Origin of the sequence: Gynuella sp. (genome assembly GCF_050297175.1) — a bacterium.
Classification (GTDB): domain Bacteria; phylum Pseudomonadota; class Gammaproteobacteria; order Pseudomonadales; family Natronospirillaceae; genus Gynuella.
Genome location: NZ_JBNKSF010000012.1, coordinates 57672 through 115342, shown reverse-complemented (window position 1 = coordinate 115342; position 57671 = coordinate 57672). Strand labels below are relative to the sequence as shown.

The window sequence follows — 57671 nt, the reverse complement described above, 5'->3', positions numbered from 1 at the left end:
GATATTTCCCTTGAAACGATCATTGACACGGTTTTGAGTGCCAATTTTGGTGATCGTGGTTATGCCATGCTGATCAATGATCAGGGACAGATTCTGGTGCATCCGGATCAAACCTTAGCCATGAAAAACCTGTCTGCACTTGCTGGAACATTAAATACCCGTGTCATGAAACAATTGGCCGGTTCTGGTGAGATGACAACATTCAATAGTGAGAAAGATACTTATATGGCCGGTTTCAGAGCTGTCTCCGGATCAAACTGGTATATCGGATTGGTGCTGGATGAACAAGCGGTTATGGGACCGATTCAAAGCTCTGTCATCAATGCTGTTGTCGTTGCGACATTGATTGCATTTCTCATGTTAGGGGTCGTGGCTCTGTTGATTGGCCGTGCACTTCGACCACTGCATGAGCTGGTACAGGCCATGAGTGAAATTGCGGAAGGTGAAGGGAATTTGAGCCATAAACTGCAAATTGCCAGTCATGATGAACTGGGTCACTTAAGCGAGGGCTTTAATGAGTTCTCAGAAAAAATTCGTTTACTGGTGGTCGATGTCCATCAGAACGCTGAACAATTGAAACATCAGGCTGAGAAACTGGCAACGGATGCCAGTCACAATGCTGGCCGGGTGCAGTTACAGCAGGGGGAAATCGAGCAGGTGGCGGCGGCGATTCACGAAATGAGCGCGGCGGCCAATGAAGTGGCGGGTAATGCGGATGCAACCGCCAAAGAAGCAGGTAGCGCCGCGGAGGCTTCTTCATCCATGCATCAATTGGCGACCACCAATTGCGATAATATGTCCCATCTGAGCCGTGAAATCGAAAAGTCCACAGATGTGATTCAAGAACTGAATAATGATGCTCAGAGTATCGATTCCATTCTTTCCACTATTCAGAATATTGCCGAGCAGACCAATCTGCTGGCACTTAATGCAGCCATTGAAGCGGCTAGAGCGGGTGAACAGGGCAGGGGATTTGCTGTAGTTGCTGATGAAGTCCGGGTGTTGTCTCAGCGTACCCATAACTCTACAGAAGAAATTCAGCAGATGATTGAAAAGCTGCAAAAGCAGACCGAAAAAGCGGTTAACCTGATGGCCAGAAGTCGTGAATTGGCGGGCGACACGCTCGGTAATACTGAAACGGTAACTGAAAAACTGGTTGGTATTAATGAATCCATCCAACGGATTTCTGATATGGCGGTGCGGATTGCCGCATCCTCCAGCGAACAGCATCTGGCTACGGAGGAGATCAGCCGTATTACCACTGCAATCAGTGATGCAGCGGTGGAGATGTCGACTGGATCGAAGGAGACAGAAACCACGGCCAATCAATTGGATCAGTTGTCAGAAAATCTGAATGAGAATCTGCGCCGCTTCAAGATATGAACCGGCACTTTGAAATAGGCTTATAGGGGTGTGACGGTTTCGTTAAAAATGCTGAAACCGCGAGCCAGATAGTTGTTCAGCGCATGCGGATGATCGAGGGTGCAGGTATGTACCCAAACGCGCTTGGTATCGTTCCAGTTCCAGGCATTTTCGATGGCTCGGGACAGCATATCGCCACCAAAGCGTTGACCCACAAAGTCCGGTGCCAGCCCGAAATACATGATTTGCGTATCTTGTGATTGTTTCTGTAGTTCAAAATAACCGGCAACAGCACCCTGGTAATAAGCCACCCAGGTTCTCAGATTATTTGTAACGTAAGCCTGCCATTGTTCGTCTGACCAGGTGAGATTATCGGTCCACTGCCAAGGCTCACCCACCAGCTGATACAGGAAGCGATTGAATTGAAATTGAGGTTTGACGATCTCTTGCAAGAGCAGACCATCTGCGGCTGGCTTGCGGCGCAGTTCAGATGGGGAAAGCATTTCAAGATAATAAGTGGTGTAAGATTTACTCATAATAGGATTTTTACATGATTCGTTAGTGATCAACCTGGTGTGCCTATTCTTTAGCATCCGCTCACTCATACAGTCACCGTGATGTTAAGGAATGACAGAAATATTCATTATGATCCGATATCCACAATGTCAGGTTGGCTGTGTTGTCATCAGACGATACACCACAGTAAATGCGAAAGTCATTAGTTTTGCTTCTCAGTAGAGCGCCTGCGCCAGACATGACTTTAAGGTCGAGGCGAAACAGAGTCGGGGGTGTTTGTTACGGCGTTATTGATATAACGAGTATCGGCGTGGCTGGACAAAGTCGCCGTGAACAGATTTCTCTGATCATTCTTTATTACCGGTGCACAAATGATGTGTTTGGCAGAGTGATTGATGGTGCTTCTGGTGGAGCAGATTGAGCTTGCAGAGATTTGATTGTCACCAATCCCGCGAGTATCAATAATTGACGCCAAAAGCCCGAAGTCTGGATATCATGTTGAGTGAACCGTTTGGGGTTTGAATATTTGTTGTTGTGATGACTAATTGGTTGGTGGATTGTGATTCTGGCGGTCAGCAATGTCAGGGCCAACCAGTGTGCTGATGTTTATGGGAGAGTACGTGTGTTTAGTGAATTTCTGGCGGATCAGGGGTTGAATCTGCAGCATGTGTTTGAGTTGTCGGCATTGCCGCAGGCCATGACCGCAACACTGGCGGCAGAGATTGCTCCCTACCGTCAGTTGCTGCTATTGGGGCATGGTGGCAGGCGCCTGTGGCAGGTCATTAATGCTATGGCGGTGGAAACTGATGACCCCATTGATGATTTTTCCATACAGCTGGTACACCGCTATTTTCAGTCTGATCATCCTCAGGCCAGTTATAAAATTCTGTACCCCGGTGATACGCAAGTATCATTGCAGCGCCTTGGGGAATTGGCCGGCTGGCACTACGCTTCACCGTTTATGGTGGGCATTAACCAAGATTGGGGCAGCTGGTTTGCTTATCGGGCGGTGATTCTGGCCGATACCTCTTTAACACCTGACGAGGCCTTAACGAAGCCATCGCCATGCAGCACATGCGAGCAGCAGGACTGTATCCGCAGTTGTCCAGCGGGCGCACTTGATCAAGGGCAATTTGATTGGGAAACCTGTTCGCGCTTCCGTCTTCAAACGGGTTCGGATTGTGCGAATCAATGTCTGGCCCGTAACCAGTGCCCGGTGAGGCCAGAACATCGTTACAGTGATGAACAAGTGCGTTACCACTACGGCCGGTCGCTGGCCATGATTCGACAATACTGGCGTCGTTGAGTTTATCCCCGCATTTATCGGCCTCGCGTGCAGGCACTTGCCAGGACTCTGGAAAAAAGACACTATACTGTCTTTATATACAGTATTTGGTGGTCAGGTGACAAAATTCCCGCTAACGACAATTAAAGGACGAGGTACCGCTTCGACGATTCCTGGTCGCTTTGCCCGGCAGATATCGGAAATGGATGAGGTTGAAGAGCTGTCCAGGCATCCGGATACCCGGCTGACATACGAAACAGCCAAAAGCCTGATTACCCGTAACAGTTCTCCCGATGTGCCTTTCAACCTGTCGGTCAACCCTTATCGGGGGTGTGAACACGGCTGTATCTACTGCTTTGCCAGGCCAACACATGCTTATCTGGATATGTCTCCCGGTCTTGATTTTGAAACCCGTCTGGTCGTTAAGGAGAATGCCGTTGAGTTGTTTGCGAAAGAGCTGCGTAAGCCAGGTTATGATTGCCAGCCGATTGCCCTTGGCATCAATACTGATGCCTATCAGCCAGTGGAAAAACAGCTGTGTCTGGCCAGGGGGATACTGCAAACGGCGTTGGCATACCGACAGCCCATATCCATTGTGACCAAAGGCGGGTTGATTCTGCGTGATCTCGACATTCTGTCGGCCATGGCTGAACAACAGCTGGTGTCTGTGGCCGTCAGTGTGACGACGCTCGACAATGGGCTGAAACGGGCGATGGAACCTCGTACCGCCTCGGCAGAAATGCGCCTTAAGATGATTCGGGAACTGACCGGTGCAGGTGTTCCGGTCACGGTGTTAATTGCACCCGTCATTCCGTTTATCAATGATCATGAACTGGAAGCCATTATTGCGGCTGTTAAAAATGCAGGGGCGCGGCAGGCGGCCTATATTATGTTACGTCTGCCCTACGAGGTGGCACCGCTGTTTAGTGAATGGTTGCAACAGCACTTTCCCGATCGCGCAGAGCATGTGCTTAAGCGTATTGCAGATATGCGTGGCGGCAAATTATATGACAGCCGGTTCGGTAAGCGGATGACAGGAGAAGGCATTTTTGCCGATCTGATCAATCAGCGCTTTCATCTTGCCATGAAAAAACATGGGCTGGGTTCTGAGCGAACTCCCGGGTTGGATTGCAGCCGATTTCAAGTGCCACCTCAGGAAGGTGATCAGTTATCGTTGTGGGATATAACCGAGTGAATTGATTGACATTATCCGGCCATCGACACAGACCATTCTACAGGTACTGTTCAATATTGATTTCGAGTCGCTTTGCGCGAATTTTAGCGTGAAAAACAGACGTTATGTAAGGACATTGTTGCTGCTTGATGGTCTGTTATTTGAATCTTTCCATGACTACAGATAAAACTCAAAAAAGCATTTTTTTCTGCAGTCCGGCAATGGTGCACTAATGTCATAAAAACACCACAACCGATATTGTCAGTTGATTGGCTCAGGCAACCTGGCCTGAATGTTATCAATATCGTAAGTGTTGTGATGGGTATTGAATTTAATGATATTTTCAAATAAATATGCAGGGTAACTTTATTAGAAATTTGTTATCTGAATATCAACCAAAAGGTGGATATTTCCAGTGCTTGACAGCTTATAGAATGACAGCGTTGATGGCAGTTTGTTGAAGAAATAACGCTTCACCTACCGTCAGATTGATAGCAGCCTCTTGATAAAAATAAAAACACACAACGGGCATTTTGCATCACTCACCATATGAATTTATCTGCATCTAACATCAGGATGGTTTTTATCGGCAGCCACAAATGGCCGATGATCGTGCCTTTATGGAACCCTGCTCAGGGGATCGTTTAAAAAATTAGACAAGGCTGCGAATAAACAATCAAACACGAAAAACGGGACGAAATTGGAAGTGCAGCAAATGGCAGTTCTTAATACCTGTTTTATCGCGGCTATCACAGTATTGGTGCAGATTAGAGATTTGCCTGGAGACCAGGGATAGATGTTTTCAGGCAGGGCTGCAGAGAAGTATCTCTGCAATTTTTACGTGTAACAAGAGGAAAACCGTAATGTCTTTACCTGCAAAAGTTGCAAATACTCTACTGCTGTCAGTAGCCGTCATTTATCCAACGGCCGTATCGGCGGCACCGGTTACGTTCAATAATGCCTCCCAGCTTACCACCATGAATGGCGAGCTCGTACATGCCCATGGGGGAGGTGTGATCAAATCCAACGGTTACTATTACCTGGCGGGAGAACAGCGTGGTCCGGATGGCTGGCTATTTGGTGCTGTATCGTTGTACCGTTCGGCTGACATGGTTCACTGGACTCATGTGAATGACATTCTGACGCCGAACTCCAGTCCGGAACTGGCACCTTCCAATATCGAGCGCCCTAAAATCATCTATAACGCGGCTTATAATCACTATGTGTTATGGGCGCATAAGGAAAATGGCGAAGACTATGGTGATGCTGAAGTCGCCGTCGCGGTTTCGCCGACCGTTGACGGCGATTATGTTTATCAGGGATCTTTCCGACCGCTGGGGTATGATTCCCGAGATCAGACAGTATTTGTGGACAAAGACGGCACGGGATATCTGGTTTCGGCCTCGAACGTTAACCTTGATCTGCATATCTATCGGTTGACCGCTGATTACCTTGGCGTTGCCGAGCTGGTTTACGTCTTTAAAGGTAATCATCGGGAAGCGCCTGCGGTCTTTGAGCGTAACGGCGTTTATTTTATGGTTACATCAGGCGCTTCCGGCTGGAATGCCAACCAACAAAAATACGCCACAACCACTCAGTTTCCGGCAGGCAACTGGAGTGGGTGGAAAAACGTCGGAAGTTCAAATGGTTTTGGTTCACAAACAACCTATGTCACAACCATCAGTGGTACGCAGGGCAGTTCCTACCTGTATATGGGGGATCGCTGGGGACCACAGTGGGATGGTAATCCAAATGATTCTCTGTATGTCTGGTTACCACTCAAATTTCCAACCAATAACACATTAGCTATGGATTGGTATCCACAACTGACCATCGACACTGATACCGGAAAAGCCGAAGGTATTGCTCATGACACCACGACTCTGATATCCAGAAATAGTGGCAAATGCGCGGATGTGGTCAATCAGTCATGGCAGGATGGCGCTGATATTATCCAGTGGACTTGTAATGGTGGGACCAATCAGGAATGGGCGATTCAGCCGACAGGAGATGGATACCATCGATTGATCGCCTGGCACAGTGGCAAATGCCTGACAGTCGAAGGTAATGAGAGTGGCACACAGGCACAGCAGCAGGCATGTACGGATGACGGTGCCGGACAGACTTGGCAGTTACGCGATACCGGTGATGGTTATGTTGAGATTGTGTCCCGTGATAGTGGCAAGTGCCTGGATGTCAACGGCCAGTCTACTGAGAATAGCGCCAGACTACAGCAATGGGGTTGCTGGGGTGGCAGTAATCAACAGTGGCGTCTGAGCGCCCGGTAGCGGTTCTTTGCTCTCGAACGAACTCACCAGCGATGGGTTCGTTCGATGGCTGATGGTGCTATATTATCTCTATCTCCTTTACTGATCTGTTCCATCACAAAGTCGTTGATATGAGTACATCCTTGCTCAAACCATCCGTGAAAATTCCAGCAGCTATCGCCTCAAACAGATCACTGTCTGTTTTCTGAAAGCGGCATTTAAGCGCCACTGTCAGTGAAGTTATCCATTTAATCACAACATGAATGAAATCAAATCGAATGGCCGTCAGATTGTGTGTGCTGCCGTTATGAGTGTTCGGCTTCTTGATGCTGTTCGGTCTTAATCCGCTTTGCGTCTGTGGTGGTATCGTTGGAAAGATGATATTGGCAGTGAGAGATGGTCTGATACGAAAACAGCCGTATGTTCTAATGCTTCTTTCTTACTTCTGCCGAAGCCTCTGGTCAGGAAACTGGTGTTGAGTCTTGGCATGGTGAGTATTTTTGAAGTTATTTTTTAGCTCAGTAATCATTTTTGCCATATGTGTATTTAAACATATCTTTTAACAATTATATTTTCATGATAATCATTAGGGTTTTTCTTCAATCATTGGTTTAATTTGGTTAGTGTGACGAATTTCTCTTTTCTGGATGATTGTTTACATGGTTGTCATGTCTTATTTTTTGTCTCTGGTTTATTAATATTGCTTGGTATTAGGGCATTTTCGACTCTCATCATGTTTTGAATGAATGGGTCGAGTAGAAAATATCTCTCAAAGGTTGGTGGGTTTGGTTTGAAAAAAAATTTTATTTGCATTATTTTGTTCTGACCAAAATGTATCGAAAATGCCGAGTATGTTTTTTTCTGGTTGATTTTTGGTTCGGGTAAGTCAAATAGTTGTTGTCATGTAAATGGCATGTTTGGCCTTTGGCCAATTTTTGATTTTCATCAGTGTGTCTGAGTGTGTCGTAAATTAACTGCCTGTCTGAAGGGCTGGAAGCGAATATGGACACTGAAGTTCGTTCAGTATGGTGTTATGAAACTTCGTCACAGTGGTGGTCACACGTAGTAACCTAAAAACGATCAGAATCTTTTTGTTGAACGTCAGCTGATCATTCCATGAGTAATGGCAGTGTTTCAGCAAGCTCTTAGGGAGCCTCTGAAAAATGGCCCGTTTTCGCGCAGGACGTTGTCAACTCCGTCCGAAGGCGGACTCTCTCTCGTCCTCATTTACGCCGGTAGACTGCGGTTATGCGAATGGTGCTTCCAAAACTATTGCTATTTTTCAGAGGCCCCTTTGCAGTTCTTTTCTACAACATCGTGATGAACGTAAAAATACAGGAACCTTGGTCAAAGTGTGCCTGAATAGTTTGAGGCTGAAAATGAATGAAGTTGAAGCGGTGATATCAGATATTGGTAATACAGTTTGTGAGGGTCGATTGTCCAGTAGACGCAATCGGGTTAAAGGCTTTACCCTCATAGAGATTCTGGTGGTGATTGCCATAGTCGCTATTCTGGCCGCTATTGCGATTCCCAGTTATAACCGGTACATACAAAAGAGTCGCGCTAAAGCCGCGGCGGCCGATTTGGTTGCCATCAGTCTGGTCATGGAAAACATGTATCAGCGGCAATTGAAGTATATTAAACCTACCGACGTCAGTGCCACTCCGGCATTGTCCAATCCAACCTCTGGAACTCCGCAAACATTGGCATATCTCGGCAATGGCGATAGCAGTCAATCAGCCTGGAAACCGGCCGAGGGCGATTATTTCTCTTATACCGTGAAGGTGACCGATGCTGCCGGTGGTAGTTATCTTTTAACGGCCAAGGGTGTAACCGGTACCAGTAGCGCGGGTTGTGAACTGACCATGAAAAATGACAATACCCGCAGCGCCAACGGCAATAGCGGCTGTGGAGGATTTGCCTCATGGTGAAGATGGAGCACGGCTTCTCCCTGGTTGAGCTGATGATTGCCATTGCCATCATGTCCATCCTGATGATCATGGGAGCACCATTGACGCGCGCCTGGGTAGCCAATGCTCACATTGCCCATGCACAGAATGTACTGGCAGAGGGCTATGCCACAGCACGGGCGCTGTCGTTGAAAAATCCACTTGGTGTCAAAGGTGATAATGAAGTTGCCAGCCTCACCATAAACGGACAGTTATTGTCCGCCAGTTATCGTGATGCCTATGGCACGGTAAATACGGTGTGGCAGGGCAATATTGATACTGATGTCACATTGGTTCTGACTGAGTCAGTCTGTGGAGATACCTTACAATTGAACAACCTCGGAGTTGCGCTGGATAGTCGTTGTCTGGCGTATAAAATTTCTTCAGCAGGAGGGCGTGATGAATCCAGCACGCTGCAATAAGTACCAGCAATCCGGAAGGCCTGGACAGCGTGGTATGACGCTACTCGAAGCATTGGTCACGATGGTTATCATGATGATAATAGGATTGGGTATCGCATACATATCGGGTCGTTCGGCTGTTGCTCAGAAAGATATGAATGTGCTCGGACTGGCGATAGGGCAAATGCGCAACAGCATACAGGCAGGTGCATGCGCTGCTGGTACTGAAGCGCCATTGTCATTGACTATTGGCGGGAATGAGGTGACAGGTTCCTGCAGTACGCCGCAAGTTGCGATTGAGGTTCAGAATTCGGCCAGTGGTGAGAAAAAGATTGTCAAAACGGTGACCGTCGGTGTGCCTTCTGCATCTGTCAATGATACAGAAAACAATGCTTTGTTCGGTGGTGTTGTGACGGTGGATCCCTCATGAAGCTATCGGTCCTGCGTATTCAAAGTGGATTTAGTCTGATTGAGTTGATGGTGACGCTGGTGGTGTCGCTGATTTCCATCCTGGCCATGCTGACCTTATATCAAAGCTCCGGTCGTAACAGTGCGGAAACCAAAATGGGGGCATTTATTGATGGTCAGGTTCAGATCGGATTGCTGGCAGCAGACAAATTACTACAGGGCGCTGGTTATCAGCCATCCGACCCCTCCGTCAACGTCGCAACCTATGGCTCTGATCTTCTGTTAATCAAGGATGCCGGTATCCAGGAAGATGGAACGGTCAGTGGCTCTGCTCTTAGCAAGGTGGCGCTGGACTCAGCCGGGTCAACAGGTCTCGTGGGGCAGGCACTGATATGGCATGCCAATAACAATGGTACGCATGTTTACAGAGGCATTTACGCACCATCCACTGGCGGTTTGTGGCAGCTGACCGGACAGTCAATGAGCTGGGATTCCAGTAACTGGCGTAAAGGACCCTCTTTGATCGCTGTACCGGGTGTCACCGATGGCCCCTTTCAAAACAGTAGTCAGGTGACGATTCGGTTAACTTCTGCAAACTGCAGACCATTCGGGGTCAATCTTGGCGGTTTGGGTGGTATTTACTCCGTTAGCCTGCAGGCTGTTGGTTATGCGGCCAGCAACGCATCTCAACGTTCGCAGACGTGTTTGATTAATTTCCGTATTCCAGATTAGTGATGCATCGTTGCAATGAGGCATAGTATGAATGTTCGAATACAAACCTTCCGTAGAAAGAACTCTGGGAGCATTTTTCATCAACGTGGTGTAGCCGCACTACTGCTTGTATTGTTGGTCGGCATATCTGCAACTGTGGTGACTTTGGGCACCATGTCTTATGTGCGGGGATCCCAGAAAAGTCAGATGACCGTGCATGGTCAGACTCAGGCTGAAATCAACGCCTGGACCGGCGCTGAAGCTCTGGGACAGTATCTGAATGGTATTGAAGTGGATACTGTAACGACGGCCATGGATGATGTCGTGTTTTCCCGCGATAACAAAAAAATTGCATCGGCTGAGTATAAATCCGATTGTTCGCAGCCCAGCCGGGATTTGTATTGTTTTGATGTTAACGGCACCAGTGCCGGTCATAACAGCAACCTGGAGGTGGTCTATCAGATTCCAATCATCAGGGACGTTTCCTATACAGAGATCAGTAATCCTATTGTGATCAAAGGCGATACCGACGTTACTGGTGGTGGTATCACCTATTTGTCCAGTGACAGCATAGATGGTTTTGCGGTGGATGGTAATTTGAACATTACCAATGCTACCGAATCTGTAGCCTCAGGTTGTGCGACCGGGGATATCCATGTCGATGGTGGGGGGGTTGAGGATAATGGTCATCTGTACTCCAGCAATGGTGATATTACCCTGGAAGGATTAAATTTGGTGGGTGCGGATATCTGGGGAGGAAACATTAATATATTCGCCGGTAGTGGTTTTAACTTTAAATCCATCAAAGCGGTTAAAAACCTGAATGTCACAAACGCCGGAAATTTTAAAAGCGATTTCATCCATGCCAATGCTGTCAGCTTTGCACTAGGGGGGCAGCTTGGTGAAACCCTGGTACATTCAGATATTACATTTGGTAATAACAAATCGTATGTCGATTATCTCGAAGCCGGTGGTAATCTGATATTTCATCAGGATGACCAGAGCCACGTACCCGAGTTTGCCCGTAACAGTAAAATTGCGGGCAAAATCCTGGTCAGGTCTGGGGAAACTCTTTCCGCTCATTACAACAGTCGGTTTAAAAATATTGAACAAGGGCGAACAACCACGGATCCCGGAGTACCTGAATGGCCCGAATGCAATGTTGATGCAACGCCTTTTGATGTGAATACACTGATTTCTCAGGCGAACTATATTTTCTATATTGATGACTCCGACAAGCCGATGCTGAAAATTCAGAATGTCAAAAGGGCTTCTGATGATAAAAGCATCGATGCGACAATCGACCTGAGTTCAGAGGGTGGCATGAACACGGCGTACCTTCACAACAAGCCTTTTTTCCAATGTGAATGGGGCTCCAAGTCATGTATCACCAGTAAGTCCAATTCGACCGATGGCTGGGTGTTCGATGGTGTCGCTCACTTTCCGCCCGGGGTCATTTTGTTTGCCGGAAAAGGGAATCCGAACCAGCGCAATTTAGCGCCGATGAACTTCACGCTTGCATCAAAGCGCGGAGAGGTGGGGCCTTTGCTGAATACGATACTGGTAACCGGTGATATAACGCTGGGAGGAGGAGGAGGTGGCTTGCAAATCAACGCACCGTATTTCAGTTCCCCCGATGCCGTATGCGGTGGCGATTTTTATCCAGCCAATCTGTGCGATAAAAGTTCGGGCAGTTGGCAGTTTGAAGGTACATGGGATGGCGATCGGGTGGAAAGAAACTATCCGGTTGCCAACACCTCAATCATGGTAAACCATTCGATGACGTCTAGCGGCTGGTCGTTGGAAGGCAGTGTGATTGTTGGAGATACTTTTAAGACAGACAAAGCTATGACCAACGTCCATGGTGTCATCGTGATCGGTTTGAATAGTGAAGAAGGGGGCGGGCTGAAAATTACCGAAGGGGGAATCGTGGTTGATTTTATGGACCTGGACAGTAATTTTCTGAATATTCCCACCGGAAATACCCAGGTAACCGACGAGTCTACTCTAGGAATTCCCACGGCCATGTGGGCACGTTATTACTGATTGAACAAACGGTGTTGATGTAATTTTTTTTAACGGATAACTGAAGAGAAAGTTTGTTGTAGGTGGGTGGGTCAGAGCACGATACTTGAAGATAAAAAAGCCGGTCACTGAACCGGCTTTTTTTTTGGGGAGTAGCAATTATTTATGAATAAAACGATTGACCAGATTTTCCAGATATTCCTGTTTGCCGGATTGTGGTTTGGGATCGATGTCATTATCCACAGCCCATTGGCTAAGGTCTTTCAGGTTGACGCCACCTGATAGGATTTTTTCACCGAGTTCTGTATTCCAGCCGGCATAACGGTTCTCAATAACCTTTTGCAGTTCTCCGCTTTCGTACAGATCAGCGGCTTTGGTGTATGCCAGAGCCAGGGTGTCCATGGCGCCGATGTGGCCGTGGAACATATCATCAGGGGCTATCGATTCACGGCGCAGTTTGGTGTCAAAATTGAACCCACCGGTGGTAAACCCGCCAGCTTTAATAATTTCATAGCAAGGCAGAACCATTTCATCCACGCTGTTCGGGAACTGGTCAGTATCCCAACCATTCTGATAGTCACCGCGGTTGGCATCGACAGAGCCCAGAATGCCGAGCGAGGCAGCCGTGGCAATTTCATGGTGAAAACTATGTCCGGCCAGGGTGGCGTGGTTGACTTCGATGTTGACCTTGATTTCTTTTTCCAGGCCAAAGCGCTGCAGGAAACCGAACACGGTTGCAGTATCATAATCGTACTGATGTTTGGTGGGTTCCTGTGGTTTTGGTTCCAGCAGAATAGTGCCTTTGAAGCCGATGGCATGTTTGTATTCAACCACCATTTGCAGGAAGCGGCCGAGCTGTTCGCTTTCGCGTTTCAGATCGGTATTCATCAGGTTTTGATAACCTTCGCGTCCACCCCACAATACATAGTTTTCCCCACCGAGACGGTGGGTGGCAGCCATGGCGTTCTGAACCTGAGACGCTGCATATGCAAACACTTCAGGGTTGGGATTGGTGGCAGCGCCGCACATATAGCGTGGATTGGAGAATGCGTTGGCAGTACCCCACAGCAGTTTTACCCCGGTTTCAGCCATTTTCTGTTCGGCTACATCCAACATGGCTGCGAAATTATTGCGTGATTCCTTGATGCTCGCACCTTCAGGAGCGATGTCGTAATCGTGCCAGCACCAGTAAGGCGCACCCAGTTTGGCCATGAAGTCAAACGCTACGTCCATCTTCATGCGGGCCATTTCCATTTCGTCACCTGGCTGGTGCCAGGGGCGGTTCATGGTACCGGTACCGAGGCCGAAAATATCCTTGCCTTCCCAACAGAAGTTATGCCAGTAACACACGGCAAAGCGCAAATGTTCTTCAAGGCGTTTGCCCATGACAAGCTTGTCTTTGTCGTAATGACGGAAGGCCAGTGGGTTGTCTGACTTAGGCCCTTCGTATTCGATTTTGGAAATAGCGTCAAAATAAGTTTTCATGGTTCACTCTCGATTTAAATGTTGGGTGATTTGATAGAGCTGGCGATATTTCGACAGTCGGTTTTGGTAATAGTGTTGTTTTTCCGGGTCGGGTTGATGGTGAGCAAGCACCTCTGGTGCCCGACAAATACTTTCCAGTCGTTCAGGCTCTATGGCCAGGTGTGCAAGCCGGGCGGCCCCGAGTCCAGGGCCAACTTCTCCACCGTCACGAAAGACCAGCGGCTGGTTCAGCACGTCGGCAATGATCTGACGCCAACGTCCGGAGCGCGCTCCGCCGCCAATCAGGGAAATCTGTTTGAAAAGAGTGCCGGCGGACAATAAGGCATCCCGTCCGTCGGCAAAGGAGAATGCCACACCTTCAAGAATGGCCAGGGTCAGTTCGGCGCGAGTGGTGGCATTGGTAGCGCCAAAAAAACAGGCACTGGCCATGGGGTCGTTATGGGGGGTTCTTTCACCTGACAGATAGGGCAGAAAGATGACCTGGGTCTGGTCGATACCGCTGTCTTCAAGTTCCTGCAACAGCGTGGGAACCTCTTTGTCCACCAGGCCGGAAAACCATGACAGACAATTCGCGGCACTCAGAGAAACTGCCATCTGATGCCAACGGTCTGGCAAACAGTGGCAGAATGCATGAACGGTGTTTTCGGGGTTGGCGTGGTGAGCGGAACTGGCCACAAACAACACCCCGGAAGTTCCTAGCGACAAAAATGCATCCCCGGCATCGACGATGCCCACACCGACGGCACCGGCGGCATTATCTCCAGCACCGGCGACCACCGGAATTTCCGGAAGTCCAAGTTCTTTGGCAATGTCGGCGTTCAGATGACCAACTATCTGGTTGCCCTCAAATAGTTCAGGCATGTGCGTTCGGTTCAATCCGGTCGCCGCCAGCAGCTGATCATCCCAATCACGTTTGGCGGGATTCAGCCACAGTGTGCCGGCAGCATCCGACATATCACTGGCATAGACACCGGTCAAACGCCACACCAGGTAGTCTTTTGGTAGGAGTACTTTTGCCAGTTGTTTGAATACTTCCGGCTCATGACGAGCAACCCAGACCAGTTTTGGAGCGGTAAATCCAGGCATCGCCAGATTGCCGCTGCGTTCGCAGAAATCCGCGTGCTCCCGCATCAGGTCTTCACATTCCTGGAAACTGCGACCATCGTTCCATAGTATGCAGGGCCTTAGTACCTGACCATGGTTGTCGAGTAATGTTGCGCCGTGCATCTGCCCAGCAATCCCCATGGCTCTGAGGTTGCTGAGGTCGTGAGCACGGCCCAGTTGATGGGTAACGGCTTGAATGGCCTGCCACCAGTCTTCCGGGTTTTGTTCACTCCATAAAGGTTTTGGCTGACTGACCGGGTAAGCATGGCTTTGCTGGTCAATGACTTCTCCGGAGTTATTTATCAGTACGGCTTTAAGGGCTGAAGTGCCCAGGTCGAACCCTAGATACATAGTATGTCCTGATCTTATTTTTATTAATTTTTGACTAAAATTAATTCTGGTCTGATTGGCTGGAGATGTCAAAGAAATTCGCAGCAAAAAAGTTATATCTGTTTGGAATGAAAAGTGCTGCATGACCTCTACACCGGAATAATCGATTACTAAACACGCAAATAGACTCAAAGGGGAGACTGCGGTGACGCATGCTGAAAATGTTGGAATGCTGGATAAGATATGGGGGGCCCTGGTCGGAATCGGTGTAATCGGCAAGGCAGTATTCACTCGTCCCACACCAAAGACCATGGCGCAGCGGCTGGCCATGCTGCCAACGGACAACCTTCCGGTGGCGGCGCCGGTGAATATTTACTGGAACAAATATCAGGTGCCATTTGTGGAAGCTGAATCCCAAAAGGATCTCGCGGTGGCACTGGGACTGGTACATGGCCACCTGCGTCTGGCTCAGATTGAAATCATGCGCCGGCTGGCTTATGGCCGGATGGCGGAGATGATCGGGCCAATGGGGTTCGAAATTGACCGGTCGCTGCGGCTGTTGGATATCGGCAAAGCTGTGCCAGAAATTATTGCAAATATGGACTCCACGACCCGGGAATGGGCAGAAAGCTTTGTCAAAGGCCTGAATCATCTGATTAAACACACACCAGAACTGCCTCATGAGTTTGCCATCCTTGGGATTCGACCAGAGTTATGGACTTTGACCGATCTGATCACCCTGGCGCGGGTAAACTCATCCGATATCAGTTGGTTGGTATGGCTGAAGCTGTTAAAAGCCCGACGTAAATTACCACGTCATACCTGGGAAACTCTGTGGCCTCGTCTGGTGAACGCTGATGGACCAACAGGCTATGCTGCAGAAGGTATGTTTGGTGGTGAACACGTGCTGGCAGCACGCACACGAAGTGGCAGTAACTCATCGGCTATCGCCGGCAGTCACACGACATCGGGATACGCTGCGATTGTCAGCGACCCTCACCTGCCGATGGGAGTGCCATCACCGTGTTTTGTGGTCGGTGCCAAAGCACCGGGTTATCATCTGGTTGGGGCGATGATGCCGGGCATGCCGTTTTTTGTGTTGGGCCGCAATGAGCACATCGCCTGGGGGGGCACCAGTCTTCATGCCCAGGGCAGTGATTTGTTCGATGTTTCTGAATTTCCAGATAGTCGTATTTCCGAAGAATATCAGCCGGTCCGGGCTCGTTGGAGTCGCTCCCGGCGGCTACGGATACGACGTACGGATATTGGCCCGATTGTTTCCGATGGACCGTTGATGAAGGTTGACCGGCCTACCGCCATGCGTTGGCAGGGGCATCGCCCAAGTGACGAAATTGCCGCCATGCAGGCTGTGGCAACGGCTACCAGCTGGGAGGAGTTTCATCAGGCTTTGAAGCCGTTCGCTGTGTCCGGCCTTAACATGGTATTTGCCGGAGGCAAAGGACAGCGGGTTGGGCACTGTTTGGCCGCGCACTTACCGCGTCGTCCCAACGATACACCTGAAGATGTGATCTTGCCCGCCAGTGCCGCAGACAGTTGGGGCTCCATTGCTGATACCACCGCTATGCCGGTCAGAGTGGACCCGGAACAGGGATTTGTCGCGTCTGCCAATGAACGACCTGAGGGCAGCGATTTTCCCATTGGTTACTTTTTTTCTCCGAAAGACCGCTCACAGCGATTGGCCGAAATCTTCAGCAGCAAGGAAAAACTGTCGATGGACGACTTGCGCGCCAGTCAGACTGATGTGGCCATGCCGGGTGTCCTGCCGCTGCGGGATTTATTTTTGCAACGTGCTGCGCTCAGTGCAGCGAAGGGTGACGCGCAACAGCACGTACTCACATTATTGACGGGTTGGGATGGAGGTTATCAGGCAGGCAGAGTCGAACCCATGGCATTTGAAATGTTGTTGGCAGAGGTGGTGAAACGGCTGGGACTGCATCGCCCCGGCAGCCATTATCATACTGTCTGGATGACTCACTCGTTGTTGAAAGAAGATCTCCAGGCCGTGGACCCAACACATCTTGCGGGCGTTATTCATCGTGCTCTCAAGGTCGTGGCGAAGAAGATAACGCGCTATCGAAAATGGGGTAATGTGCATCGTTTGCGAATAGAGCACATGTTCCATCATCTGCCGTTTATAGGGCGACGCTATCGTTTTGCCGATCTCCCGGCCAGTGGTGGTGCCAATACGGTCCACAAAACCGGACATCCTCTGGTTTATGGACCACACACCATTACCTTCGGTTCCTGTACTCGTCATATCAGTGATTTAAGTGATCCGGATGCTAATTACTTTGTATTACAAGGAGGGCAGGATGGTTGGATAGGCAGCGAGAACTTTGTCGATCAGCTGTCACTGTGGCAGTCCGGTGATTATATGAGAATCCCTCTTCGGATCGATACGATACGTGAGACTTTTCCACATAAAAGTGTTTTGAAACCGTCTGCATAGAAGCTTGATGAATATCAGCGATGAGAATGGTTAAGCTGCTACACTATGGTGGTAAACAGACTTTGACGGAAACATCCCGTCGGGCAGTAGATTAGCTGCCTGCTAACCCGGAGTGATGTTGTATCCGGGAAGTCTGCCGATTTGTTTTTTCAGTAGTTGGGTTTTATGACCATACAGGCGCTTTCTTTTTTAACGTTGCCCTCGGCACAATCATTGGCACACAGTATTGATCGGTTGTGTGCCGAACTTTCCGCTCGCCCTTTTACGGCCAATCGTCTGCAACGAGTCAGTTGTGACATTCCTGCAATTGATCTGCTGGAGCTGCTGTCCAGTGTCGCCATCGCTGAGCGAGGGTATTTTGCCCATCGTAACCAGACAGCTGCAGTCGCTGGATTTGGCCAGGCGCTGGAGTTGAAAATCGATGCTTTACATCATGGGCCCTCGTTGTTGTCGCGAGCGGAAATGATCATCGCCGATACGGATGCGGTGTGGATGGGGGGCTGCTCTTATAATGGCGAAACCGGTACCGGACAGTGGCAGGGCTTCCCCGCCATGCGGTTTTTGTTGCCCTTGCTGGAAATTCGGGAAGATCACGATAGTTTTCAATTGGCATTGAACCTGTTTGCCCGTGATGTTCAGCATTGGGAGGAGCAGTTACAAGCGATTACCCTGTTGAGTCGTAGTATTGCCAAAGCCAAAATCAAAGTCACCCGGGCTGCTACCATTAACCGCCGCCGCCAAAGTGTGGATCGTCAGCAATGGCATCAACAGGTGGGTGAAGCACTACAGAAGATCGGTGCGGGAGAGTTCCATAAAGTGGTGCTGGCACGGGAGGTGGCATTACAGTTCAGCTCGCCGCCGAATATTTTTCAGACCCTGAAGCGCTGGCGCCAGCAGTTGCCCAGTAGTTTTGCGTTTGCCATCGAAAATCACGGCAAAGTGTTTTGGGGATGCTCTCCTGAGCGCTTATTCAAACGCCATGGTCAGCGGTTGTGCACTGAAGCTATGGCCGGTACTGTGAGGCGCGGGATTAATCACGCTGAGGATTTTTCCCTCGAACAGCAATTGAAAACCGATGACAAACTGACCCGTGAACACGCCGTTGTGGCAGATGTGATTTGCGAAAGCCTGTTGCCTCTGGCCGAGTCCATTGATCACAGCCAGAAACCAGGCGTTTATAAACTTGACCGGATCCAGCATCGCTATCAGTCGCTCAATGCGGTGTTGAAAGCCGATATTTCCACTGATCAATTGTATCGTCACCTCCACCCGACACCGGCAGTATGCGGTCACCCCCGGGTTCAAGCTCAGGCGTTCATCTCCGCCTGCGAACTTACGCAACGGGGCTGGTATAGCGGCTGTGTGGGTGTGATCGGAGCAGGCCAGACGGAGTTTGCAGTGGCAATCCGTTCGGCGCTCAGTGACAGAAATCATTTATGGCTTTATTCTGGCGTCGGTATCGTTGACGGGTCAGATGCTGATGCCGAATGGCAGGAGCTGGAAGCCAAGATCGAGTCCCTTCTCGAAGCCCTCAATTGACCCTGTCCCGGGCTCAGGCAGGTTATCGACAGAAGTTATGCTGTTGAACGATGTTCCTGTGGCCGGACCGCTAATCGTTAAGTAACGAGTGACATGCCGTACCAACACACACTACACAACTCTCAATGGGCAGAATCCCTGATTCATCTGATGTATCACCTTGGGGTGCGACATTTCTGCGTCGCACCGGGCAGTCGTAATGCCGTACTGACACTGGCCCTGTTCCGGTTGAGCAGGGAGCTTGATGGCCTGAATCTACACACCCATTTTGATGAACGGGGGCTGGGATTTCTGGCACTGGGCCTGGCCAGGGTACAACAGCAGCCGGTTTGCATTATAACCACCTCGGGCACCGCCGTTGCCAATCTGCACCCGGCAGTGGTGGAGGCATTCGAAACCCTGGTGCCGTTATTTATTCTGTCGGCAGACCGGCCTGACCGGCTGCTCGAATGCGGTGCCAATCAGGCCATTCGGCAGAAGCACATGTTTGGCGCCAATGCCCGGCTGAGTGTCAATCTCAGCTGTCCGGCTGACAGTCAGGCGTTGAATCAGCAGATCACCGGGTTTTTGCAGCAATATGCACAGTTATCCCTGCCTGGACCGATACAGCTGAATTGTCAGTTTGATGAACCGCTGTATGAGCAGGCGGCACCCGTGTCGTTGGACTGGCAACGGTGGAATCAGGTATCCCGACCGATACCAGCACAGACTGCCGATGAGACCGTATTGGAAATCGTTCGTTCGAGCCGTTCGGTACTGATTCTGCTGGGGCAGCTTACGCCCGCACAACATCGGCAGTTGTTGCCGTGGATCAGCCAGTTACAATGTCCGGTCATCGCTGATATCGCCAGCCAGTTTCGTGGTCGTCGCGAAGCACATTTGCTGCATTACGGAGACCTGCTGTTGGCCCATCCCGCATTTGTGGCGCAATTACAACCTGATCTGGTGATTCAGTTTGGTGGTCGTATGGTCAGCAAGCGTGTTGGCCAGTTTCTGGAACAGTATTTGTGTGACTCTGAGGCCCAGTATCTGTTGTTATCGGAATATGACCGACCGCTGGATCCAACCCACCGTGCCCGACAGCAGACGATTCCGTTTCAGCGAGTGGTTGAATGGCTCCCGCAGCCATCAGTACATCCTCATTTGCAGTGCTTGATCCGTCAGCATGAACAACTGGCCGACGCATTGCCGGATCTGGTGGGCGCCAGCTGGCATGAGGCTTCCGTGGCCAGGTTGTTGATGCGCCAAATGCCGGCAGGCAGTGCCATCATGGCCGGTAACAGCCTGAGTATTCGTATGCTCGACAGTTATGGGCGTTTCGCAGCACAGGATATCCACGTCTACAGCAGTCGTGGTGCCAGTGGCATTGATGGTCTGGTGGCAACGGCTGCAGCACTCACCAGTGCATACGAGCACAGTTATCTGCTGGTGGGGGATACGGCGCTGTTACATGATCTCAACAGTCTGGCGCTACTGGCAGGAATGCCTGCGGCAATGACCATTGTCGTGCTGAACAATAATGGCGGTGGTATTTTCGATCTGTTGCCAGCCAGTCAGCAGACGGCGTATGAGCAAATGTTTTTGATGCCGCACGGTTTTTCATTTCAACACGCAGCCGCACAATTCGGGCTGGATTATCATGAGGTGACAGATGTGTCGGCTTTACAAAATCAACTGACAGCGTGCGGTCCCCCAAAACGTTCTCGTCTGATCGAATGCCGGATTCATGATGGCACGACCCAGCTCAAGGGATTCATCGAACAGATCCGGCTGTTGCCGGCCATCAGTGCCTGTGTATGAAGCCGGTACAGTTGGTAATGATTCCCGGTTTTCTGGGCCGGGCGAGTGATTTTTCTGAGCTGCGGTCAACGCTGCCAGCGACAATTGAGTGTCATTGCCTGGAATTGCCCCGGATAGCCATAGATCCACTGACAGACAGCTTTCATAACATCGTGCAACACTGGTTTCGCCAGCAGGCAGATCGGCTGCCGGACCGTTTTGTACTGCTGGGGTATTCTCTGGGAGCCCGATTGGCGATGAGCTTGTGTCAGCATCTGATGCTGGTTTCTCCGCAGCGGCTTCAGGGGCTGATCCTGGAAAGCGGTAACTTTGGTGCTCAAAGTCTGGCAGAGCGTCATCAGCGCTGGATTCATGATCAGGCCTGGGCGCAACGCTTTGCTACTGAGCCAATGTCACAGGTGTTGTCTGACTGGTATGCCCAGAATGTGTTTGCCAGTTTGCAAGCCGATCAGATCAAACGTCTGATCACCGCAAAACAGTCTCTCGATGGCACACTGGTGGCGCGGCAGTTACTGGCTCTGAGTGTGGCCCGGCAACCGGATTTCAGCGCTGCGATGCAGCAGCTGAGATTGCCCTTTTTCTTTCTCTCCGGTAAAAACGACGCCAAATACACCCGCCTGGGGCAGACCCTCGGGGCGGCGCGACATCGAGTCGCCAATCACTGCGGTCACAATATTCATTTTGAAGATCCGCAATGGTTTGCAGCGACCTTAACTCACCTGATCGACTCCATGAATACGCATTAGGAATAGCTATGAACAATCCAGCTAACAGCTCTATCAAACCCGCACTTGAATGGCAGAACGTCGGCGCCCAGTACGACGATATTCTGTATCACAAGGCCGAAGGCATCGCCAAAATCACCATTAACCGGCCCGAAGTCCGTAATGCTTTCCGGCCTAAAACCATCATGGAAATCCGCCAGGCCTTATCCGATGCCCGTTTTGACGATCAGATTGGCGTGGTGATTCTGACCGGACAGGGTGATATGGCCTTTTGTTCCGGCGGGGATCAGCGGGTGCGTGGCAGTTCCGGTTATCAGGATGATGGCGGTACTCATCACCTTAATGTGCTGGACCTGCAAAAAGAAATCCGCTCGCTGCCAAAACCGGTTATTGCCATGGTGGCTGGTTATTCCATTGGTGGCGGCCATGTACTGCATCTGGTTTGCGATATCACGATTGCCGCAGAAAACGCCCGTTTTGGCCAGACCGGCCCGAAAGTCGGTTCCTTTGACGGTGGTTTTGGCGCCAGCTATATGGCCAGCCTGATCGGCCCCAAAAAAGCCAAGGAAATCTGGTTTATGTGCCGTCAGTATGATGCCCAACAGGCGCTGGATATGGGCTTGGTGAATACTGTGGTGACGCTCGAACAGTTGGAAATTGAAACCGTGAGCTGGGCCAAAGAAATGTTGCAGCATTCACCGATTTCCCTGCGGGTTTTGAAATCGGCCTTTAATGCCGGTCTTGATGGTCAGGCTGGCATACAGGAGCTGGCCGGCAATGCCACTATGCTGTTTTACATGACTGAAGAAGGGCAGGAAGGCAAAAACGCCTATCTGGAAAAGCGCAAACCGGATTTCAGTAAATTCAAGCGTCAGCCCTGAGCCATGAGTGACCGCATACTGGGTCTGGAACTGTTTCGTTTTCGCCTGCCGCTGCAACGGCCGCTGGTGTTGTCAGAACAGACACTCAGTGATCGTCAGGGATTGCTGCTGAAATGGCAATTGGCGGATCGGGTTATCTGGACTGAGGTATCGCCTTTGCCGGGTTATAGTCGGGAGACTCTGGCCCAGTGCCTCACTCAGTTGCGTGACTGGTATGGTGCCGGGCCTGAACTCAGTATGACGGCACTGCAGCAGTGCTCTGATCCCGGGTGGTATCCGGCCGTAAATTTTGGGTTGCGTTCGGTGTTGCTGAGCTGGCAGATTTCCGGGGCGGTGAAACCGCAGATATGTCAGCTGCTGAGCTATCAGGATGTGGTGTCGCAGAACGCTGCGGATTGCATCAAAATCAAAGTCGGGCAACAATCCCTGGCGACGGATATTCGCCGTGTTCAAGAGTTGCTCGACACGGGCTTCAGTGGTCGGATCCGCTTGGATGCCAACGGCAGCTGGAATCTTGAACAACTCGCGCAGTTCAATCGCATGCCGGAACACGCTGCGATTGAATGGTTTGAAGAGCCCTTACACCACCGTGATGATTATCGCTATTGGTCGCAATACAGTGATATTCCATACGCACTTGATGAAAGTCTTTATCAAGTATCGAAAATGCCGGATTATCATTCAGGTCTGGCTGCATTTATTTTGAAACCAACTCTGTTGGGGTATGATCAAACCAATAAGCTGATTCAGTATGGCAGGCCATTGGGGGTGCAGAATGTACTCAGCAGCAGTTTTGAAAGTCCGGTAGGTATGGAGCTGATTTATCGTATGGTGCAGTCATATAATTTGTCGGGTGCGCAGGGACTGGATACTTTGAAATATTTTCCGACCATGACTTTATCGGGTTTTATTTCCCGGTTTCTGGAACCAGTGCCATGGTAAATGTATGCCCGATTACGGTAGCCGCCCAACAACAGCCGCAATTGTCGTGGCTTTTAATGTCGTCTGAAACGGTTTCCTTTTTGCGGTTTGAACAGTCTGTGCAGAACTACTGCCAGTACTTCAGTGAATCAGGGTTAGCGGATAGCGAGCGGGTGATGATTCCTGCAGTCAAAGATTGGCATACCCTGGCCGCGCTGTTTGCCCTGTTTCGTTTGGGGTGTGTGGCAATACCGTTTGATCCGGACAGTCCGCCATCGCGTTACCGGTCTCTGGCAGAACAGATTGAGGCCAGAATATGTGAGTCATTGCCAGAGTTGTCGGGAGTAGAAGCGATAACGGCTGAAGGGCCGGATAACGTTGATGTCTCTTGCCCCTGTCTTGGGATTTTCACATCCGGTTCTACCGGACAGCCAAAGCTGGTATTGCATACCCTGAACAGCCTGTTGACCAATGCTGCCGCCGCTAACACCATGATTCCTTTGTCAGGTGTTGACCGGACATTACTGAGTTTGCCGTTGCACCATATCGGCGGTATTGCGCAGGTGTTGCGAGCCTTGCTCTCACGCACCGCACTGGTCATGGGCGGAACCGTAGATCAGCCAGACGTTCTCAGATTCTGGAGTATTACCCATGTCTCCATGGTCAGTACCCAGTTGCAGCGTTATCTGGTTCATGAGGTGGATTGTCCCTCATTGAAGGCGGTTTGGCTTGGTGGCGGACCCTGTCCGGCGCCATTACTGGAACAGGCCCGAAAACGGCAACTGCCGGTCTGGCAGACTTATGGTATGACCGAGACTGCCTCACATCTGCTGACCCTGAATCCGGATGGCCGGATGGTGGTGACGGCAGGAATGGAGGTTCAGGTTTCGGCGGAACAAGAGCTGTTAGTGCGGGGCAGCAGTTTGTTTGCCGGATACTGGTCAGCGCAGGGTATTCAGCCGGCGCGCGATCATGAAGGCTGGTTCCATAGCGGTGACCTGGTGATGCTGTCTGATCACCATATGACGGTGACCGGCCGTAAAGATAATCGTTTTATCAGCGGCGGAAAAAATATCCAGCCGGAGGAAATTGAGCGACATCTGCAGCAGTTGGCAGATGTACAGCGGGCATTGGTCGTTCCAGTGCCGCACCCGGAATTCGGTCAGGTGCCATTTGCTTTTGTGGAGTTGCGGGACTCTCAGGCGTGTTCTGCACAATGGCAGCAACAGACGATTCTAACGTTGAAACAGCGGTTGCCGGGTTATCTGGTACCCCGGCACTATGCTTGTTTGCCGGCAGACGCTGGCCTGAAACCCCGGCGGCCACAGTTACAGCAACAGGCTGCCGAGCTGATGTCTGCAAAACTCGTTGACTGAATTGACCGGACCGGTTTGTATCCGGTCTGAACATACGTATTAACACCAGCCCAGGAGGAAAACATTGATGAGTATCTGGAAACGCCATGCAACTGTGGATGATTTAAACAAGTTCAGCCAAAACACCCTTTCGGTGGCATTGGGGATCAAAATTACCGAAATCGGTGAGCGGACACTGACTGCTACTATGCCGGTCATGGAAGCCACCAAGCAGCCCATGGGTTTTCTTCATGGTGGAGCCTCTGCCGCGCTGGCGGAAACACTGGGCAGTATCGCTGCCTCGATGTGTACCGAAGACAGTAACATCTGCTTTGGCCTGGAGCTGAACGCCAGCCATTTGAAATCCAAACGCAGTGGTGAAGTCACCGGCGTCGCCACACCAATACGTATCGGTTCATCGGTTCAGGTCTGGGAAATCCGTGTCACGGATGAAGAAGGTGAACTGGTATGTTTGTCGCGTTTGACGGTTGCGGTCAGAAAAATGGGCTGATAAAGAGGCATCTGCAATGGTTGTCCGAAAGATGTATGGGCGACCTACACTTCCTGACCCGCGGACATTCTGTCGCCGGGTCGTCATCCTTTCGAATTCAAGAGCAATAATCAGGTTGTCTGACAACCTCCCAGAGCTATAGTAGGTCCAATCGCATACTTTGAACGAGTGCAACATTGTGACTGAAGCTACCCCGCTGCTTGATACTCTTTCTACGGACCGGCTCTGGCAGGCTGTGGTTGACCGTGACCCCGACTTTGATAACGTGTTTGTCTACGGTGTCATTACCACCGGTGTCTATTGCCGGCCCTCCTGTCCTTCACGGCGGGCCAATCGTGAAAACGTTCAATATTACGCGACCCCTTCCATGGCCGAAAAAGCCGGGTTTCGGGCTTGTCGCCGCTGCCGTCCGGAAAATACCTCCGGCCTCAGTGAGCAGGCCCGGATCGTTGAGCTGTTGTGTCGTTATATCGATCGTGCTGAGACACTTCCTACCTCTCTGGAGCTGGCAGAAGTTGCGGGTTGGAGCCAGTACCACATGCAACGGGTATTCAAACGCTATGTGGGCCTGACGCCAAGACGCTATGCCGCCGGGCGGCGGGCCGAGCGGGTAAGGGATGAGCTGGGTAAACAGAGCACCGTGACATCGGCAGTGTATTCAGCCGGCTACAACACGGGCGGGCGTTTTTATGATGAGGCCGACAGAATTCTCGGTATGTCACCTAAAGCCTACAAAAAAGGGGGCACCGATACCCGCATACGGTTTGCAATTGGTGAGTGCTCGCTGGGGTCGATTCTGGTAGCCCAGAGCGAGAAAGGGATTTGCAGCATTCAGATGGGAGAATCTCCGCAGGCCCTGATCGAGGAGCTGCAGGATGCATTTCCCGCTGCCGAGCTGGTTGGCGGAGACGCCGGTTTCGAAGCGATAGTCGCTCAGGTGGTCGGACTGATCGAACACCCATCCCAGACTCTGGACTTGCCGCTGGACATCCGAGGCACCGCGTTTCAGCGCAAAGTCTGGGCGGCACTGCAGTCCATTCCTCCTGGGCAGACCGCCAGTTATCTGGATGTTGCCGAGATGATCGGTTCCCCCAAAAGCGTGCGGGCAGTGGCTCAGGCCTGTGGTGCCAACAAACTTGCCGTGGCCATTCCCTGTCACCGGGTGATTCGCAATGATGGGGGATTATCTGGATATCGCTGGGGAGTGGAGCGCAAACAGACTCTGCTGGAACGGGAGCGGGAAGCATGACCGGGCATTTGCGAATGACCGGTGACCGTGCTTTTTGTTGTACCGATGGACTCTCAACCCTGCCGGCCCCTCACATCATTCAATGGTTCCTTAACACCTGCAACCGATCTTAACTGCGTAACCGAAAAGTTCTTATTCCGTGTTAATGGCGATGCGACGGGACACAGAACTTAAGGGTATATACAGCATTTGGGCGTATTCGAAGTGACAAATAGTCGTGAAATTATTGTCACCGCTGTTCGTTGCTGCCTTTTTCAAGGCTGTGTGACACTGGAATCGTTCGTCGTACAGACGACATCTGGTATAGCTACACAAGGATACAATCATGACAGTAAAGGATCGGTTTAGTGAAAAACTCGCCCTGCTGGGGACATTTCCCCAATTTAGGGATAACGAAGACTGGGTAGAGGAAATGTCCGTCTGGTTCCGGATGGTCAGACCTCAGACCTTTAAACATATTAATTTTGAACCCACTCGGTCGGATAACGTTTTTAATTATCCGGCATTCACGATGAATCGTATTTTGACGGCTTTGAATGAACAGGATTTTCTGTTCTTGCCGGAACAGTATGACGGCAACATCGTTGAACAGCTGAAGTCGGTGTACAGCGATGAACTGAGGCAACTCTCCGCAGAGCTGATACCTGAGCTCGAACGCCGTTGTCTTGGGTTTCTGATGAATGAATTAGAGAGTTTTGGGGCAGGCTGGGACAGTAGAACACTGTTCGATTATTTTGATTCAGCCATTCAGGACAATGATGAATTACCTGCGTCACTGGCGTTAGTGCGAGAGTGGCCGGACCGCAAAGAGCTGGCTGAAACCCTGGTTATTCAACATGCATTGGATTTTCTTCCGGAATCCTCTCACATGATTCGTCATGCCAAGGGCGATTACGGCACGCTGCAGTCTGCGCTGTTTCGCATCGTCATTGATGAGTTTGGCTATGGTAATCATGCAACCAAACACAGCTCCCTGTTTAAGGCCACATTGGCATCCATCGGCTTGAAAACCCACTCCCATGCATACTGGTCGTTTTATCTGAATTCCACTCTGCTGATGAATAACTACTTCCACTACATCAGCCGTCGTCCGGAATGTTTTTTTCAGTATCTGGGGGCTATCAGCTACGCCGAAAACACCTTTGGACCCTACTGCCGGCAGATGGCTGGGTTGTTGCGTGAGGTGTATGGCGAACGGGCTGATGTCCGTTACTACCAGGAGCACGTTCACATTGATAAACACCATGGCCGTATGGGAGTGAATGAATTACTGAAACCGGCTATTGCGCAGTTTGGCGATGGTGTCGTTGCTGAGATGGCAAAAGGCGTTGAAATGACCCGTCGGCTGCAGCAAATCGCAGAGCAGGATCTGTCCAGTCAGCTCACCTGGATGGCACAGCAGCAGAACCACCGCGATCTGGCACATGAGATCAAGCCTTCTGTGTTTGGTGATATCGAAAATCTGCCGGTCATGTTGCTGGATGAACCGTATCACGAATTGTCGGTACCCCATGTGCACGATGGTGATGAGTTCTGCGTGGTTGATCAGGGGGTATTACGGTTCTGTCACGGTTTTAACTGTTATTCGGATCTCCGTCCCGGGGAATGCGTGGTTATTCGCAAGAACCGGCTTCATGGCGCTTTGGTGCTGTCTGAAAACTGCAACTATCGAATTCTGTCGATTGGAGATTATGCGCGTTATGCAGACCATCACATTTAACGTCACCGATATGCCGTTGGTGATCCGGACTCTCGACCGCTTTGTGCTGGCCAGATTGTCCCGTCAATCACAGCCGGTATTTATTGATATGACCTGTCCGCATCGCGGTGGTCCGCTGACTCATGGCAAATATGAAGGCGAAAGTGTTCTTTGTCCCTGGCATGGCAACGCCACCAGGCTTTGTCGTCTGCAAAGACTGGATCTGCCAGTTGCCAGCCATGGTGATCGTATATCAGTGGAAATAGAGGGTTTTATCGGTTTTACCCGGACACAAACGGAAGAGAACTGCAATCACGATAACAATAATAAGGAGAACAATTGTGACAACGAATAAGTTAATTGAAATGGAAAGTGCGAAGTCCATTCCCAGATGGCACTTCCCCATGTTGAATGATGGGCAGCGTAATCAGGCATTTCAACGTGCCATTGAATCTGTCGATATGAGGGACAAAACTGTCCTGGATATCGGAACCGGTACCGGCTTGCTGTCGATGCTTGCCGCCCGTAACGGTGCGAGCCATGTCTATGCTTGTGAAGTGAATCCGGATGTAGCCCGGATGGCGGCTGAGATCGTTGCTAATAACGGTTATTCCGACCGGGTGACAGTGATTAACAAGCTGTCTACGGAACTGGTGCCGGGCGTCGATGTTCCGAAAGATATCGATATTCTGATTTCAGAGACGGTTGATTGCGGCTTTTTTGGAGAAGGTTTTGTGCCGTCACTGGCGCATGCCAAAAGCCGGCTGCTGAAGCCCGATGCGCTGCTGTTGCCACAGTCTGTGCGTTTAAAGGCAAGTTTGTTGAGCAGTCGCGATGTGTATCAGCTCAATCGGGTAGACCGGGTACTCGATTTCGATGTCAACCTGTTCAACAAGTTTGCGACCCCGCATTACTTTCCATGTCGTCTGGATACCTGGCTCTATCAGTTGGCATCGCCGCCACTGACTGTTGCCACGGCGTCTTTTTATCAGGACATCCTGTTCCCGAGCTTGTCCAAGGTGGCTTTTGAGCCTGACGTTTCGACGCATGTTCATGGTGTGGTGTTCTGGTTTGAGCTGGATCTTACCGATGAGGAGATGTTGTCCAATCATCCCGGTAACGTTGCTTCTCACTGGATGCAGGCCGTACAGATTTTTTCCAGCCCTATTGAAGTCCATCAGGGACGACCGCTGCCGATGTTGTTGTCTATCGGTGAAACAGAAATCTATTTTTCATTCACATAAATCGTTCAGGACCAGTCGTGCGGCTGGCAAAGGAGTCAAATAATGCAGCAGTCCAGTGTTCAACCCACTCAGGATGTATCCACCGCGAGACGGGATTTCCGGTTGTTGTTGTCGGGACAATCCATCAGTCTGGTTGGAGACCAGTTTATGGTGATTGCCTTGCCATTGCTGGCGGTGTCGGTCGTCAGTGCGACTGAAGCACAGGCAGTATTACTGCCATTTGCCCTTTATCTGCCGTTTCTTCTGGTTGGATTGCAGGCAGGTGCGATGATTGATTATCTCAGGCGTCGATCCGTCATGTTGTTGTGTGAAGCCGTGCAGGTGGTGACATTTTTGACCATCGCCTTGCTGGGGTATTTTGATCGTCTGTCTTTTCCGGTTCTGATGTTGTTGGTCGGAGTATCCGGTGTCTCGCTGGTATTTTTTCAGATTGCCTACACCTCGTTTCTGCCAGAACTCTATACGGACAAAGAGAAATTGCATAAAGCCAATTCATGGCTGACATTCTTTGAGTCCTCCAGTAAATCGCTTGGGCCAATGCTGGCCGGCCCGGTCATCGCACTGTTTGGTACGGTTATCGCGGTTTTTGTTAATGCGGTTTCGTCCATTGTGTCGTTGGTCACCATCGGTCTGATTCAACATAAAAAGGAACGTATTGAGCTCAACCGGCGTGAAAAGCAACGTGGCTGGATGCGCCGTGATATTGCCGAAGGACTGGTGTTCGTATTCCGGCATCCGATTCTGGAACCAGTGATCACCTGTGGTGTGGTCTACGTGATGTTCACGATGATGGTGCGGACCACGATCGTACTTTATTGCGTCAAGGTGATGGGGTTGTCGGAGTCGCTGGTGGGCATTGTCATAGGTGCCTCTGCCCTGGGCTTTCCAATCGGAAATCTGCTGTCTGTTCATCTGGTACGCCGTGTAGGTGTTGGCCGGGGATTGGTGTTATCTGCGACTACGGCGGTGGTCGGGCTGGCGTTTATCCCGGTCGCGGGTATGGCCGGTTCCGTACTCGGGTTGATTATCGCCAATGTCATTCATGGCATGGGGGAAGGCTCTTTCGGGCCCACGGCCGTTACGCTGCGGCAGACCGCCGCACCGGCAGAATTGCTTGGCCGGGTTAATTCTGTTCAGCGGGTTCTGACCTGGGGAGCATTTTCCATCGGCAGTCTGCTGGCTTCCGGTGCCACCCTGTTATTTGGACTCGATCATGCTCTGTGGATTGGTGGGCTGTGTAGCATGTTGTGTGTTCCTGTGCTGGCCAGACGCGGGGTGTTGCTCGAATGCCTGCGAGGTGAAGCTGCATCGCAAACCCGTGAGTCCTGAACTTATTTTTAAGGAGAAAAACAATGGCTTTTGCCGATGGAATTCAAGAATTTATTGATCGTAGTAATAACGTGCTATATCCGGATTTCTACAAATTGCCGGTACAACAGCAGCGTGATCTCTATATGCAGTTAAACGTTGAGTTTGCTTTTCCCGAAGTTGAAAACGTCAGGGTTTCCAGCCAGATCGTGCGGGGCCCCGAGGCTCATATACCGGTGCGGATATATACGCCGGCCAGCCCCCGGCGCCATGGCGTGGTGTTTTATTTGCGAGGTGGTGGATTTGTGCTTGGTTCCGCTGACTCGCACCATTCCGCGATTGCCGATCTGTGCAGACAATCGGGTTTGACCGTGGTGGCCCCGGATTTTCGTCTGGCACCTGAGCATCCGTTTCCCGCGCCGTTGGAAGACTGCTATGTGGCCTTGCAGGCCTTACGCAATGGTGAGTTGGATATAGAGGCTGGTACTGATGCCGTCATCATTGCCGGAGACAGTTCAGGTGCCAATATGGCGGTGGTCGTGGCAATGATGGTGCGTGATCGGCAGCAGCCACCGTTGGCTGGTCAGGCCTTGATTTCCCCGGTGCTGGATTTCAGCCGATGGCGTCATGGTGGAGATGACGCGCCGTTGTTGTCCGGTGGCGAAATGGAGTTCTTTACTGCCTGTTATGCGCCGACGACCGAACAGGTCCGGCATGCTTATGTTTCACCTCTGATCAGTGGTTCGTTCCACGATCTGCCTCCGGCATACATTATGGGCGCGTCCGAGGACTCTCTGGTACAGGATGCTGTCCGCTACAGCGAACATTTGCAGCAACAGGGTATCGCCGTTGAGTTAACCATTGAGCCCGGATTGGTACATGCTCCACTGCGGGCCCGGCAACTGTCTCGCAGCATGGCCCAGGCCTGGGCACGTTATTGTGACGCGGTTAGCCGACTGGCCAGAGTTCCAGAGGAGGCCTACTGATGAACACAACGAATCAGCCAGCAATCATCGTAGATCCGTATTCCACTGGCGCACTCTACGCTGAGACGTTCAGGCGGTGCGGGGTTCCGGTATATGCCGTGACCTCAACCCCGGTTCCACCGGACGTTTATGCCGCTTCCTATCGACCGGAAGATTTTGATCAGGTATTTGCATTCACGGGCGATAATCTTGAGCAGTTGATATCCAGTTTATCTGCGTTGCAGCCGCGCTGTGTATTGCCCGGAACGGAGTCAGGCGTTGAGTTGTGTGATCTTCTGTGTCAGTCGCTGTTACCGGAATATGCCAACGACGCGAACTTAACCAGTGCCCGGCGGCATAAGTATCTGATGGCACAAGCTGTGGCCGCTGCTGGGCTAGCCATTATTCCGCAGATCTGCACCGATTCCCTCACAGCAGTTGAAGACTGGCTGGAGAAATTTGCGCTGACAGGGCGTGATCTGGTGATCAAGCCTCCAAAAAGTGCCGGTACCGATGGCGTTCGTTGTATCAGGGCCGGCGAAGACTGGAGACCTTATTTTAAAGCCCTGGTGCATACCAAGAACCGGCTTGGGCTGATGAATGATGAAGTACTCGTGCAACAATACGTCACCGGTAAGGAGTTTGTGGTTGATACCGTCAGTATTGCCGGTCGCCATTCCGTGACCGATATCTGCCGGTACCACAAGATTGATAACGGCGGCAATATGGCGGTTTACAATGCGATGGAATGGATTTCCCCGTCAGCACCGGACAACACTGCGTTGATTGCATATGCATTTGGGGTGCTCGATGCACTTGGTATTCGCCACGGTGCGAGTCATGTGGAGCTGATGCTGACACCTGAGGGCATCCGCTTGATTGAAATTGCCGCCCGTCCTCACGGTGGCGGTCAGGCCAAGTACAACCGGGTGGCGACCGGTGACAGTCAGATTGACCGCCTCGTCCGATACCATTGTGATGGTGAGCTGCCGACGGAGAGTTTCTGCTTGCGACAGCATCTGACCGTTGTTTTTCTGGTGGCACGTGAAGCCGGTATTGTCAGTAATACGGCGGTGCTTGATCAGGCGCAGGCGCTGTCTACCCATTACACCAGTGTGATTAATATTCGCGATGGTGACCGGGTTGAAAAGACCAAAGATCTGTTTTCGAATCTGGATCTGGGGTACGTCGTTTTGTGCGGGCCCGATGCAAATGATGTTCAACGTGATTTTTATGCTATTAAACAGTTGGAACAACAATTATTGATTACGGAGCTTCATCATTTGACCGCATGATCAAAAGATTCGAATTCAAGAGCAATTTTTGGGAATCCTATTGTTATGAAGCTAAGTAGTTTGACTCGGTAAATCTCTATACATACGAGTTCTGTTTCCGGCTCAGATAAAAAACGGCTGAAACGAGGTGTGTTTTTTGAATTGGGAAACACCAGAGGATCGATGGATGATTGAACACACCTATAAAACGACTGCTGAAAATGTGTTCCTGGACCGATATATCCGGCGGCATTTTAACCCCCGCTATATCGATCCGGAACACCATCGCCACCATTTCCGGGCTGGCTTTGGTGTGCTGCTGCGACGTAGTCGAACCACATTAAATATCAGCCAGTCGGCAGCCGCGGAACTGGCCGGCGTATCGATGACCCAGTATCGAAAATATGAATCCGGTCGCGATAATATGCGGCTATCGACGTTGTTTTGCTATCTGACCAACAGTGGCATTCCGATCGAATATTTGTTGTTACCCCATCTCGGCGCACGATCAGATTGTCGTATGATCAATGTTAAGTACTTGCGATTGCAGTCCTATATTGTTCGCTGTTCTGCCAGTGAGTTTGACAATTTTGTTGGTTTGGTCGCAATGTTGCTGGAAGGCAAAAGATCGATTTTACAACGCATACCACAAGTGCCCTGCGAACACTCCGCCGACCGATTCCCGCAGCGGGCATTACCATCCGTACTGTCAGCTCTTCGGCGTATGCGAGAGCTGTGTCAGTTATCGCGTACAAAGCTTTCTGAACTACTGGGTATTGCTCCGTCAACGCTGACGGCCTTTGAGCGTAGTAACGACATCGGTAATTTGCCGGTGTGCCTGATACACCGGTTTTGGATGGCCTCAGGTCTTTCGCCATTGGTGTTGGTACATGGTACGCCGGTTTTTGATCACTACCGCGTCTGTCATAAGCGTCTTACTCAGTTGCACGATCTAATTTGGGATGGATCTGAAGAATTACTCGGATACCTTGAAGTGATTTTTAAAAATATTCATTCCATTCATTCTTCCCCACGGATATCCCGAGTGCAGCCTTTGTCCGGAACGGAGAAAAGACGTGCCAGAACCCTCTATTCGGTTGCTCAGGCATCCCGGCATATTCCCACGATAAACGATGCCGATCGCATGACCATGTAGCTGCGGCAGAGTGCGTGGCCTGATTTGTGGCGGATTCTTGTCTGCATTTATCACAGCACTGATTCACAGGGATCATGCAGACATTCTGCATCAGAATTGACAGGTAAATCACAACCTGGACACAATCACGGCTCGATTAATAACGGTCAGCCCTACATGGACAGACAACCCTCCTGGACGGTATATATGTTGCGCTGTTGTGATGGCAGCCTGTATACCGGTATTACCACAGACCTGGACCGACGCCTGAAAGAGCATAACGGCGATTTGTCCGGTGGAGCCAGATTTACCCGCGCGCGCAGACCGGTCGAAGTGGTGTATCAGGAAACACAGCCTGACCGCAGCCAGGCCACCCGGCGTGAGCGGATGATCAAAAAAATGGAACGCCGGCAAAAGCTGGCCCTGGTTCATTCCTTTCCACAGCAACGCATTTTGGAGTCAGACTATGAATGATAAATGGATTCAGCGTTTTTTTCAGATGGCTGAACTGGTGGGATCCTGGAGCAAAGATCCCAGTACTCAGGTGGGAGCCGTGATCACGCAGGGAAATAGGGTGGTCTCTGTTGGATTTAACGGTTATCCACGCGGGGTGGGGGATTCAGCCAACCAGGATGATCGTGAGACCAAACTGCTGAAAACCATCCATGCAGAAGAAAACGCCATCCTGTTTGCCAAGCGTGACCTCACAGGCTGCGAAATTTATGTCACGCATTTCCCCTGCCCGAATTGTGCCGCCAAGATTATTCAAACGGGCATAGCCACTGTTCATTGTCAGACCCAAAATGACGAATATCTGAGCCGGTGGGGGGAAAAATCCCGCGTCAGCGAAGCGATGTTTGTAGAAGCCGGTGTGAAGGTTCACTGGTGTTGAAGAGAAGGGAGCTGGCTATTTGTATGTTTTTTTGAAGTACTATATTTGCCGCTCATAGGCTGTTAAAAGGCGGCCATTTACTTAATAGAATGCTAAAGTCCTGTCAGCACTTAACCGCTTGAATAGAGAACTGTGTCACAGTTTAAATGATAATTAAATCTCATTATTTGGCCGTAAGAAAAAGCACTGTATATTCCCGCACGTTGGTTGGCTTTCAGCGCAAAGAGTTGAATTGATCAAGCGCAGAGGTATCCATTCCCATTTTTGTTATTCGCTTGATTGATGGCTGAAAGCACGCAATATCACACCAAATGACCTCCCGAAAGATGACGGGTGGTTATATTTTCCAGAGTCGTTGTAATGTAAAAGTTCCGTCGAATCCTCCTATTCCACAACTATGGTAGGAGTCACAATCGGAACTTGGTATGACAGTATCAGCGGCCCTGGTTTATATGCCAATACATTTTGAAAGGGCATTACTACCATCCATCGCCCTGGCTGAGTGTATTTCGGCCCTCTTCGTATACCATTTTCCGGTCAACGATACACGGAAGTATCGTCTTTTTAAGCCTTGTTTTGACCTCTCCGGTATGATTTAGATTTTACGAGTTTATCTCTGGTTGGATTTAGTTTGATAACGTAACTTGTGACTTTCGAAGGACCGCTCACGTCAAAATCTGGCAAGCTATAAGAGTCAGAAAATACTGACGTTGCACCCATCAAGGAAGCATTACTGAAGGAGTAAAGGAAATGGCAATACCTTATCTGCATGCCAACAGTTATCTGGAAAAACTGCTGCAAGAGCGCGATCAAGAGGCGCTTTCTGAAGCGCTGCGCTCCAAACCTGAACAACCCGCCAAACCCCGTCTTCCCAGGGATCATCGTATCAATTCCAAAATGCTGGCCCGACGCTGGGAGTTGTTTGCGGATAAGAACGGGATTCAGGAGCAATTATTTGATCCGGCGACTGAAGCGACGATGGATGTTTACCAGCATAACATTGAAAACTTCATTGGTACGGTCAAGCTGCCTGTGGGAGTTGCCGGGCCGTTACGGGTAAATGGTCTGTTCGCCCAGGGAGATTACTATATCCCGCTGGCTACCACTGAAGCTGCCCTGGTGGCCTCTTATAATCGCGGGGCTCAGGTTATTTCAAGAGCGGGAGGTTGTACCACTCTGTTGTTGCAGGAAGCAGTGATGCGAGCCCCCGGATTTGCATTTGAAAACCTCACTCAGGCCGGCACTTTTGTTGCCTGGGCCATTACTCAGATCGAACAGTTCAAAGTTGAAGCGGCTAAGACGACTCGTCATGGTCAGCTGCATGATATGCAGGTGACGGTGGAAGGCAATCATGTGTATCTGCGGTTTGATTTCACTACCGGTGATGCATCCGGGCAGAACATGGTGACCATTGCCACTCAATCCATTTGCGACTACATACAATCAAACTCTCCTGTCGAACCCAGTTATTTTTTTCTCGAAGCCAATATGTCTGGTGATAAGAAAGCCAGTGCCCAATCCTTTGTTTCTGTTCGCGGTAAACAGGTAACGGCGGAGGTTACTGTACCGTCTGATCTGATTCATAAACTTTTGCATACCTCGCCTGAACGAATGGTGGATTACTGGCGCATGTCGGCGCTTGGAGGGGTTTTGAGCGGCACTATCGGTGTGCAGGGACATTACGCCAATGGCCTGGCTGCGCTTTATATTGCCTGTGGTCAGGATGCTGCCTGTGTGGCGGAATCCGCCGTTGGCGTGACCCGGTTTGAACTGACTGATCAGGGTGACCTGTATGCGGCTGTTACGTTACCAAATCTGATTGTCGGAACCGTTGGCGGAGGCACCGGACTGCCTACTCAGAATGCTTGTCTGCAGTTGCTGGGGCTCGCAGGAGCCGGGCATGCGCGGGCTTTTGCCGAGGTCACTGCTGCAACGGTATTGGCCGGTGAGCTGTCCATTATCGGTGCTCTGTGCTCCGGGCATTTTTCTCACGCCCATCAGTCACTGGCACGAGGTTGAGTAGTTATGTTGAGGCATATACAACGCTGGTGGATCTATCAGCGAGAACGGTTTCCACTGTTTGCACATGGGGCTTTGGTTGCTGCTTTCAGCTTTTCTGCAGTCGCCTATTCTTCATTATTGCGGGGAGTCGTTGAGCTGCCAGCACTGAGTACGTGGCTGGTGGCGTTTGTAACCGCACTGGCGTTTTTCATGCAACTGCGCATCGCTGATGAATTCAAGGACTACGAAGAAGACTGCTGTTACCGGCCTTATCGACCGGTACCTCGTGGACTGGTGACGCTCAGGGAATTGGGTATTGCTGGTATCTTGCTGGCGATATTACAGCTGACACTGGCTATCTGGCTGTATCCCCCGTTACTGATCTTTTTAGGTGTGACCTGGAGTTATCTGGCGTTGATGAGCCGGGAGTTCTTTGTGTCGACATGGCTGAAAGCCCGCCCCGTGACATACATGTGGTCACATATGCTCATCATGCCCTTGATCGATCTGTATGCATCTGCGTGTGACTGGCTGGTCGCCGGTGATGGACATGCGGTCAGGGGCTTGGTGTGGTTTCTGGCGGTCAGTTTCTTTAACGGCATGGTGATTGAAATCGGTCGGAAGATCCGCGCACCGGAAGACGAAGAGGCCGGGGTAGAAACTTATTCCGTTTTGTGGGGGTGCCGCAAGGCCGTCAGAGTCTGGCTGGCAGTGTTACTGGTGACGGCCATTTGTGCTGCCATTGCCGCATGGCAGATTGATTTTTTCAAGCCGGTAGCCGTGGTTCTGGTCGTGTTGTTCAGTCTGGCGGTTGTGGTTGCAAGGCAGTTTCTGGCTCATCCTCTGACGGGTGCCGGCAAGCGTTTTGAATTAATTGCTGGGGTCTGGACCCTGGGGATGTATCTTTCTTTGGGCGCAGGCCCGTTATTATGGAGTGTGTAATGATCGGGCAATATGTACATGATCAGTACAGTGATATTGATTTAAATGTGTTTGGTGGAAAGGCCGCCGCACTGGCTCATCTGGCCGAAGCCGGACTACCGATTCCCAAATGGATTGTAATAGACCCGCGGGCTTGTTTAGACAGCCTGGGTGTCGATCCAGCAATCATTACTGATGCCGGAGTGCTACGCCGGAATCTGCATCTGTCAGATGAGTTTTCCCGTCAGTTACAGCAGGCTTTGGAACGGTTGGCCACGGCAGGTGATCGTCTGGCGGTGCGTTCTTCAGCAGTGGATGAAGATGGTGCTGGGCATTCGTTTGCCGGTCAGCTGGAAAGCTATCTGTATGTCCCTGTTGAACAGGTTGCCGAGCGTATTGTTGATGTCTGGTGTTCGGGCTTCAGTGAGCGGGTTGTCACTTATCGCCAGGAAAATGGCCTGAGTCTGCCACCACCCATACCCGCAGTGTTGATTCAGCGGATGGTGAGTAGTGACTGTGCTGGCGTTGCCTTCGCTGCCGACCCGGTCAGCGGTCGGCGCGACAGAGTGGTCGTTTCTGCAGTATATGGCCTTGGATCGGCGCTGGTATCTGGAGAAGTGGATGCAGACACCTGGCGGATCGACACGTCCAATAACATCATTGAGCGGGATATCTGTGCCAAGCAGAATGGCGAATATCTCGATGAAGGGACGGCTGATCAGGTTTCTTTGCAGACCATCGACGCGGATCGTGTCAATGCCCCGGTGCTGACCGATCAGCAGCTGATCGCTGTAGTTGAGCTGGCGCGTCGCTGCAGCCGTTATTTTGACAAACCCCAGGATATTGAATGGGCTATGGCTGGAGAGCAACTGTTTCTGTTGCAGTCCCGACCGATCACTGCTTTGCATCAGCGCCCGGATCCTGCCGGCGAACATAACCTCTGGGATAACAGTAATATTGCCGAGAGCTATGGCGGTATTACCACTCCGCTGACCTTCAGTTTTGCCCGCCAGGCCTATGAGTCTGTATATCGTGAATTCTGCCGCATTCTGCGGGTACCGGAATCGGTCATTGCTGCCAACGACGTGGTTTTTCAGCGCATGCTCGGGTTGATTCGCGGCCGGGTCTATTACAATCTGTTGTCATGGTATCGGGTTCTGGCGCTATTGCCGGGATTTACCCTGAACCGTCGTTTTATGGAACAGATGATGGGGGTAAAAGAAGGCTTACCGGAAGAAGTTGCCGCCACTTTGAAGGGGACTGTGTCCGAACGGCTGCGTGATGCTTTCCGGTTGGGCGGCAGCCTGCTGGGACTGGTGTGGAGCCACGTCCGTTTACCCACCAGCATCCGCCGGTTTTACGGGCGCCTGGACGACGCCCTGAACACCGATGAAGACCTTACTCTACTTAACAGCAGTCAATTAGCTGCCAGCTACCATCGTCTGGAACAAAAACTCTTGACCCGATGGGATGCACCGCTGATCAATGATTTTTTCGCCATGATTTTTTATGGCGTACTACGCGGACTCTGCACCAAATGGTGTGAAGACCACGACGAAACCCTGCAAAACAATCTGCTGGCAGGTGAAGGCGGTATGATCAGTGCTGAGCCGGCCAAACGGGTTCGTCATATGGCTGAGCTGGCTGCACCTGACGAGGCGTTTTGTCAACAACTGGTGCAGGCGGACGTGGTCACCCTAATGAAGGTCCTGGCCGAGCATCCTCAATTCCAGCGTGCCTACCATGAATATATTGAGAAGTTTGGAGACCGTTGTCTCGATGAACTCAAACTGGAAAGCGCCACGTTACATGATGATCCCCTGGTGCTGCTGCGTTCTGTCGGGCATTTTGCCGAACGCTTGCGAGATCAGCCGGAAGCGACTGAAGCTGGAGCCATTGAGGCACAAATTCGTGCCAGTGCCGAGCAGCGGGTTGACGCTGCACTGGCAACTCATCCCATCCGTCGTCGGATATTTCAGTGGGTGCTCCGCAATACTCGTCATCGGGTCCGTGACCGGGAAAACCTGCGCTTTGAGCGTACCCGGTTGTTTGGTCGTGTGCGGCGCATTTTTGTTGAACTCGGACGACGGTTGTATGCCGAAGATTTGCTGGAACACCATCGCGACGTGTTTTATCTCGAAGTTGCCGAAATTCTTGGTTTCATCGAGGGGACTGCCGTAACCACGGATCTCAAGGCTCTGGTTCGTCTGCGCAAGGCCGAATTTGCCGGCTATGCCGACATGCCGGTTCCGGCCGACCGGTTTGAGACATTTGGTATCGTCCATCAAGGGAATGACTTTATGGCCCCGGCGACTGCTAATGAAGTTATTGATGGAGATCTCAAAGGTATTGGTTGTTGTCCGGGTGTTGTCCGTGGTCGTGTCCGGGTAATCGTCGACCCCCGTAATGCCGTGTTGCAGGCCGGTGAAATTCTGGTGGCCGAAAGGACTGATCCCGGTTGGATCATGCTGTTTCCGGCCGCTGCCGGCATATTGGTGGAACGTGGCAGCCTGTTGTCTCATTCTGCAATCGTATCGCGGGAAATGGGGATTCCGGCCGTAGTGTCGGTGACCGCTATTACCCGCACCCTGAAAGACGGTGATTGGGTGGAATTTGACGGCAGTACCGGCGTGATACGACGTTTGTCGCCACCGGAGCAGGCGCAGGAGGTGACGCATGAGCAGTGAAGTTGCTGGAAGAGCCGACTTTACCCAGATTCGCTATGCCCAATGTTGGGAGGATGCGGATATTCTGGTTGAAGCATTAGCGACCGCCAAAGGCGGGCAGTGTCTGTCCATATGTTCCGCCGGTGATAATGCCCTGGCCTTGTTGGCGGCAGGTGCAGAGCGCGTGGTCGCGCTCGATCTCAACCCTGCGCAGTTGTATTGCCTGGCATTGAGGGTGGCGGCTTATCGGGAACTGAGCCATGGTGAACTGCTGGAGCTGGTGGGATCACGTCCCAGCCATCGGCGTGCGGAACTTTATCAGCGTTGCCGTAAACTGCTGGATCAGGACAGTCGCCGGTTCTGGGATGCGCATAGCGCTGAAATTGATGCCGGAATTGGTGGTGCCGGTAAATTTGAGCGTTATTTCGCTCTGTTTCGGCGACGGGTGCTGCCGTTGGTTCATTCCCGCAGCCGGGTTCAGCAACTATTGACGGGAGGAGACCGCAGCAGACGTCTGAGGTTTTATCAGCATCAATGGGATACCTGGCGCTGGCGGTTGTTATTCAAAGCTTTTTTTTCCCGTTTTGTCATGGGCCGAATGGGTCGTGATCCCAGCTTCTTCCGCTATGTTGAAGGCAGCGTGGCCAATCATATTCTGAGTCATACCCGCTTTGCCCTGACCGATATGAATCCGGCGGAAAACCCATATCTGCACTGGATCCTGACCGGTACGCACGGTGACGTGCTGCCCTATGCACTACGAGAGCCGCAGTTTGAAGCCATTCGTGAACGGCTTGATGGCATCGAGTGGCACCTGTTGTCCATTGAAGAATATCTGCAACGTCATCCGGGGCAGCGCTTTGATGCGTTTAATCTCAGCGATATTTTTGAATATATGTCTGAAGAAAATTACCAGGCCTTGCTGGAACAACTGCTGGCGGTAGCCAATCCTTCTGCCCGGCTGGCCTACTGGAACATGCTGGTACCGCGCAAATGCCCTGCTGCCCTGGCTGGTTGTTTGCGTGGTCTGGATGACCTGGCGGTTCAGTTATATGCCAAAGATAAGGCATTTTTCTATCGCGATTTTGTGGTCGAGGAAGTCCGATGAATCCGTGGATCGGGATTCTGATTGTACTGACAGCGTTGGCCGGTGCGTTTATTTCAACCCGGCTGATCGAACGCTTTCTGGCACCGGATCCGGAAGTGCTGCGTAAACTCATACATGTGGAAATGGGGTTGGTGACGGTGACGTTTCCGTGGCTGTTCGACCGCAGTTGGCCGGTGTTGTTGCTGGCGCTGGTCAGTGTTTCGGCACTGACCCTGCTGCGCCGGGGGCTGTCGCTGACCCGATCTTTGCGAGGGTTGCTGCATGGTGTTGAACGCACTTCCTGGGGGGAGATGTTATTCCCGATATCTGTGGCGCTGGTGTTTATCCTGGCTGATGGCGATCCGCTGTTATATTGCGTGCCCATTCTGGTATTGGCGCTGGCCGATGCCGTGGCTGCACTGATCGGTGTGTATTACGGCCAAAACCAGTTTACGACGCTGGAAGGTAATAAATCGGTGGAAGGCTCGGTGGCTTTTTTCATTGTTACTTTTTTATGTGTACACGTTTCCTTGCTGCTGTTTACCGTTACTGGGCGGGTTGAATGCCTGCTCATTGGCCTGTTGATGGGGGTGATCATTATGATGTTTGAGGCCCTGGCATGGCATGGCCTTGATAATTTGTTCATACCGTTGGCCACGTATGCCTTGTTAAACAGTTATCTGGAGATGGATGTTGCGGCATTAACTCTGAGCCTGGTGGTTATAATACTGCTTGGAGCACTGTTGTGGTTGTGGCGCCGGCACAGCACCATGGATGCCAGTGCGCAGATGGGGGCAGGGTTATTCGCCTATGCTGCATGGAGTATTGGTGGCATGTACTGGTTGGGTATCCCAATGCTGTTTTTTGTGCTGACCATGTGGTTTGCCCGTCAGGTTCGTCGTCAGGGGCGCGGTAATATTCATAATGTTTATGCCTTGCTTGGAGTCACCGGGCCGGCACTGTTCTGGCTATTGCTGGATGATCATCAGGGAGGGTGTAATCCGCTTTTTGCCTATACGATTGTCTTTGCCTGTCATATCACCATGCTGACTATTTCTCATGCCCACTATCAATTATCGCGATTGCCCGCAGGTATTATGGGAGCAGCTGTTATTGCAGGCATGATGCCGGTGTTTCTGTTTTGTCTGGAGTTGACGGTATTTGATCTGAAACTGTTGCAGGTACTGGCCGTCAGCTGCTTGGTATTGGTATTGAGTGGCCTGCTGTTCCTGCGGTTGCAACCACAGTTGGATAATTGTCCGGTGACACCAGAGCGGTGGCTGCGTCAGGCAGGTATTGCAGGTGGTGTTTCGCTGCTCGGTTGGCTGGCCCTGTTGATAACACCTGGAGAGTTGTCGTGATCACTGTAGAAGAATGGTGCGGAGGAGATTATCCGCAATCCACCCGGTTACCGGATTTTGATACTTCGGTAATAACTCATCATCAAGCCGATGTGCACCTGGTGGCACTGCATCAACAGCAGATGGTCGGCAGGTTGTCGTTATGGTGGAATCAGGTTCCGAAATTGAACTCCGAACGCTTGGGGGTGGTGGGGCACTTTGATGCTGTGGATGCCTCTGTGGCCAGCGATTTGTTGCTGCAGGCCCGCCAGCGTCTTAAGGCGCGGGGATGTACGGTGATGGTCGGACCCATGGATGGTAACACCTGGCGACGTTATCGCTGGGTCAACGATGCCGGCAGCGAACCTTTGTTTTTTCTGGAACCTGGGAATCCCCCAGCCTATGTCGACTATTTTTTGCAGGCTGGATTTCGCCCCATGGCTCGTTACATCTCTTCCCTGGTCGCTGACCTGAACACTCAGGATCCGCGTATTCCTGCCGCTTGTGAACGGCTGCAAAAACAGGGAATCAGCTGGCGGGCATTGGATATGAGCCGGTTTGAAGATGAACTGAAAGCCATTTACCAGCTCTCGATACAAAGCTTCAGTGGCAATTTTCTGTATACCCCCATCACCGAGGCAGGGTTTTTACAGCAGTATCAGTCGGTTCAGGCCGTAGTGGAGCCCCAACTGGTGTTGCTGGCGGAGCAGCAGGGAGAACTGTTGGGCTATCTGTTTGCGATTCCCGATTTAAATCAGGCCCGCCGCGGAGAAGTTGTTGATACCTGTGTGTTGAAAACCGTTGCGGTTTTGCCTGGCCGTCGTGCTGCCGGTCTGGGTGCCGTGTTGGTGGCTGAGTGTCACCGGATTGCCCGAGACATGGGTTATCGCCGTGTTATACACGCCTTGATGCATGCCTCCAACAAATCGAAAAACCTTTCCAGCCATTATGGTCAGAGCATACGTGAATATACGTTGTACCAATACGATTTGGATGATCGGCCATGAACATCACCCACATCCTGCTGGATCGTGCATCACAGCATCCTGATACTCCAGCGATTATTGATAAGCACCGTAAAAGCATCAGGCTTTGCAATTATCAGCAGCTGGCAGATGCAGCAGGTCGCACCGCTGCCATGTTTCGGCATTACGGCCTTGGTAAAGGCGACCGGGTGCTGGTCTTTCAGACCATGTCCTATGAACTGTATGTGGTTCTGCTGGCATTGTTTCAGTTGGGTGCGGTGGCGATGTTTCTGGATCCATCTGCCGGTCGACAACATATTGATCAATGCTGCGAGCTGGGTCGGCCGCGGGCATTGATTGCCAGTGCGAAAGCTCACTTACTGCGTTTGCTTTCATCGCAACTGCGCCGTATTCCGATTAAGTTCAGTATCGGTTTTCCCATTCCCGGAGCCGTTTCTCTGGCTCAGGCTGACAGTTATATTGCGCTGACTGAGATTGGCGACTGTGCCGATGACGACCCGGCACTGTTGACGTTTACCAGTGGCAGCACCGGGCGTCCGAAAGCGGCGCAGCGCTCTCATGGTTTTCTGTTGGCCCAACATGCTGCCTTGCAGGCCACCCTTAATCTACAGCCCGGCGATGTCGATCTGACGACTTTGCCGGTGTTTCTGTTAGCCAATCTGGCATCCGGCATCACCAGTGTCATCCCCGACGCCGATCTGCGGGCGCCCGGACAAATTGATGCTGCCCCGGTGATTGCCCAGATTCAACGTCATCAGGTCAACCGCACCGCCGGATCTCCGGCATTTTATCAACGTCTGCTGGAGTACTGTGCAGAGCAGAATATGACACTGCCAGGCTTGAAACACATCGGTACCGGTGGTGCACCGGTATTTCCCGAACTGTTGCGGCAGCTGCAGGAAATGGCACCGAACGCCAGCGTGGCAGCGGTGTATGGTTCCACCGAAGCAGAACCGATGGCCGAAATCGACTGGCAGCAGATCAGTGATGATGATCTTAAGGCCATGCGCCAGGGGCAGGGGTTGTTAACCGGCCATCCGGTAGAGGCCATTACGTTAAGGGTGATCAAGGATCGCTTTGGTCAGACAATCGGCCCGTTTACCGCAACAGAGCTGGAACAACAGCAGCTGGCCGCCGGAGTGATCGGTGAAATAGTAGTATCCGGTGATCATGTGTTGCCAGGTTATTTGCATGGCGAAGGCGATAACGATACCAAGTTCGATGTGGAGGGTCAGCACTGGCACCGCACCGGTGATGCCGGCTTTTTCGATACTCGGGGTCGGCTCTGGCTGGTGGGGCGCAGCCATGCCCGTATCGAAGACAGCAAGGGGATTTTGTATCCATTCACGGTCGAATGTGCAGCGCATTTTTTTCCACAGGTTCGTCGCAGTGCCATGATGGCGTGGCAGGGAAAACGGATATTGCTGATTGAGGCAGATGCAGCGGTTGATCTTGTATCGCTTAATCAGGCACTGGACTGGGCACAGCTCGATGACATTCGCCGAGTTCGATCCATTCCGGTTGACCGTCGTCATAATGCCAAAATTGACTACACCCGGCTGCAGAAGCTACTTGAATAAGCCGCCAACAGCCGATGGAAAAAACAGTTGTTCCGGGATTAAAGTCATGATTACTGCCTGGCAGATCAGCGCCGGTTAATTGTGAATCCGCTCTAAAAACCAATGACTGCATTTGAGCCATCACGAGTTTATTGCGATAAGTCTTTTTATATTTTTAGATGCACAGAGTGAGCAGGCATTTTTTGGGAGGCTGCAATGATGGGGACCGGCTGTTACGGGCCAAACAGTGTGAAATCGAAGCCCGTGGGCATTATGCCAATGCCGTAGGTTTCGACATTATTGAAGAGATCCGTAAAGCCACGCTCAAGGAACTGGCCTGTTATCCTCTGCACGCAGTAATGGATGCCGCCACAAACCAGGGTGTCCCGCTGCGGCCGATCACTCCCGACGATACCGCTTATTTTATCTCTGACGCTTACAGCGGCTGTACGATATGTGGGTGCTTCAGCGAGTGCTGGTTGGGTACCGTTACCCCACACTGTGCGAGCCCGTTGGTTTTCGTACCGTACTCAAACCTTTTATGAAGCGACCGTAGAAATTCCCAAAACAAAACAAAAACAAATTCGGCAATCGCTCAAGAAATATGGAACAGAGGTATACCTTCAGAATCTGGCGGTATGCCAGCTGTGTTGGGTTGGGGTGTCCAAAACGCCCGGAAAGTCACGAATACCACTTCTTTGAACTCACCCCACGAATCAAAGCCGCTGTAGCCGAAGGGGATGCCCGTCTGCGCCGTGAAGGGACCAAACAAGAAGTGGAAATGGGGTTTCTGCCGCCGGAAGTATTGGATCTGATACCGTCGAGTCAGGACAAATCGGAATCTGTGGCAGGATCCGATTGAGTGGGCTGCACCATGCCTGGTGTTCGAGTATCCAATATTACAATGATGTAATCCCAGCTTAGAGACCCTGAGATAATTAGGGTTGTTCGTCGCAACTGAATCCCAGACAATAAAACCGCATTTTGGATATTGAAACACTCTCCTCCGCCATTCTTGGTGATGCATTCCGGTGATTCCCTGTCAGGAGAGTCACTGTTTTATCTGATCACTGCAACAGGAATCCCGATGACAACCAGACAAGTTCCCCAAACCAGCCTTCGCGCTTTGTTCAATCTGCTCCGTTATGCCAGGGGATATCGACGCAATATTATCCTGGCAGCGCTGTGCTCGGTGTTGAACAAGTTATTCGATATCGCGCCGGAAATTTTGATTGGTATTGCCATTGATGTGGTGGTGAATCAGGAAAACAGTTTTGTGGCGTCTCTTGGGTTTGTGTCGGCCAAATCCCAGATCGTGGTGCTGGCGGTGCTGACGTTTCTGATCTGGTTTGGTGAGTCGTTGTTTCAGTATTTGTATTTGATTTTATGGCGCAATCTGGCCCAGCGGTTGCAATCAGACATGCGCCAGGATGCTTATGATCATATTCAGAAACTGGATATGTCTTTTTTTGAATCCAAAAGTACCGGAACGCTGGTGTCGATCATGAATGATGATGTAAACCAGCTTGAGCGCTTTCTGGATGGTGGTGCCAATGAGATCATCCAGACGATGGTAGCTGTGGTTGCGGTGGGCAGCGTATTTTTCGTGCTGTCGCCTTCGGTTGCGGTACTGGCATTTACCCCAGTGCCGTTGATTCTCTGGGGGGCGTTTTATTTTTTGCGTAAAGCGACGCCGCTCTATGCGGATGTGCGCGATAAGGTTGGCGCGCTGGCGGCCCGGTTGTCGAACAATATCGGTGGTATTGCGACCATTAAATCCTTTACCGCCGAAACCCGGGAAAGCGAGCAGCTGCGTGCTGCCAGCGAACGTTATGTGCAGGCTAACCGCAAGGCCATTGCCGTCAGCTCTGCATTTGTGCCGGTTATTCGCATGGCGGTTCTGGCTGGGTTTCTGTTCACCTTTATCGTCGGTGGCTTTAAAGCCCTTAATGGTGATCTGAATGTTGGTGCCTATGGCGTACTGGTGTTTTTGACCCAACGGTTGTTGTGGCCGCTGACCCGGCTGGCGGAAACCGTTGATCTGTTTGAACGGGCGATGGCATCAACCCGCCGGATTCTGGATCTGATCCATACCCCAGTACAGGTCAGGGATGAAGGAACTGAACACTTTCCCGGCGCGGTTCGGGGCGATATTTTGATTGAACAAGTCGGTTTTACTTACCCTGACAGCAATGCCGGTGTACACGATCTCAATCTGGATATTCGCGCCGGCTCTACGGTGGCCTTTGTGGGGGCGACCGGTTCTGGTAAATCCACCCTGATCAAATTGCTGTTGCGATTTTATCAGCCGCAGCAGGGAGTGATCCGGATAGATGGGCAGGATATCACCAGCGTTGCCCTGAAAACCCTGCGTGAAAATATTGGTCTGGTCAGTCAGGATGTGTTTTTGTTTGAAGGCAGTATTCGTGAAAACATTGCTTATGGACGGCCCGATGCCAGTGATGACGATGTGATTGCCGCCGCAAAAACCTCGGAGAGCTGGGAATTTATCGAACGTCTGCCCCATGGCCTGGATACTCTGGTCGGTGAGCGTGGCGTCAAACTCTCGGGTGGTCAGCGGCAACGTCTATCGTTGGCGCGAGCGCTGCTCAAAGATCCGGCCATTCTGATTCTCGATGAGGCTACCAGTGCTGTCGATAATGAAACCGAAGCGGCTATCCAGCGTTCTCTGGCGCATATTTCTCATGGCCGTACAGTGATTGTTATTGCCCACAGGCTTTCCACGATTGTGGCGGCCGACTGTATCTATGTGATCGAGCAGGGGCGTGTTGTGGAGTATGGCAATCACCAGCATCTGATTGATCGCCAGGGTCATTACTGGAGTCAATGGCAGGTACAGACCGGGCATGCGTGGTGAGTTGACAGCTGTGGACACTTCACGAGTGCGCGGCAATTTCAAACCCTGGACAATTCCAGTAGAATTCCGCGCCCAATAGAGATCCGGTAAATGGTTTTTGGCGATGAATATTAGAGCGTTATTGAGTGAAAAAGTGGCTGCGGCGATGGCGGCGGCAGGCATTCCAGCTGAATTTGGCCCAAATCTGGCCCTGAGCAAGAATCCGAAATTCGGTGATTATCAGGCGAATGGGGCCATGGCAGCGGCCAAGGCCATGAAAAGCAATCCGCGCCAGATCGCAGACAGCATCATTCAACACCTGGATCTGACAGGCCTGGCGGATAACGTCGAAATCGCCGGGCCGGGTTTCATTAATATCTATCTGTCCTCTGCCTGGCTGGCAAGTATCAGTGAACAGATCAGCGCTGATGAACATTTGACCGTGCAGGCGGCGGAGCCAGCGCAAACCATAGTCATTGATTACTCCGCACCTAATCTGGCCAAGGAGATGCATGTGGGGCATCTGCGTTCCACCATCATCGGTGATGCGATGGCCCGGCTCAGTGAATTTCTCGGTCACCGGGTGATCCGTCAGAACCATATTGGAGATTGGGGAACTCAGTTCGGCATGTTGATTGCCGAGCTGGAAGAGACTCTGTCTGAGACTTCGCAGTCATTTCAGCTCAAGGATCTGGAAAGCTTTTATCAGCAGGCCAAAAAACACTTTGATGATGATCCGGCTTTTGCGGACAAGGCCCGCGAGTATGTGGTCAGACTGCAAAGTGGTGATCAAGCAGTGTATGCACTATGGCAGCAGTTCATTCAATTGTCGCTGGCGCATAGTGAAGAGTTGTATGAGCGCCTCAATGTCTCTCTGAGTCGTGACGATGTGCGCGGCGAAAGTTACTACAACGATCAATTGGCCAGTACCGTTGCCGATCTCGAAGCCAAAGGGCTGGTAATTGAGGACCAGGGTGCCAAGGTGGCATTTCTGGAAGAGTTTGCCGATAAAGAGGGCAAGCCCGGTGCTTACATTGTGCAGAAACAGGGGGGTGGTTTTCTCTATTCCACTACCGATCTGGCTGCCATGCAGTTTCGGATTCAAGATCTCAAGGCCGACCGTATTCTGATTTTCACCGATGCCCGTCAGGGACTGCATTTTAAACAACTGTTCACGCTGTCGCGTAAGGCCGGCTATGTGCCTGAAGCGGTGGAGCTGGTGCATTGTGCCTTCGGGATGATGATGGGGGCCGATGGCAAACCGTTCAAAACCCGCAGTGGCGGTACTGTGAAACTGGCCGATCTGGTCGATGAGGCGGTCGAGCGTTCTGAAAAGCTGGTGGCAGAGAAAAATCCAGAACTGGACGCTGAGCAGCAACTGGAAGTGGCCCGTAAGGTGGCGATTGGCGCGGTTAAATATGCCGATCTGTCGAAAACCCGGACCAACGATTATATCTTCAGCTGGGACGCCATGCTCAGTTTCGAAGGCAATACCGCACCTTATCTGCAATACGCTTATACCCGGATTCAGTCGATTTTCCGCAAGGCCGGTGAATCTGATGCCTATCTTAGTGCCGCAGTGGTTTTGGAGCATGAGCAGGAACGGGCACTGGCGCTAAAACTGGCTCAATTTGAGGAAGTACTGTTACAGGTTTACCGAGAAGCTATGCCGCATTCTCTGTGTGCCTACCTCTATGATCTGGCCGGCCTGACCATGAGCTTCTACGAAAACTGCGCCATTCTCAAAGATGGTGTTGATCCGGCCGTGCGTGACAGCCGTTTGCGGTTATCCTACGGCGTGGCCAATACCCTGCGTTGCGGACTTGATCTGCTGGGTATTGAAGTCATGGAGAGGATGTAAGAAGGCAATTGCCTGGACACCCGCTGGAGACGGCGGGTGTTTACAATACCTGTCTACAAAACCCAGGCCAGTGCCAGTGGAATGATCACAACACTGAACGCATTACCGTAAATGACCATCGATGCCACCAGATCTGGCTGCTGCCTGTAACGTTCGGCCACCAGATAATTCAATACCGCCGGTGGCAGTGCACCAAACAGCATTAGGATGCCCGCCTGTACCTTGCCAAGATCCCATATCTGGGTGATTGGCCAGGCCACCATGATTCCCAGCAACGGACACGCGATTGCACTGATCAACCCGATTTTCCAGCCGGCACGTTCCATATTGACCAGCCGTACGCCCAGGGCAAATAACATTAACGGCACCGCCGTATTGCCCACCAGCTGCATGCCGCTGACCAGTGGGGCCGGGATGGTGATCCCCAGAAAGGCTATGCTGAGACCTGTAATGGTTGCCAGTATCATGGGGTTTTTGACCAGATCCCACATTCTGGCGTGGGGATTGATCAGCCAGGCGCCGACGGTAAAGTGCAGGGTATTTGAGACCACAAACATGACCACCGCCGCCGGCAGATAGTGTTCGCCATAGGCAAACAGCACCAGGGGCAGCCCCATGTTGCCACTGTTTTTGAACATGATCGGTGGCACAAAGGTCTTCCAGTTGAAACCAAATCCACGCGCCAGAGCAAACGCGAAGATTCCGGGAATCAGGGTGACGGCAATCACTGCATAGACCAGCGGCATGAAGGCCGTCATATTCGAGCCTTTGTCTGCGAATACACTGATGATCAGTAAGGGTACGAAAACGTCAACATTGATACGATTGGCGGCTTCCATATCCGGGCGATGGCGTTTCCCGTAAGCAAAACCGATCAGCACAATGAAAATGATGGGAACGATGATTCCCAAAATCTGGTGAGTCATGGTAATCCTTATTGTTATGCGATGACGGACCTAAGATTATTTCTACATAGTAAGACTTTTGCTGGAGTATAAGGAAGCATCGCCGCGAGAACCCTAGACGATCTTCTCTGATGATATTCATTGATTGGGAAATTCGCTTGCCAAGTTAGCGGTTTTAGGGGGATGACAGGATATTTTGCAGGTCTACACATGTCAGTCTCCAGACAACCATCCTGGCACAAACATCGAAAATTCATAACACAAAATGTAGAATAGGTGTCCACTTCATATCCCAGTCTGTTCTCATGGTCAATATCGGTCAATTTAATCGTCTTACGGTCACCAAACTTGTTAATTTCGGCGTCTATCTGGAGGCCGGAGAGCATGACAATATCCTGCTTCCACGACGGGATGTGCCGCCGGACTGCAAAGTCGGCGATAAGCTGCATGTATTTATTTATCATGATTCTGAAGACCGGCTCATTGCCACGACCCGCAGGCCCCTGGCGATGGTTGGTGATACCCGGTTGTTAAAGGTGAAGGATACCGGGCCCTTTGGCGCCTTTTTGGATTGGGGCCTGGATAAAGATTTGCTGGTTCCATTTGGGCAGCAGCGTCGGCCGATGGAAGTCGGGTATTCCTATGTCGTTCATTTATATATCGATGAATACACCGAACGGGTAGTGGCTTCGAGCAAGCTTAATCACTTTTTAAGCGAAACAGCCGATCAGTTTCAAGCCAATCAGGAAGTCGATCTGCTGATTTGTCAGCGTACCGATATTGGTTACAAGGCTGTGATCAATCAAACCCATTTAGGGGTCATCTTTACTGCAGATCTGCTGCAGCCACTGAAAATCGGCGAAAAACTGAAAGGATATATCAAACAGATTCGTCCCGATGGAAAAATTGATCTGTCGCTGCAGTTACAGGGGCAGGAGGTGAGAGATCAACTGTCCGACCTGATTCTCGAACATCTGCGGACTCATGGTGGTGTCTCGGATTTGACGGATAAAAGTACCCCGGAAGACATCTATAGTCAGTATCAGGTCAGTAAGGGAAATTACAAGAAAGCCATAGGTGGGCTGTATAAAAGACGCCTTATTCACATTGAAAAAGATTGTATCCGCCTGACTAATTGATCTGATTAACGTAATGATCAGATGGGATCGTTTAGTATCTATTGATTCTGTCACAGAGCTGCAGGCTTTGGAGGTCAGGTAGAATACATATGCCATTTTTTGCCGGTTTTAGTGTTTGCCGGCTGTTCAAACAAGCTGTAGGTACTCATGAAAATTCTTTGCGATACACATTCCCACACCGTAGCCAGTACGCATGCATATAGTACTGTGAATGACTATTTCAATATTGCACCTGAAAAGGGTTTACAACTGATCAGCATTACAGATCATGGTCCGAAAATGCCGGATGCACCGCATCCATGGCATTTTGGTAATATGAAAGTTATTCCCAGAGTTATGAACAATGTTGCCATGCTGCGTGGAATCGAAGCGAATATCTACGATGAAGATGGTCAGCTGGATATTGCTGATCGTATGGATGCTTATCTGGATTTTGCCATTGCCAGTTTCCATGAGCCGGTATTTACGCCTGGTAGCGCCAAACAGAATACCCGTGCCATGATCGGGGCAATCAGTTCCGGCAAGTGTCAGATTATTGGTCATCCCGGTAACCCTAATTATCCGATTATTTATGACGACGTGGTCAAGGCTGCCAGAGATCACAATGTGCTGTTGGAAATCAATAACAGCTCTTTCAATCAGTCCCGTGTGGGCAGCGGACCGTACTGTCTGAAAATTCTGGAGACGGTGGTCAAATATGACTGGAAAGTCAGCTTTGGCAGTGATGCGCATGTTTCTTATGACGTGGGGAATTTTGCGCAGTGTATTGAATATGCCCGCAAAGCCGGATTGTCAGAAGATGCCGTCGTGACAGCCCGCCCTGAACGTTTTCTGGATTTTCTGGAGCAACACGGTAAATCCTTAAAAGTGGAATTTAAGGATTGGTTGAGCGGACTTTGAACAGCGAATATGCAACATAAAAAACCGGGCTGGATGCCCGGTTTTTTATGTTTCGAGGTAATCAGAAATATCTGTCGGTCTACCGTTGAAAATACCCACAACACGGTTTTTGTCTGTGTGGGATACAGGCTGATTAATGATAAGGTTATCGCATTGGGCAACTTGTTTTGGACTAACCCTGGCCCTTCTCTTCCATCATCATTTCAACCAGCTCCCGAAGCTCCTGAACCTCTTCACGCAAACGTGCCACCTCTGCACCAAGATCTTCTGAAGGAGAGGATGGTGCGGTCGTGTTTGCAGTAATCGCGGCAGGTATGTCATCGCCCGAAAACAGATGCATCCAACGGTTTTCCCGTTTTCCCGGTTCTCTTGGAAGTTGTCTGACTAGCGCACCTTCGTCCCGGGCAGCCATGTTCTGTAATACTTTTTCAACGTCATTGACATCGTTGAAGCGGCAGAGCCGTTGGGTTCGGGTCCGCAGCTCTCCAGGCGTTTGTGCTCCACGCACAAACATCACGCACAGGATACCCAGTTCCTGGTCAGATAATTTGAGTTTGCCGTATTCGGTATTGCAGAAGCGGTGCTTGTATTTCACCACTCTGGCACCGTTGTCTTCGACCACGTGATGCAGCTGGATCAGTTCATCAAGGGTTGTCTGAACTTCCTGCTCAGAGAGATTTAAAACCGGTTCACGATTGCTTTTCTGGTTGCATGCAGCAGTCAGGCCGTTCAGGGAAAGTGGATATTGTTCTGGGGTGGTAATTTCTTTTTCGATCAGGCATCCCAATATCCGTATCTGCATTTCTGTCAGTTCTTTACTCATTACAACACGCCTCTGTGTTATGAATGGGATAACTGTAAGTGTGCTGCTTATGGATTACAAAACAATTATGAGCTTTCGAACCCATAAGTTGATCTGGTTCAAGTTTGTCCGCTTCGATTAATTGTTATTATGAGAACAACTTATATCAACCGTGACTGTAACGCATGATTTCTGCGGGAACTGAACCCAGGGAAACGACCCTGGATGCCGCATTCAGAGCGATGGCTTCTTTCGGCATACCAAACACGACACAGCTCTTTTCATCCTGGGCAAAGGTTTCGGCTCCGGCATTTTTCATTTCCAGCAATCCACGGGCACCATCGTCCCCCATACCGGTAAGGATAAAGCCGACGGCATTTTTGCCGGCATAACGGGCTACGGAACGAAACAGCACATCTACTGAAGGACGGTGACGATTGACCAGTGGGCCATTCATGACCTCCACATAATATTGCGCACCATTACGCTTCAACAGCATGTGTTTACCACCGGGGGCAATCAGTGCCCGGCCTGGTATGACCCGGTCATTGTTTTCGGCTTCTTTGACGCTGATGTCACTGAGACTGTCGATTCGTTCCGCAAATGATCGGGTAAATTTTTCCGGCATATGTTGCACGATCACGATACCGGGAATGTTCGGTGGCAGTGCAGTGAGTACTGCTTCCAGCGCCTGGGTACCACCGGTTGAAGTACCAATGGCAATTACCTTGTCGGTGGTTTTGGTCATGGCTCTGGCATTGCCGGGAATGACTGCGTCAGCCGACAGCTTTTTTTCGACCTTCAGCGCCGTGGTGCGCATATTGGCCATATTGGCCCGGGCAGCTCCCTTGACGGCGCTGATAATGTTGTCGGCAGCATCGCTCAAAAAATTTTTCAGCCCGACCTTGGGCTTGGTAATAATACTGACTGCTCCGGCCGACATGGCCTGCATGGTGGTTTCGGCACCTTTTTCGGTCAGAGTTGAGCAAATAACCACGGGTGTTGGCCGTTCTGACATCAGTTTCTTCAGGAACGTGATGCCATCCATACGGGGCATTTCCACATCCAGCACGATAACATCCGGCCACTGCTTATTCATGCGATTCATGGCAAAAATCGGGTCTGCCGCTGCGCCGATGACTTCAATCGCCGGATCCTTGTTCAGCATTTCCTGCAATACCTGTCTTACAACTGCAGAATCATCCACTACCATGACTTTAATTGTGTTCATAGTTTATCCTGGTTGTGTCAGTCTATTGGTCTGTACCCATACATCACCACTCCATAATTCCAGAAACAATTTGCGATGACCGTTGCCGCCCACATCGCAGGCTTTGATTTTGAAGCCGTATTGTTGCAGCAGTTTTTTTCCGATGTTGATATTCGCCCACGGGATACCGCTTTCAGTGGTTCCCCGCTGATTGTCCGGAATCATACTGCCACCGCCGAACAGTTTGACTTCATAGTCAGTGCTGTGGGTTTTCCGTTTTTCGATGGCTTTCAAGAACAGCTGGATGGCTTCATCGGCAAAATGCCCGGCTGACAAATGCTGGTTACGTCCGCGGGTTGGCAGCATGTAATGACACATACCGCCAATCAGCAGTTGTGGATGCCAGAGAGTGATGGCGACACAGGAGCCAAGCAGAGTGTGGATACAGGTTTTACCGTCTCCAAAATAAAATTCCCCGGGGTTTAGAAAAATATTGAGAACATTCTGATCCATTTATTTCGCCTTGACGTAGATCGACGGAGAGACCAGCTGGAGCGCATTGGTGATTCCATTGAGACTTTCAGAATGACCAATCATCAGGAATCCTCCCGGGTTCAGTTGCTGGAGTAATAAGGCCAGCACTTGACGCTTGGTATCGTTGTTGAAATAGATCATGACATTCCGCAGAAATATCACATCAAAGCGTCCCAGTCTGGTCAGGTTCTGTTTGAGATTGGCGTGCAGGAACGATACTTTCCGGCTCAGTACCGGTTGTATCAGAAACGTACCTTCCTGACTGCCAATCCCTTTCAGACAGTACTTCTTCAAATAGTTTAGTGGAATATCCCGACTTCGGGACATGGGATATTGCGCTTTACGGGCGGTATTGAGAACCCGGGTGCTGATATCCGTGCCGACGATTTCCCATTTATCCGTGAGTGCATATTCAGACAGGGTCATGGCCAGCGAGTAGGCCTCCTCACCGGAGGAGCTGGCAGCGCTCCAGATTCGTTTATTACCACTGTGCCAGTTGGGCAGGATCTGGTGCTGGAGAAACTCAAAGTGTTTTTTTTCCCGAAAAAAGAACGTCTCATTGGTGGTCAGCATATCCACTGCGTTTTGGAGTTCATCATTGCCGGGTGTTTTGAGTAGAACAAAATACTCCCGATAACTGGCCATGCCAAAGTACTTGACCCGTTTCAGTAGCCGGGCAGCTACCAGAGCTTTTTTGGCGTTTGAAAGGCTGATACCGGCAACGTCGTAAATCATCTGCCGGAAGAGTTTGAACTCCTCGTCAGTCAGCGCTGGCGGCTTGTAATTCGTAGCAATTTCCATGGCTTGTATTTCTGTTTCCATAATCAGGCTAACTATGAGGTCAAGTGTGATCGCAGATCTGAGCCAGTTCCTCAATCGATAAGACATTGTGAACATTCAACAGAATCACGAACCGACCATTCACTTTGCCTATTCCGTCCAGAAAGTCTGCTCGGAGTTTTACCCCAAAACCGGGTGGCGGTTCGATGTCTGTTTCGGCAATGTCGGTAACTTCTGATACTGCATCGACCATGACACCGATACACTGATGCTCATCAGGATCACCGACTTCCACAATCACAATGCAGGTGCGTTTGCCGGTGGTGCTTCGCTGGCCGCTCAGGCGGGCACCCAGATCAATGATTGGCACTACGGCGCCTCGCAGATTGATCACCCCGCAGACAAACTCCGGCATCATTGGCACCGTGGTAACCCGGCCCCATTCCAGAATCTCTTTGATCTGCAGTATGCCGATGGCAAACATTTCCTCATTAACCTGAAAGGTCAAAAACTGGGACGGATCAGCACTGATCTGTTGTTTGCTATCAGACTGATGAGCAGACTGACTCATGGTTGGCTCCTAAAACTTTACAAACTCGCGCAGGGCATGATCCGGATCCGGCTCTGGGTGATGATCAGCTATGGCAGATTTGTGAGGTTTGGTTTTGCTGCTTGGTTGCCGTTTTTGCGGAGGGTTGCCACGGCTGTTCTGGGCAAGGTTGAAGTATTCCATTAACTCCTGCAGCTGTTCTGCCTGACCGCTCAGTTCTTCTGCGGTTGCTGCCAGCTCTTCTGAGGCTGAGGCACTTTGTTGAGTGACTTTGTTCAGCTGCTCCATGGCGTTGGCGATTTGTGATACCCCGGATGCCTGTTCTTCTGATCCGGCACTGATTTCCTGTACCAGGTCGGAGGTTTTACGGATGGACGGGACAATTTCATCGAGCAGTGACCCGGCTTTTTCGGCCAGATCAACACTGGAGCCAGCGACCTCACTGATTTCCTGGGCAGCGACCTGTGAACGTTCGGCCAGCTTACGGACCTCTGCAGCCACTACGGCAAAACCCTTGCCATGATCACCTGCACGGGCTGCCTCAATAGCTGCATTCAGTGCCAGCAGGTTAGTCTGGTAGGCAATGTC

The 57671-nt window shown here is 51.0% G+C and carries 51 protein-coding genes (2 of these 51 cut by a window edge); 41 read left to right on the top strand and 10 right to left on the bottom strand.

The window, feature by feature from the left end; all coding sequences use genetic code 11:
• A protein-coding gene (locus ACQY6I_RS04805; RefSeq protein ID WP_428240336.1) for a methyl-accepting chemotaxis protein crosses the window boundary here: on the top strand, window positions 1-1383 show its 3' portion. The gene continues 516 nt to the left of window position 1, outside the view; 1383 of the gene's 1899 nt are visible here — the last part of the coding sequence; the start codon falls outside the window, past its left edge; its stop codon occupies window positions 1381-1383.
• A gap of 20 nt (window positions 1384-1403) precedes the next feature.
• On the opposite strand, the gene ACQY6I_RS04800 is transcribed toward ACQY6I_RS04805, so the two are convergent.
• Window positions 1404-1898 (bottom strand): GNAT family N-acetyltransferase, encoded by a 495-nt coding sequence (locus ACQY6I_RS04800; protein WP_428240335.1) that lies wholly within the window; start codon window positions 1896-1898, stop codon window positions 1404-1406.
• A gap of 602 nt (window positions 1899-2500) precedes the next feature.
• Here ACQY6I_RS04800 and ACQY6I_RS04795 point away from each other — a divergent pair.
• From ACQY6I_RS04795 to ACQY6I_RS04760, 8 genes are all read left to right on the top strand, one after another.
• Entirely contained in the window at window positions 2501-3184 is a 684-nt protein-coding gene (locus ACQY6I_RS04795; RefSeq protein WP_428240334.1) for a hypothetical protein, read from the top strand.
• 97 nt (window positions 3185-3281) lie between these two features.
• Window positions 3282-4358, top strand: a complete 1077-nt coding sequence (locus ACQY6I_RS04790; protein WP_428240333.1) for a PA0069 family radical SAM protein — start codon at window positions 3282-3284, stop codon at window positions 4356-4358.
• A gap of 842 nt (window positions 4359-5200) precedes the next feature.
• Window positions 5201-6625 carry an RICIN domain-containing protein gene (locus tag ACQY6I_RS04785; protein WP_428240332.1) on the top strand — a complete coding sequence of 475 codons (1425 nt, stop codon included), beginning with the start codon at window positions 5201-5203 and terminating at the stop codon, window positions 6623-6625.
• 1358 nt (window positions 6626-7983) lie between these two features.
• Window positions 7984-8535, top strand: coding sequence for a type IV pilin protein (locus ACQY6I_RS04780; protein WP_428240331.1), 552 nt, complete (start codon window positions 7984-7986; stop codon window positions 8533-8535).
• Complete coding sequence (locus ACQY6I_RS04775) at window positions 8529-8975, top strand: pilus assembly FimT family protein (protein ID WP_428240330.1); 447 nt, start codon at window positions 8529-8531, stop codon at window positions 8973-8975. The genes ACQY6I_RS04780 and ACQY6I_RS04775 overlap by 7 nt, the downstream gene beginning before the upstream one ends.
• The gene (locus ACQY6I_RS04770) at window positions 8953-9384 is read left to right on the top strand and encodes a PulJ/GspJ family protein (protein ID WP_428240329.1); all 432 of its coding nucleotides are present in this window, start codon (window positions 8953-8955) and stop codon (window positions 9382-9384) included. Before ACQY6I_RS04775 ends, ACQY6I_RS04770 begins: the two co-directional genes overlap by 23 nt.
• Complete coding sequence (locus ACQY6I_RS04765; RefSeq protein WP_428240328.1) at window positions 9381-10094, top strand: PilW family protein; 714 nt, start codon at window positions 9381-9383, stop codon at window positions 10092-10094. Before ACQY6I_RS04770 ends, ACQY6I_RS04765 begins: the two co-directional genes overlap by 4 nt.
• Before the next feature lie 27 nt (window positions 10095-10121).
• Complete coding sequence (locus ACQY6I_RS04760; RefSeq protein WP_428240327.1) at window positions 10122-12119, top strand: hypothetical protein; 1998 nt, start codon at window positions 10122-10124, stop codon at window positions 12117-12119.
• A 138-nt stretch (window positions 12120-12257) separates the two neighbouring features.
• Here the strand turns inward: ACQY6I_RS04760 and xylA are convergent, their stop codons facing one another.
• Together xylA and xylB are read right to left on the bottom strand one after the other, a co-directional pair.
• A complete protein-coding gene (gene xylA, locus ACQY6I_RS04755) occupies window positions 12258-13583 on the bottom strand; it encodes a xylose isomerase (protein WP_428240326.1) in 1326 nt (441 codons plus the stop codon).
• A 3-nt stretch (window positions 13584-13586) separates the two neighbouring features.
• Window positions 13587-15038 (bottom strand): xylulokinase, encoded by a 1452-nt coding sequence (gene xylB / locus ACQY6I_RS04750; RefSeq protein ID WP_428240325.1) that lies wholly within the window; start codon window positions 15036-15038, stop codon window positions 13587-13589.
• Window positions 15039-15222: 184 nt separating this feature from the next.
• On the opposite strand from xylB, the gene ACQY6I_RS04745 reads away from it, so the two are divergent.
• The 30 genes from ACQY6I_RS04745 (at window position 15223) to argS (ending at window position 50263) form a co-directional block, all read left to right on the top strand.
• Window positions 15223-17487 carry a penicillin acylase family protein gene (locus ACQY6I_RS04745; protein WP_428240324.1) on the top strand — a complete coding sequence of 755 codons (2265 nt, stop codon included), beginning with the start codon at window positions 15223-15225 and terminating at the stop codon, window positions 17485-17487.
• Between the two features lie 165 nt (window positions 17488-17652).
• Window positions 17653-19026, top strand: coding sequence for an isochorismate synthase (locus tag ACQY6I_RS04740; protein WP_428240323.1), 1374 nt, complete (start codon window positions 17653-17655; stop codon window positions 19024-19026).
• 93 nt (window positions 19027-19119) lie between these two features.
• Window positions 19120-20826, top strand: a complete 1707-nt coding sequence (gene menD / locus ACQY6I_RS04735; protein WP_428240322.1) for a 2-succinyl-5-enolpyruvyl-6-hydroxy-3-cyclohexene-1-carboxylic-acid synthase — start codon at window positions 19120-19122, stop codon at window positions 20824-20826.
• Complete coding sequence (locus tag ACQY6I_RS04730) at window positions 20823-21572, top strand: alpha/beta fold hydrolase (RefSeq protein WP_428240321.1); 750 nt, start codon at window positions 20823-20825, stop codon at window positions 21570-21572. The genes menD and ACQY6I_RS04730 overlap by 4 nt, the downstream gene beginning before the upstream one ends.
• A gap of 8 nt (window positions 21573-21580) precedes the next feature.
• Window positions 21581-22432 (top strand): 1,4-dihydroxy-2-naphthoyl-CoA synthase, encoded by an 852-nt coding sequence (gene menB, locus ACQY6I_RS04725; RefSeq protein ID WP_428240320.1) that lies wholly within the window; start codon window positions 21581-21583, stop codon window positions 22430-22432.
• 3 nt (window positions 22433-22435) lie between these two features.
• Window positions 22436-23374 carry an o-succinylbenzoate synthase gene (menC, locus tag ACQY6I_RS04720; protein ID WP_428240319.1) on the top strand — a complete coding sequence of 313 codons (939 nt, stop codon included), beginning with the start codon at window positions 22436-22438 and terminating at the stop codon, window positions 23372-23374.
• Window positions 23368-24729, top strand: coding sequence for an AMP-binding protein (locus tag ACQY6I_RS04715; protein ID WP_428240318.1), 1362 nt, complete (start codon window positions 23368-23370; stop codon window positions 24727-24729). The genes menC and ACQY6I_RS04715 overlap by 7 nt, the downstream gene beginning before the upstream one ends.
• A gap of 67 nt (window positions 24730-24796) precedes the next feature.
• A complete protein-coding gene (locus tag ACQY6I_RS04710; RefSeq protein ID WP_428240317.1) occupies window positions 24797-25219 on the top strand; it encodes a hotdog fold thioesterase in 423 nt (140 codons plus the stop codon).
• Between the two features lie 178 nt (window positions 25220-25397).
• Complete coding sequence (gene ada, locus ACQY6I_RS04705) at window positions 25398-26468, top strand: bifunctional DNA-binding transcriptional regulator/O6-methylguanine-DNA methyltransferase Ada (RefSeq protein ID WP_428240316.1); 1071 nt, start codon at window positions 25398-25400, stop codon at window positions 26466-26468.
• Between the two features lie 325 nt (window positions 26469-26793).
• Entirely contained in the window at window positions 26794-28188 is a 1395-nt protein-coding gene (locus tag ACQY6I_RS04700; RefSeq protein ID WP_428240315.1) for an iron-containing redox enzyme family protein, read from the top strand.
• Complete coding sequence (locus tag ACQY6I_RS04695) at window positions 28169-28522, top strand: Rieske 2Fe-2S domain-containing protein (RefSeq protein ID WP_428240314.1); 354 nt, start codon at window positions 28169-28171, stop codon at window positions 28520-28522. Before ACQY6I_RS04700 ends, ACQY6I_RS04695 begins: the two co-directional genes overlap by 20 nt.
• On the top strand, window positions 28509-29411 hold the full coding sequence (locus ACQY6I_RS04690) for a 50S ribosomal protein L11 methyltransferase (protein ID WP_428240313.1): 903 nt from the start codon (window positions 28509-28511) through the stop codon (window positions 29409-29411). Before ACQY6I_RS04695 ends, ACQY6I_RS04690 begins: the two co-directional genes overlap by 14 nt.
• Before the next feature lie 42 nt (window positions 29412-29453).
• Window positions 29454-30740, top strand: coding sequence for an MFS transporter (locus ACQY6I_RS04685; protein WP_428240312.1), 1287 nt, complete (start codon window positions 29454-29456; stop codon window positions 30738-30740).
• 23 nt (window positions 30741-30763) lie between these two features.
• A complete protein-coding gene (locus ACQY6I_RS04680; RefSeq protein WP_428240311.1) occupies window positions 30764-31705 on the top strand; it encodes an alpha/beta hydrolase in 942 nt (313 codons plus the stop codon).
• Window positions 31705-32979, top strand: coding sequence for an ATP-grasp domain-containing protein (locus ACQY6I_RS04675; RefSeq protein ID WP_428240310.1), 1275 nt, complete (start codon window positions 31705-31707; stop codon window positions 32977-32979). Before ACQY6I_RS04680 ends, ACQY6I_RS04675 begins: the two co-directional genes overlap by 1 nt.
• A 136-nt stretch (window positions 32980-33115) precedes the next feature.
• Complete coding sequence (locus ACQY6I_RS04670; RefSeq protein ID WP_428240309.1) at window positions 33116-34114, top strand: helix-turn-helix transcriptional regulator; 999 nt, start codon at window positions 33116-33118, stop codon at window positions 34112-34114.
• A gap of 156 nt (window positions 34115-34270) precedes the next feature.
• A complete protein-coding gene (locus ACQY6I_RS04665) occupies window positions 34271-34567 on the top strand; it encodes a GIY-YIG nuclease family protein (protein WP_428240308.1) in 297 nt (98 codons plus the stop codon).
• Entirely contained in the window at window positions 34560-34985 is a 426-nt protein-coding gene (locus ACQY6I_RS04660) for a dCMP deaminase family protein (RefSeq protein ID WP_428240307.1), read from the top strand. The genes ACQY6I_RS04665 and ACQY6I_RS04660 overlap by 8 nt, the downstream gene beginning before the upstream one ends.
• A gap of 750 nt (window positions 34986-35735) precedes the next feature.
• Window positions 35736-37004, top strand: a complete 1269-nt coding sequence (locus tag ACQY6I_RS04655; RefSeq protein WP_428240306.1) for a hydroxymethylglutaryl-CoA reductase — start codon at window positions 35736-35738, stop codon at window positions 37002-37004.
• 6 nt (window positions 37005-37010) lie between these two features.
• A complete protein-coding gene (locus ACQY6I_RS04650; RefSeq protein WP_428240305.1) occupies window positions 37011-37928 on the top strand; it encodes a UbiA family prenyltransferase in 918 nt (305 codons plus the stop codon).
• Window positions 37928-40594, top strand: coding sequence for a PEP/pyruvate-binding domain-containing protein (locus tag ACQY6I_RS04645; RefSeq protein WP_428240304.1), 2667 nt, complete (start codon window positions 37928-37930; stop codon window positions 40592-40594). The genes ACQY6I_RS04650 and ACQY6I_RS04645 overlap by 1 nt, the downstream gene beginning before the upstream one ends.
• A complete protein-coding gene (locus tag ACQY6I_RS04640) occupies window positions 40584-41681 on the top strand; it encodes a DUF3419 family protein (RefSeq protein WP_428240303.1) in 1098 nt (365 codons plus the stop codon). Before ACQY6I_RS04645 ends, ACQY6I_RS04640 begins: the two co-directional genes overlap by 11 nt.
• Entirely contained in the window at window positions 41678-43021 is a 1344-nt protein-coding gene (locus ACQY6I_RS04635; RefSeq protein WP_428240302.1) for a hypothetical protein, read from the top strand. Before ACQY6I_RS04640 ends, ACQY6I_RS04635 begins: the two co-directional genes overlap by 4 nt.
• Window positions 43018-44007, top strand: a complete 990-nt coding sequence (locus tag ACQY6I_RS04630; protein ID WP_428240301.1) for an N-acetyltransferase family protein — start codon at window positions 43018-43020, stop codon at window positions 44005-44007. Before ACQY6I_RS04635 ends, ACQY6I_RS04630 begins: the two co-directional genes overlap by 4 nt.
• Window positions 44004-45566, top strand: a complete 1563-nt coding sequence (locus tag ACQY6I_RS04625) for an AMP-binding protein (protein ID WP_428240300.1) — start codon at window positions 44004-44006, stop codon at window positions 45564-45566. Before ACQY6I_RS04630 ends, ACQY6I_RS04625 begins: the two co-directional genes overlap by 4 nt.
• Before the next feature lie 167 nt (window positions 45567-45733).
• The gene (locus ACQY6I_RS04620; protein WP_428240344.1) at window positions 45734-46090 is read left to right on the top strand and encodes a hypothetical protein; all 357 of its coding nucleotides are present in this window, start codon (window positions 45734-45736) and stop codon (window positions 46088-46090) included.
• Window positions 46002-46247 carry a DUF2931 family protein gene (locus ACQY6I_RS04615; RefSeq protein ID WP_428240342.1) on the top strand — a complete coding sequence of 82 codons (246 nt, stop codon included), beginning with the start codon at window positions 46002-46004 and terminating at the stop codon, window positions 46245-46247. The genes ACQY6I_RS04620 and ACQY6I_RS04615 overlap by 89 nt, the downstream gene beginning before the upstream one ends.
• Complete coding sequence (locus ACQY6I_RS04610; protein WP_428240343.1) at window positions 46150-46407, top strand: hypothetical protein; 258 nt, start codon at window positions 46150-46152, stop codon at window positions 46405-46407. Before ACQY6I_RS04615 ends, ACQY6I_RS04610 begins: the two co-directional genes overlap by 98 nt.
• 225 nt (window positions 46408-46632) lie before the next feature.
• Window positions 46633-48423 (top strand): ABC transporter ATP-binding protein, encoded by a 1791-nt coding sequence (locus ACQY6I_RS04605; RefSeq protein ID WP_428240299.1) that lies wholly within the window; start codon window positions 46633-46635, stop codon window positions 48421-48423.
• A gap of 103 nt (window positions 48424-48526) precedes the next feature.
• Entirely contained in the window at window positions 48527-50263 is a 1737-nt protein-coding gene (gene argS / locus ACQY6I_RS04600; protein WP_428240298.1) for an arginine--tRNA ligase, read from the top strand.
• Window positions 50264-50316: 53 nt separating this feature from the next.
• On the opposite strand, the gene ACQY6I_RS04595 is transcribed toward argS, so the two are convergent.
• Complete coding sequence (locus ACQY6I_RS04595; RefSeq protein WP_428240297.1) at window positions 50317-51189, bottom strand: AEC family transporter; 873 nt, start codon at window positions 51187-51189, stop codon at window positions 50317-50319.
• Between the two features lie 284 nt (window positions 51190-51473).
• Here ACQY6I_RS04595 and ACQY6I_RS04590 point away from each other — a divergent pair, with 284 nt between their 5' ends.
• Both ACQY6I_RS04590 and ACQY6I_RS04585 read left to right on the top strand, forming a co-directional pair.
• Window positions 51474-52307, top strand: a complete 834-nt coding sequence (locus ACQY6I_RS04590) for a CvfB family protein (protein ID WP_428240296.1) — start codon at window positions 51474-51476, stop codon at window positions 52305-52307.
• 147 nt (window positions 52308-52454) lie between these two features.
• Entirely contained in the window at window positions 52455-53207 is a 753-nt protein-coding gene (locus tag ACQY6I_RS04585; RefSeq protein WP_428240295.1) for a phosphatase, read from the top strand.
• Window positions 53208-53379: 172 nt separating this feature from the next.
• On the opposite strand, the gene ACQY6I_RS04580 is transcribed toward ACQY6I_RS04585, so the two are convergent.
• The 6 genes from ACQY6I_RS04580 to ACQY6I_RS04555 all read right to left on the bottom strand — a co-directional run.
• The gene (locus tag ACQY6I_RS04580; RefSeq protein ID WP_428240294.1) at window positions 53380-54030 is read right to left on the bottom strand and encodes a YceH family protein; all 651 of its coding nucleotides are present in this window, start codon (window positions 54028-54030) and stop codon (window positions 53380-53382) included.
• 145 nt (window positions 54031-54175) lie between these two features.
• Window positions 54176-55240 (bottom strand): protein-glutamate methylesterase/protein-glutamine glutaminase, encoded by a 1065-nt coding sequence (locus ACQY6I_RS04575; protein ID WP_428240293.1) that lies wholly within the window; start codon window positions 55238-55240, stop codon window positions 54176-54178.
• A gap of 3 nt (window positions 55241-55243) precedes the next feature.
• Entirely contained in the window at window positions 55244-55732 is a 489-nt protein-coding gene (locus ACQY6I_RS04570) for a hypothetical protein (protein ID WP_428240292.1), read from the bottom strand.
• Entirely contained in the window at window positions 55733-56575 is an 843-nt protein-coding gene (locus ACQY6I_RS04565) for a CheR family methyltransferase (protein WP_428240291.1), read from the bottom strand.
• A gap of 19 nt (window positions 56576-56594) precedes the next feature.
• On the bottom strand, window positions 56595-57104 hold the full coding sequence (locus tag ACQY6I_RS04560) for a chemotaxis protein CheW (protein WP_428240290.1): 510 nt from the start codon (window positions 57102-57104) through the stop codon (window positions 56595-56597).
• 9 nt (window positions 57105-57113) lie between these two features.
• Window positions 57114-57671, bottom strand: the 3' portion of a protein-coding gene (locus tag ACQY6I_RS04555; RefSeq protein ID WP_428240289.1) for a HAMP domain-containing methyl-accepting chemotaxis protein. The gene runs 1404 nt beyond the window's last position; only the last 558 of its 1962 coding nucleotides appear in the window; the start codon falls outside the window, past its right edge — the gene reads right to left on this strand; its stop codon occupies window positions 57114-57116.

Excerpts from the sequence above, each read along its gene's own strand:
- ACQY6I_RS04610 (WP_428240343.1), top strand. The coding sequence starts at position 46,150 with ATGGAACAGAGGTATACCTTCAGAATCTGGCGGTATGCCAGCTGTGTT.
- ACQY6I_RS04760 (WP_428240327.1), top strand. The coding sequence starts at position 10,122 with ATGAATGTTCGAATACAAACCTTCCGTAGAAAGAACTCTGGGAGCATT.
- ACQY6I_RS04785 (WP_428240332.1), top strand. The coding sequence starts at position 5,201 with ATGTCTTTACCTGCAAAAGTTGCAAATACTCTACTGCTGTCAGTAGCC.
- menD (WP_428240322.1), top strand. The coding sequence starts at position 19,120 with ATGCCGTACCAACACACACTACACAACTCTCAATGGGCAGAATCCCTG.
- ACQY6I_RS04655 (WP_428240306.1), top strand. The coding sequence starts at position 35,736 with ATGGCAATACCTTATCTGCATGCCAACAGTTATCTGGAAAAACTGCTG.
- ACQY6I_RS04605 (WP_428240299.1), top strand. The coding sequence starts at position 46,633 with ATGACAACCAGACAAGTTCCCCAAACCAGCCTTCGCGCTTTGTTCAAT.
- ACQY6I_RS04740 (WP_428240323.1), top strand. The coding sequence starts at position 17,653 with ATGACCATACAGGCGCTTTCTTTTTTAACGTTGCCCTCGGCACAATCA.
- xylB (WP_428240325.1), bottom strand. The coding sequence starts at position 15,038 with ATGTATCTAGGGTTCGACCTGGGCACTTCAGCCCTTAAAGCCGTACTG.
- ACQY6I_RS04570 (WP_428240292.1), bottom strand. The coding sequence starts at position 55,732 with ATGGATCAGAATGTTCTCAATATTTTTCTAAACCCCGGGGAATTTTAT.
- ACQY6I_RS04650 (WP_428240305.1), top strand. The coding sequence starts at position 37,011 with ATGTTGAGGCATATACAACGCTGGTGGATCTATCAGCGAGAACGGTTT.
- menB (WP_428240320.1), top strand. The coding sequence starts at position 21,581 with ATGAACAATCCAGCTAACAGCTCTATCAAACCCGCACTTGAATGGCAG.
- ACQY6I_RS04715 (WP_428240318.1), top strand. The coding sequence starts at position 23,368 with ATGGTAAATGTATGCCCGATTACGGTAGCCGCCCAACAACAGCCGCAA.
- ACQY6I_RS04660 (WP_428240307.1), top strand. The coding sequence starts at position 34,560 with ATGAATGATAAATGGATTCAGCGTTTTTTTCAGATGGCTGAACTGGTG.
- ACQY6I_RS04765 (WP_428240328.1), top strand. The coding sequence starts at position 9,381 with ATGAAGCTATCGGTCCTGCGTATTCAAAGTGGATTTAGTCTGATTGAG.
- ACQY6I_RS04560 (WP_428240290.1), bottom strand. The coding sequence starts at position 57,104 with ATGAGTCAGTCTGCTCATCAGTCTGATAGCAAACAACAGATCAGTGCT.
- ACQY6I_RS04625 (WP_428240300.1), top strand. The coding sequence starts at position 44,004 with ATGAACATCACCCACATCCTGCTGGATCGTGCATCACAGCATCCTGAT.
- ACQY6I_RS04645 (WP_428240304.1), top strand. The coding sequence starts at position 37,928 with ATGATCGGGCAATATGTACATGATCAGTACAGTGATATTGATTTAAAT.
- ACQY6I_RS04770 (WP_428240329.1), top strand. The coding sequence starts at position 8,953 with ATGAATCCAGCACGCTGCAATAAGTACCAGCAATCCGGAAGGCCTGGA.
- ACQY6I_RS04595 (WP_428240297.1), bottom strand. The coding sequence starts at position 51,189 with ATGACTCACCAGATTTTGGGAATCATCGTTCCCATCATTTTCATTGTG.
- ACQY6I_RS04780 (WP_428240331.1), top strand. The coding sequence starts at position 7,984 with ATGAATGAAGTTGAAGCGGTGATATCAGATATTGGTAATACAGTTTGT.
- menC (WP_428240319.1), top strand. The coding sequence starts at position 22,436 with ATGAGTGACCGCATACTGGGTCTGGAACTGTTTCGTTTTCGCCTGCCG.
- ACQY6I_RS04590 (WP_428240296.1), top strand. The coding sequence starts at position 51,474 with ATGGTCAATATCGGTCAATTTAATCGTCTTACGGTCACCAAACTTGTT.
- ACQY6I_RS04800 (WP_428240335.1), bottom strand. The coding sequence starts at position 1,898 with ATGAGTAAATCTTACACCACTTATTATCTTGAAATGCTTTCCCCATCT.
- ACQY6I_RS04700 (WP_428240315.1), top strand. The coding sequence starts at position 26,794 with ATGACAGTAAAGGATCGGTTTAGTGAAAAACTCGCCCTGCTGGGGACA.
- ACQY6I_RS04730 (WP_428240321.1), top strand. The coding sequence starts at position 20,823 with ATGAAGCCGGTACAGTTGGTAATGATTCCCGGTTTTCTGGGCCGGGCG.
- ACQY6I_RS04665 (WP_428240308.1), top strand. The coding sequence starts at position 34,271 with ATGGACAGACAACCCTCCTGGACGGTATATATGTTGCGCTGTTGTGAT.
- ACQY6I_RS04565 (WP_428240291.1), bottom strand. The coding sequence starts at position 56,575 with ATGGAAACAGAAATACAAGCCATGGAAATTGCTACGAATTACAAGCCG.
- ACQY6I_RS04675 (WP_428240310.1), top strand. The coding sequence starts at position 31,705 with ATGAACACAACGAATCAGCCAGCAATCATCGTAGATCCGTATTCCACT.
- argS (WP_428240298.1), top strand. The coding sequence starts at position 48,527 with ATGAATATTAGAGCGTTATTGAGTGAAAAAGTGGCTGCGGCGATGGCG.
- ACQY6I_RS04640 (WP_428240303.1), top strand. The coding sequence starts at position 40,584 with ATGAGCAGTGAAGTTGCTGGAAGAGCCGACTTTACCCAGATTCGCTAT.
- ACQY6I_RS04775 (WP_428240330.1), top strand. The coding sequence starts at position 8,529 with ATGGTGAAGATGGAGCACGGCTTCTCCCTGGTTGAGCTGATGATTGCC.
- ACQY6I_RS04710 (WP_428240317.1), top strand. The coding sequence starts at position 24,797 with ATGAGTATCTGGAAACGCCATGCAACTGTGGATGATTTAAACAAGTTC.
- ACQY6I_RS04680 (WP_428240311.1), top strand. The coding sequence starts at position 30,764 with ATGGCTTTTGCCGATGGAATTCAAGAATTTATTGATCGTAGTAATAAC.
- ACQY6I_RS04635 (WP_428240302.1), top strand. The coding sequence starts at position 41,678 with ATGAATCCGTGGATCGGGATTCTGATTGTACTGACAGCGTTGGCCGGT.
- ACQY6I_RS04580 (WP_428240294.1), bottom strand. The coding sequence starts at position 54,030 with ATGAGTAAAGAACTGACAGAAATGCAGATACGGATATTGGGATGCCTG.
- ACQY6I_RS04695 (WP_428240314.1), top strand. The coding sequence starts at position 28,169 with ATGCAGACCATCACATTTAACGTCACCGATATGCCGTTGGTGATCCGG.
- ACQY6I_RS04585 (WP_428240295.1), top strand. The coding sequence starts at position 52,455 with ATGAAAATTCTTTGCGATACACATTCCCACACCGTAGCCAGTACGCAT.
- ACQY6I_RS04575 (WP_428240293.1), bottom strand. The coding sequence starts at position 55,240 with ATGAACACAATTAAAGTCATGGTAGTGGATGATTCTGCAGTTGTAAGA.
- xylA (WP_428240326.1), bottom strand. The coding sequence starts at position 13,583 with ATGAAAACTTATTTTGACGCTATTTCCAAAATCGAATACGAAGGGCCT.
- ACQY6I_RS04685 (WP_428240312.1), top strand. The coding sequence starts at position 29,454 with ATGCAGCAGTCCAGTGTTCAACCCACTCAGGATGTATCCACCGCGAGA.